This is a genomic window from Streptomyces sp. NPDC055140 (assembly GCF_053607285.1).
This window is the reverse complement of sequence record NZ_JBSGTG010000002.1, coordinates 549,957-604,648: the sequence shown is the minus strand read 5'-3', so window position 1 is coordinate 604,648 and position 54,692 is coordinate 549,957. Positions and strand designations below refer to the sequence as shown.

The 54,692-nt window shown below is 72.1% G+C and carries 57 protein-coding genes (2 of these 57 cut by a window edge); 33 read left to right on the top strand and 24 right to left on the bottom strand.

Annotation, left to right across the window (positions count from 1 at the left end; all coding sequences use genetic code 11):
- Window positions 1–1,301, top strand: partial view of an 8-oxoguanine deaminase gene (locus ACWFR4_RS06565; RefSeq protein ID WP_453651162.1) — the 3' portion only. 88 nt of this gene lie to the left of the window's left edge; the window shows 1,301 of its 1,389 coding nt (coding positions 89–1,389); its start codon lies off the left edge, out of view; its stop codon occupies window positions 1,299–1,301.
- Window positions 1,302–1,646: 345 nt separating this feature from the next.
- The gene (locus tag ACWFR4_RS06560) at window positions 1,647–3,023 is read left to right on the top strand and encodes a nucleobase:cation symporter-2 family protein (RefSeq protein WP_453651423.1); all 1,377 of its coding nucleotides are present in this window, start codon (window positions 1,647–1,649) and stop codon (window positions 3,021–3,023) included.
- A gap of 48 nt (window positions 3,024–3,071) precedes the next feature.
- Here ACWFR4_RS06560 and ACWFR4_RS06555 read toward each other — a convergent pair whose 3' ends face one another.
- The gene (locus ACWFR4_RS06555; protein WP_453651160.1) at window positions 3,072–3,284 is read right to left on the bottom strand and encodes a hypothetical protein; all 213 of its coding nucleotides are present in this window, start codon (window positions 3,282–3,284) and stop codon (window positions 3,072–3,074) included.
- A 2-nt stretch (window positions 3,285–3,286) separates the two neighbouring features.
- Between ACWFR4_RS06555 and ACWFR4_RS06550 the strand changes: the two genes are divergently transcribed.
- A complete protein-coding gene (locus ACWFR4_RS06550) occupies window positions 3,287–3,418 on the top strand; it encodes a hypothetical protein (RefSeq protein WP_453651158.1) in 132 nt (43 codons plus the stop codon).
- Window positions 3,419–3,421: 3 nt separating this feature from the next.
- Here the strand turns inward: ACWFR4_RS06550 and ACWFR4_RS06545 are convergent, their stop codons facing one another.
- On the bottom strand, window positions 3,422–4,564 hold the full coding sequence (locus ACWFR4_RS06545; protein ID WP_453651421.1) for an MFS transporter: 1,143 nt from the start codon (window positions 4,562–4,564) through the stop codon (window positions 3,422–3,424).
- Between the two features lie 141 nt (window positions 4,565–4,705).
- On the opposite strand from ACWFR4_RS06545, the gene ACWFR4_RS06540 reads away from it, so the two are divergent.
- On the top strand, window positions 4,706–5,449 hold the full coding sequence (locus ACWFR4_RS06540) for an AraC family transcriptional regulator (RefSeq protein ID WP_453651156.1): 744 nt from the start codon (window positions 4,706–4,708) through the stop codon (window positions 5,447–5,449).
- Between the two features lie 130 nt (window positions 5,450–5,579).
- Here ACWFR4_RS06540 and ACWFR4_RS06535 read toward each other — a convergent pair whose 3' ends face one another.
- Both ACWFR4_RS06535 and ACWFR4_RS06530 read right to left on the bottom strand, forming a co-directional pair.
- Window positions 5,580–6,404 carry a chitosanase gene (locus tag ACWFR4_RS06535; RefSeq protein ID WP_453651154.1) on the bottom strand — a complete coding sequence of 275 codons (825 nt, stop codon included), beginning with the start codon at window positions 6,402–6,404 and terminating at the stop codon, window positions 5,580–5,582.
- 195 nt (window positions 6,405–6,599) lie between these two features.
- A complete protein-coding gene (locus ACWFR4_RS06530) occupies window positions 6,600–7,529 on the bottom strand; it encodes a helix-turn-helix domain-containing protein (protein ID WP_453463329.1) in 930 nt (309 codons plus the stop codon).
- 96 nt (window positions 7,530–7,625) lie between these two features.
- Here ACWFR4_RS06530 and ACWFR4_RS06525 point away from each other — a divergent pair, with 96 nt between their 5' ends.
- Entirely contained in the window at window positions 7,626–8,480 is an 855-nt protein-coding gene (locus ACWFR4_RS06525; RefSeq protein ID WP_453463332.1) for an SDR family oxidoreductase, read from the top strand.
- A gap of 49 nt (window positions 8,481–8,529) precedes the next feature.
- Here the strand turns inward: ACWFR4_RS06525 and ACWFR4_RS06520 are convergent, their stop codons facing one another.
- The 3 genes from ACWFR4_RS06520 to ACWFR4_RS06510 form a co-directional block, all read right to left on the bottom strand.
- Complete coding sequence (locus ACWFR4_RS06520; RefSeq protein WP_453651152.1) at window positions 8,530–8,952, bottom strand: acyl-CoA thioesterase; 423 nt, start codon at window positions 8,950–8,952, stop codon at window positions 8,530–8,532.
- A gap of 52 nt (window positions 8,953–9,004) precedes the next feature.
- Window positions 9,005–9,643: a hypothetical protein gene (locus ACWFR4_RS06515; protein ID WP_453651150.1), complete on the bottom strand. Its 639-nt coding sequence runs from the start codon at window positions 9,641–9,643 to the stop codon at window positions 9,005–9,007.
- A 93-nt stretch (window positions 9,644–9,736) separates the two neighbouring features.
- Window positions 9,737–10,330: a histidine phosphatase family protein gene (locus ACWFR4_RS06510; protein WP_453463340.1), complete on the bottom strand. Its 594-nt coding sequence runs from the start codon at window positions 10,328–10,330 to the stop codon at window positions 9,737–9,739.
- A 224-nt stretch (window positions 10,331–10,554) separates the two neighbouring features.
- On the opposite strand from ACWFR4_RS06510, the gene ACWFR4_RS06505 reads away from it, so the two are divergent.
- Together ACWFR4_RS06505 and ACWFR4_RS06500 are read left to right on the top strand one after the other, a co-directional pair.
- Window positions 10,555–13,416, top strand: a complete 2,862-nt coding sequence (locus ACWFR4_RS06505; RefSeq protein ID WP_453651149.1) for a DEAD/DEAH box helicase — start codon at window positions 10,555–10,557, stop codon at window positions 13,414–13,416.
- Complete coding sequence (locus tag ACWFR4_RS06500; protein ID WP_453651147.1) at window positions 13,413–14,690, top strand: SWIM zinc finger family protein; 1,278 nt, start codon at window positions 13,413–13,415, stop codon at window positions 14,688–14,690. The genes ACWFR4_RS06505 and ACWFR4_RS06500 overlap by 4 nt, the downstream gene beginning before the upstream one ends.
- A gap of 33 nt (window positions 14,691–14,723) precedes the next feature.
- On the opposite strand, the gene ACWFR4_RS06495 is transcribed toward ACWFR4_RS06500, so the two are convergent.
- Both ACWFR4_RS06495 and ACWFR4_RS06490 read right to left on the bottom strand, forming a co-directional pair.
- Entirely contained in the window at window positions 14,724–15,257 is a 534-nt protein-coding gene (locus ACWFR4_RS06495) for a hypothetical protein (RefSeq protein ID WP_453463347.1), read from the bottom strand.
- Window positions 15,258–15,313: 56 nt separating this feature from the next.
- Window positions 15,314–15,772 carry a hypothetical protein gene (locus tag ACWFR4_RS06490; protein ID WP_453651145.1) on the bottom strand — a complete coding sequence of 153 codons (459 nt, stop codon included), beginning with the start codon at window positions 15,770–15,772 and terminating at the stop codon, window positions 15,314–15,316.
- 71 nt (window positions 15,773–15,843) lie between these two features.
- Here ACWFR4_RS06490 and ACWFR4_RS06485 point away from each other — a divergent pair, with 71 nt between their 5' ends.
- Window positions 15,844–16,578 carry a DUF7873 family protein gene (locus tag ACWFR4_RS06485; protein ID WP_453463350.1) on the top strand — a complete coding sequence of 245 codons (735 nt, stop codon included), beginning with the start codon at window positions 15,844–15,846 and terminating at the stop codon, window positions 16,576–16,578.
- 338 nt (window positions 16,579–16,916) lie between these two features.
- On the opposite strand, the gene ACWFR4_RS06480 is transcribed toward ACWFR4_RS06485, so the two are convergent.
- Complete coding sequence (locus tag ACWFR4_RS06480; protein ID WP_453651143.1) at window positions 16,917–17,549, bottom strand: peptidase; 633 nt, start codon at window positions 17,547–17,549, stop codon at window positions 16,917–16,919.
- On the bottom strand, window positions 17,546–18,754 hold the full coding sequence (locus ACWFR4_RS06475; protein ID WP_453463354.1) for a pyridoxal phosphate-dependent aminotransferase: 1,209 nt from the start codon (window positions 18,752–18,754) through the stop codon (window positions 17,546–17,548). Before ACWFR4_RS06475 ends, ACWFR4_RS06480 begins: the two co-directional genes overlap by 4 nt.
- A 92-nt stretch (window positions 18,755–18,846) precedes the next feature.
- Here ACWFR4_RS06475 and ACWFR4_RS06470 point away from each other — a divergent pair, with 92 nt between their 5' ends.
- The gene (locus ACWFR4_RS06470; RefSeq protein ID WP_453651141.1) at window positions 18,847–19,485 is read left to right on the top strand and encodes a winged helix-turn-helix transcriptional regulator; all 639 of its coding nucleotides are present in this window, start codon (window positions 18,847–18,849) and stop codon (window positions 19,483–19,485) included.
- Between the two features lie 64 nt (window positions 19,486–19,549).
- Here ACWFR4_RS06470 and ACWFR4_RS06465 read toward each other — a convergent pair whose 3' ends face one another.
- The 3 genes from ACWFR4_RS06465 to ACWFR4_RS06455 are packed head-to-tail and all read right to left on the bottom strand — an operon-like array spanning window position 19,550 to window position 22,974.
- Window positions 19,550–20,401 (bottom strand): hypothetical protein, encoded by an 852-nt coding sequence (locus ACWFR4_RS06465; RefSeq protein WP_453651139.1) that lies wholly within the window; start codon window positions 20,399–20,401, stop codon window positions 19,550–19,552.
- Complete coding sequence (locus tag ACWFR4_RS06460; protein ID WP_453463363.1) at window positions 20,401–21,669, bottom strand: VWA domain-containing protein; 1,269 nt, start codon at window positions 21,667–21,669, stop codon at window positions 20,401–20,403. The genes ACWFR4_RS06465 and ACWFR4_RS06460 overlap by 1 nt, the downstream gene beginning before the upstream one ends.
- Before the next feature lie 45 nt (window positions 21,670–21,714).
- The gene (locus ACWFR4_RS06455) at window positions 21,715–22,974 is read right to left on the bottom strand and encodes an FAD-dependent monooxygenase (RefSeq protein WP_453651137.1); all 1,260 of its coding nucleotides are present in this window, start codon (window positions 22,972–22,974) and stop codon (window positions 21,715–21,717) included.
- A gap of 167 nt (window positions 22,975–23,141) precedes the next feature.
- On the opposite strand from ACWFR4_RS06455, the gene ACWFR4_RS06450 reads away from it, so the two are divergent.
- Entirely contained in the window at window positions 23,142–24,065 is a 924-nt protein-coding gene (locus tag ACWFR4_RS06450; protein WP_453463369.1) for a HipA family kinase, read from the top strand.
- A 65-nt stretch (window positions 24,066–24,130) separates the two neighbouring features.
- Here the strand turns inward: ACWFR4_RS06450 and aceB are convergent, their stop codons facing one another.
- Entirely contained in the window at window positions 24,131–25,768 is a 1,638-nt protein-coding gene (gene aceB, locus ACWFR4_RS06445; protein WP_453463371.1) for a malate synthase A, read from the bottom strand.
- A 216-nt stretch (window positions 25,769–25,984) separates the two neighbouring features.
- Entirely contained in the window at window positions 25,985–26,590 is a 606-nt protein-coding gene (locus tag ACWFR4_RS06440) for a nucleotidyltransferase family protein (protein ID WP_453651135.1), read from the bottom strand.
- Window positions 26,591–26,814: 224 nt separating this feature from the next.
- Here ACWFR4_RS06440 and ACWFR4_RS06435 point away from each other — a divergent pair, with 224 nt between their 5' ends.
- Complete coding sequence (locus ACWFR4_RS06435; protein WP_453463376.1) at window positions 26,815–27,129, top strand: DUF5955 family protein; 315 nt, start codon at window positions 26,815–26,817, stop codon at window positions 27,127–27,129.
- A 35-nt stretch (window positions 27,130–27,164) separates the two neighbouring features.
- Here the strand turns inward: ACWFR4_RS06435 and yczR are convergent, their stop codons facing one another.
- Window positions 27,165–28,658 carry a MocR-like transcription factor YczR gene (gene yczR, locus ACWFR4_RS06430; protein WP_453651133.1) on the bottom strand — a complete coding sequence of 498 codons (1,494 nt, stop codon included), beginning with the start codon at window positions 28,656–28,658 and terminating at the stop codon, window positions 27,165–27,167.
- Window positions 28,659–28,758: 100 nt separating this feature from the next.
- On the opposite strand from yczR, the gene ACWFR4_RS06425 reads away from it, so the two are divergent.
- Window positions 28,759–28,902 (top strand): hypothetical protein, encoded by a 144-nt coding sequence (locus ACWFR4_RS06425; protein ID WP_328542119.1) that lies wholly within the window; start codon window positions 28,759–28,761, stop codon window positions 28,900–28,902.
- A complete protein-coding gene (locus ACWFR4_RS06420) occupies window positions 28,899–29,432 on the top strand; it encodes a universal stress protein (protein WP_453651131.1) in 534 nt (177 codons plus the stop codon). The genes ACWFR4_RS06425 and ACWFR4_RS06420 overlap by 4 nt, the downstream gene beginning before the upstream one ends.
- A gap of 88 nt (window positions 29,433–29,520) precedes the next feature.
- On the opposite strand, the gene ACWFR4_RS06415 is transcribed toward ACWFR4_RS06420, so the two are convergent.
- A complete protein-coding gene (locus ACWFR4_RS06415; protein WP_227298113.1) occupies window positions 29,521–30,147 on the bottom strand; it encodes a response regulator in 627 nt (208 codons plus the stop codon).
- Window positions 30,144–31,319, bottom strand: a complete 1,176-nt coding sequence (locus ACWFR4_RS06410; protein ID WP_453651129.1) for a sensor histidine kinase — start codon at window positions 31,317–31,319, stop codon at window positions 30,144–30,146. The genes ACWFR4_RS06415 and ACWFR4_RS06410 overlap by 4 nt, the downstream gene beginning before the upstream one ends.
- A 135-nt stretch (window positions 31,320–31,454) precedes the next feature.
- On the opposite strand from ACWFR4_RS06410, the gene ACWFR4_RS06405 reads away from it, so the two are divergent.
- Together ACWFR4_RS06405 and ACWFR4_RS06400 are read left to right on the top strand one after the other, a co-directional pair.
- Window positions 31,455–32,534 (top strand): ABC transporter permease, encoded by a 1,080-nt coding sequence (locus ACWFR4_RS06405; protein WP_453651127.1) that lies wholly within the window; start codon window positions 31,455–31,457, stop codon window positions 32,532–32,534.
- Window positions 32,531–33,289 carry an ABC transporter ATP-binding protein gene (locus ACWFR4_RS06400; protein WP_453651125.1) on the top strand — a complete coding sequence of 253 codons (759 nt, stop codon included), beginning with the start codon at window positions 32,531–32,533 and terminating at the stop codon, window positions 33,287–33,289. The genes ACWFR4_RS06405 and ACWFR4_RS06400 overlap by 4 nt, the downstream gene beginning before the upstream one ends.
- Here the strand turns inward: ACWFR4_RS06400 and ACWFR4_RS06395 are convergent.
- Window positions 33,232–34,032, bottom strand: coding sequence for an IclR family transcriptional regulator (locus ACWFR4_RS06395; protein ID WP_453651123.1), 801 nt, complete (start codon window positions 34,030–34,032; stop codon window positions 33,232–33,234). The two genes, ACWFR4_RS06400 and ACWFR4_RS06395, sit on opposite strands and share 58 nt — an antisense overlap.
- 304 nt (window positions 34,033–34,336) lie before the next feature.
- Between ACWFR4_RS06395 and allB the strand changes: the two genes are divergently transcribed.
- Window positions 34,337–35,677 carry an allantoinase AllB gene (allB, locus tag ACWFR4_RS06390; protein WP_453651121.1) on the top strand — a complete coding sequence of 447 codons (1,341 nt, stop codon included), beginning with the start codon at window positions 34,337–34,339 and terminating at the stop codon, window positions 35,675–35,677.
- Window positions 35,678–35,682: 5 nt separating this feature from the next.
- Window positions 35,683–36,798 (top strand): allantoicase, encoded by a 1,116-nt coding sequence (alc, locus tag ACWFR4_RS06385; RefSeq protein WP_453458335.1) that lies wholly within the window; start codon window positions 35,683–35,685, stop codon window positions 36,796–36,798.
- A gap of 73 nt (window positions 36,799–36,871) precedes the next feature.
- Here alc and ACWFR4_RS06380 read toward each other — a convergent pair whose 3' ends face one another.
- On the bottom strand, window positions 36,872–37,603 hold the full coding sequence (locus tag ACWFR4_RS06380; RefSeq protein ID WP_453651119.1) for an SDR family oxidoreductase: 732 nt from the start codon (window positions 37,601–37,603) through the stop codon (window positions 36,872–36,874).
- 289 nt (window positions 37,604–37,892) lie between these two features.
- Here ACWFR4_RS06380 and ACWFR4_RS06375 point away from each other — a divergent pair, with 289 nt between their 5' ends.
- Both ACWFR4_RS06375 and ACWFR4_RS06370 read left to right on the top strand, forming a co-directional pair.
- The gene (locus ACWFR4_RS06375; protein WP_453651117.1) at window positions 37,893–38,795 is read left to right on the top strand and encodes a DMT family transporter; all 903 of its coding nucleotides are present in this window, start codon (window positions 37,893–37,895) and stop codon (window positions 38,793–38,795) included.
- A 142-nt stretch (window positions 38,796–38,937) separates the two neighbouring features.
- The gene (locus ACWFR4_RS06370) at window positions 38,938–39,345 is read left to right on the top strand and encodes a ribonuclease domain-containing protein (protein WP_100591458.1); all 408 of its coding nucleotides are present in this window, start codon (window positions 38,938–38,940) and stop codon (window positions 39,343–39,345) included.
- 23 nt (window positions 39,346–39,368) lie between these two features.
- Here ACWFR4_RS06370 and ACWFR4_RS06365 read toward each other — a convergent pair whose 3' ends face one another.
- Window positions 39,369–39,569, bottom strand: coding sequence for a hypothetical protein (locus tag ACWFR4_RS06365; RefSeq protein WP_453651115.1), 201 nt, complete (start codon window positions 39,567–39,569; stop codon window positions 39,369–39,371).
- A gap of 180 nt (window positions 39,570–39,749) precedes the next feature.
- On the opposite strand from ACWFR4_RS06365, the gene ACWFR4_RS06360 reads away from it, so the two are divergent.
- From ACWFR4_RS06360 to ACWFR4_RS06340, 5 genes are all read left to right on the top strand, one after another.
- Window positions 39,750–41,015 carry a sensor histidine kinase gene (locus tag ACWFR4_RS06360; RefSeq protein ID WP_453651113.1) on the top strand — a complete coding sequence of 422 codons (1,266 nt, stop codon included), beginning with the start codon at window positions 39,750–39,752 and terminating at the stop codon, window positions 41,013–41,015.
- A gap of 120 nt (window positions 41,016–41,135) precedes the next feature.
- A complete protein-coding gene (locus ACWFR4_RS06355) occupies window positions 41,136–41,810 on the top strand; it encodes a response regulator (RefSeq protein WP_453458322.1) in 675 nt (224 codons plus the stop codon).
- An 82-nt stretch (window positions 41,811–41,892) separates the two neighbouring features.
- Window positions 41,893–43,140 (top strand): ROK family protein, encoded by a 1,248-nt coding sequence (locus ACWFR4_RS06350; RefSeq protein WP_453651111.1) that lies wholly within the window; start codon window positions 41,893–41,895, stop codon window positions 43,138–43,140.
- A gap of 45 nt (window positions 43,141–43,185) precedes the next feature.
- Entirely contained in the window at window positions 43,186–44,367 is a 1,182-nt protein-coding gene (locus ACWFR4_RS06345; RefSeq protein WP_453458316.1) for a cytochrome P450 family protein, read from the top strand.
- Window positions 44,364–44,570, top strand: coding sequence for a hypothetical protein (locus tag ACWFR4_RS06340; RefSeq protein WP_453651109.1), 207 nt, complete (start codon window positions 44,364–44,366; stop codon window positions 44,568–44,570). The genes ACWFR4_RS06345 and ACWFR4_RS06340 overlap by 4 nt, the downstream gene beginning before the upstream one ends.
- 27 nt (window positions 44,571–44,597) lie before the next feature.
- Here ACWFR4_RS06340 and ACWFR4_RS06335 read toward each other — a convergent pair whose 3' ends face one another.
- Window positions 44,598–45,602, bottom strand: a complete 1,005-nt coding sequence (locus ACWFR4_RS06335) for a Gfo/Idh/MocA family protein (RefSeq protein ID WP_453458310.1) — start codon at window positions 45,600–45,602, stop codon at window positions 44,598–44,600.
- A 127-nt stretch (window positions 45,603–45,729) separates the two neighbouring features.
- On the opposite strand from ACWFR4_RS06335, the gene ACWFR4_RS06330 reads away from it, so the two are divergent.
- From ACWFR4_RS06330 to ACWFR4_RS06290, 9 genes are all read left to right on the top strand, one after another.
- A complete protein-coding gene (locus tag ACWFR4_RS06330) occupies window positions 45,730–46,467 on the top strand; it encodes a GntR family transcriptional regulator (RefSeq protein ID WP_453458360.1) in 738 nt (245 codons plus the stop codon).
- Between the two features lie 128 nt (window positions 46,468–46,595).
- Window positions 46,596–47,585 carry a sugar ABC transporter substrate-binding protein gene (locus ACWFR4_RS06325; protein ID WP_453651107.1) on the top strand — a complete coding sequence of 330 codons (990 nt, stop codon included), beginning with the start codon at window positions 46,596–46,598 and terminating at the stop codon, window positions 47,583–47,585.
- 116 nt (window positions 47,586–47,701) lie between these two features.
- Window positions 47,702–48,706 carry a sugar ABC transporter substrate-binding protein gene (locus ACWFR4_RS06320; RefSeq protein ID WP_453651105.1) on the top strand — a complete coding sequence of 335 codons (1,005 nt, stop codon included), beginning with the start codon at window positions 47,702–47,704 and terminating at the stop codon, window positions 48,704–48,706.
- Window positions 48,703–49,752 carry an ABC transporter permease gene (locus ACWFR4_RS06315; protein WP_266558330.1) on the top strand — a complete coding sequence of 350 codons (1,050 nt, stop codon included), beginning with the start codon at window positions 48,703–48,705 and terminating at the stop codon, window positions 49,750–49,752. The genes ACWFR4_RS06320 and ACWFR4_RS06315 overlap by 4 nt, the downstream gene beginning before the upstream one ends.
- Window positions 49,749–50,549: an ATP-binding cassette domain-containing protein gene (locus tag ACWFR4_RS06310; protein ID WP_266675261.1), complete on the top strand. Its 801-nt coding sequence runs from the start codon at window positions 49,749–49,751 to the stop codon at window positions 50,547–50,549. Before ACWFR4_RS06315 ends, ACWFR4_RS06310 begins: the two co-directional genes overlap by 4 nt.
- 192 nt (window positions 50,550–50,741) lie before the next feature.
- Window positions 50,742–51,926: an ROK family glucokinase gene (locus ACWFR4_RS06305; RefSeq protein ID WP_453458299.1), complete on the top strand. Its 1,185-nt coding sequence runs from the start codon at window positions 50,742–50,744 to the stop codon at window positions 51,924–51,926.
- The gene (locus ACWFR4_RS06300; RefSeq protein WP_453651103.1) at window positions 51,926–52,504 is read left to right on the top strand and encodes a sugar kinase; all 579 of its coding nucleotides are present in this window, start codon (window positions 51,926–51,928) and stop codon (window positions 52,502–52,504) included. The genes ACWFR4_RS06305 and ACWFR4_RS06300 overlap by 1 nt, the downstream gene beginning before the upstream one ends.
- 159 nt (window positions 52,505–52,663) lie before the next feature.
- Window positions 52,664–53,956 (top strand): bifunctional 3-oxoadipate enol-lactonase/4-carboxymuconolactone decarboxylase PcaDC, encoded by a 1,293-nt coding sequence (gene pcaDC, locus ACWFR4_RS06295; RefSeq protein ID WP_453458293.1) that lies wholly within the window; start codon window positions 52,664–52,666, stop codon window positions 53,954–53,956.
- A 66-nt stretch (window positions 53,957–54,022) separates the two neighbouring features.
- Window positions 54,023–54,658, top strand: coding sequence for an MBL fold metallo-hydrolase (locus ACWFR4_RS06290; protein ID WP_453458291.1), 636 nt, complete (start codon window positions 54,023–54,025; stop codon window positions 54,656–54,658).
- Window positions 54,659–54,686: 28 nt separating this feature from the next.
- Here ACWFR4_RS06290 and ACWFR4_RS06285 read toward each other — a convergent pair whose 3' ends face one another.
- Window positions 54,687–54,692, bottom strand: the 3' portion of a protein-coding gene (locus ACWFR4_RS06285; RefSeq protein ID WP_453651101.1) for an isochorismatase family protein. The gene runs 567 nt beyond the window's last position; 6 of the gene's 573 nt are visible here — the last part of the coding sequence; the start codon falls outside the window, past its right edge; it ends in the stop codon at window positions 54,687–54,689.

Here is a 54,692-nt window from a genome sequence, read left to right as displayed (position 1 = left end):
GCTACGTGGTCGTCGCCGACAACAAGATCGAGTCCATCGGCGCCGGCCAGGCCCCCGCGGGCCTGGAGAACGTCGTGCGCCGCGTCGACGGCACCGGCCACCTCGTCACGCCCGGCCTGATCAATACGCACCACCACTTCTACCAGTGGATCACCCGGGGCCTGGCCACGGACCACAACCTGTTCAACTGGCTGGTCGCGCTGTACCCGACGTGGGCGCGCATCGACGAGCAGATGGCCCGCGTCGCCGCGCAGGGCTCGCTCGCGATGATGGCCCGCGGCGGTGTGACCACCGCGATGGACCACCACTACGTGTACCCGAAGGGCTCCGGCGACCTGTCCGGCGCCATCATCGGCGCCGCCTCCGACATGGGTGTCCGCTTCACGCTCGCCCGCGGCTCCATGGACCGCTCCGAGAAGGACGGCGGTCTGCCGCCGGACTTCGCGGTCGAGACTCTCGAGGGCGCGCTCGCGGCCACCGAGGAGACCGTCGACAAGCACCACGACGCCGCCTTCGGAGCGATGACCCAGGTGGCCGTCGCCCCCTGTTCGCCGTTCTCCGTGTCCACCGAACTCATGAAGCAGGGCGCCGAGTTGGCGCGCCGGCTCGGGGTAAGGCTGCACACCCACGGCAGCGAGACGGTCGAGGAGGAGAAGTTCTGCCACGAGCTCTTCGGCTTGGGCCCGACCGACTACTTCGAGTCGACGGGCTGGCTCGGTGAGGACGTGTGGATGGCGCACTGCGTCCACATGAACGACTCGGACATCGCCGCCTTCGCCCGCACGGGCACGGGTGTCGCGCACTGCCCGTCGTCCAACGCCCGTCTGGCGGCCGGCATCGCCCGTGTCCCGGACATGCTCAAGGCCGGCGTTCCGGTCGGCCTCGGCGTCGACGGCACCGCGTCCAACGAGTCGGGCGAGCTGCACACCGAACTGCGCAACGCGCTCCTCATCAACCGTCTCGGCGCCCACCGCGAGGCCGCCCTGAACGCCCGTCAGGCGCTCAGGCTCGGCACCGCCGGCGGTGCCCGGGTCCTGGGCCGCGCCGCCGAGATCGGCTCCCTGGAGGCGGGCAAGCTCGCCGACCTGGTCCTGTGGAAGATCGACGGCATCGGGCACTCCTCGATCGCCGACCCGGTCACCGCCATCGTCTTCGGCGCGGCGGCCCCGGTCACCCTCTCCCTCGTCAACGGAAAGCCGGTCGTCGAGGACGGACGCCTGCTGCACGCCGACGAGGACGCCATCGCCCGCGATGCGCGTCAGGAGGCACAGCGCCTCGCGCGGATCACCGCCGAGGCCTGACAACCCTAGAACTCCGGTCGGGGGGGACGGCCCCCGACCGGACTTGAGCTGCCGAGCGGGCTGCTCAAGTGCCGCCCCGGATCGTGGCCCGACACTTCACGATCCCGGGGCGGTCAGCACTACCTGGGCGCAGTACCCACAACCGAATACCGGCAAGTCCTTGCACGTCGTACCACCTCCAAGAAGCAAGTGCCGCCCAGGCACTGGAAAACAACCGGAGGAGCCGCTGTGGCCATCAAGCCCAGGTTCACCAAGCAAGGCACCACCCCCGACGAGATATCCGAGGGGCACACCGAACATCCGGCGGGCAAGCACCCGGTGGACGAGAAGCTGCCGCCGCTGAAGATGGCGACGACCGGCCTCCAGCACGTCGCCGCCATGTACGCGGGCGTCGTCGCGCCGCCCCTCATCGTGGGCGCCGCCGTGGGCCTGTCGCCCAAGGAACTCACCTTCCTGACCGGCGCCTGCCTCTTCACCGCGGGGCTCGCCACCTTCCTCCAGACCCTCGGCTTCTGGAAGATCGGCGCCCGTCTGCCGTTCGTCAACGGCGTCACCTTCGCCGGCGTCGCGCCCATGATCGCGGTCGTGAACTCGACGGACGACAAGAAGGACGCGTTGCCCGTCATCTTCGGGGCCGTGATCGTCGCCGGCGTCCTCGGTTTCATCGCCGCCCCCTTCTTCAGCAAGCTGGTGCGGTTCTTCCCGCCGGTCGTGACCGGCACGGTCATCACCCTCATCGGCGTCTCGCTGATGCCCGTCGCGTTCGGCTGGGCCCAGGGCCCCAACCCCGCGGCGAAGGACTACGGTTCGACGACCTATCTCACGCTGGCGGGCATCACCCTGGTCATCGTCCTGCTGCTGCGCAGGTTCACCACGGGCTTCGTGAAGCAGATCGCCGTACTCCTCGGCCTGGTCATCGGCACCCTCGTCGCGATTCCCTTCGGCGTCACGGACTTCAGCCCGATCGGTGACGCGGACGTCATCGGCTTCCCGACGCCGTTCCACTTCGGCGCCCCGCAGTTCGCCGCCGCGGCGATCGTCTCCCTGTGTGTCGTGATGGTCGTCTCGATGACCGAGTCCACGGCCGACATGCTGGCGCTCGGCGAGATCGTGGAGCGTCCCGCCGACGAGAAGACCATCGCGGCCGGTCTGCGGGCCGACACGCTCGGTTCGGCGCTCAGCCCGTTGTTCAACGGCTTCATGTGCAGCGCGTTCGCCCAGAACATCGGCCTCGTCGCGATGACGAAGATCCGCAGCCGGTACGTCGTCGCCACGGGCGGCGGCTTCCTCGTCCTGATGGGCCTGTGCCCGATGGCCGCCTCGCTGATCGCGGTCGTGCCCCGGCCCGTCCTCGGCGGCGCGGGGGTCGTGCTCTTCGGCTCGGTCGCGGCGAGCGGCATCCAGACCCTCGTCAAGGCGAACCTGGAGCGGGACAACAACGTTCTGATCGTGGCCGTTTCGCTGGCAGTCGGGCTCATCCCGATCGCGGCGCCGGAGTTCTACCACGCGTTCCCGGAGACCGCGAAGATCATCCTGGATTCGGGTATCTCCACGGGCTGTGTGGCCGCGGTGATCCTCAACCTGCTGTTCAACCACATCGGCCGCAGTGAGGACGCGGACGACGTGACGGCCCCGATGGAACCGGGCGGTGAGATCGCTCAGACGCGCACGGTCGCCGGGACCTCCGCCTCGGCAGGGTCTTCCGCGGCAGGGGCGCACTGACGTAACGTGCGTGACGCCGCCGACCGCATGGCGGAAGTTACTTTCCAGTTAACCCGGATTGCCGGTCCCTCGTGAGCCGCAGCGCGACGGGACCGGCCCCGGCGTCACAGCACGGAAGAAGCGCCACCCATGAATGACACCCCTGACGTGCAGGCCGTGCAGGACGAGCGCGAAGTGCCCGGCGAGCGCCACGATTCCGGCGTCTTCGACGCGCACGCCCAGTCCGAAGTGTCCGACGAGGTCGCCGTGTCCGCGGTGCATCCGTGGACGAGATCCTGCCGCCGGGCCGGATGCTGGTCGGCTGCATCCTGGCGGTCAGCCTGAACCTTCTCTTCAACCACCTGGGCAAGAAGGCGAGTTCGGCCACGCCGCCCGAACCGGCCCTCCCGCACTGACCGCTACTTCGCCTCCTTCGCCGACTTCCCGCCGGGCTCGCGCAGCGTCCGTACGAGCAGCCAGCCGAGCGCCGGCAGAACGGTCAGCGGCGCGAGCGCGGTGCGCAGGGAGGTGGCGTCCGCGAGGGCGCCGATCGCCGGGCTCGCGATGCCGCCGACGCTGACCGCAAGGCCCAGCGTGACGCCGCTCGCGGTGCCCACGCGCTTCGGCAGATAGTCCTGGCCGAGCGTGATGTGCAGCGAGAACGGCACGTACAGACCGGCCGACGTCAGCGCCACGCACACGTAGAGCGCGGGACCGGGGACGAAGACGACCCCGGCCACGGCGAGGACCGTCAGGGCGTACGACCAGCGGAGCACCGGCACGCGGCCGAAGCGGGTCGCGAGCCTGCCGCCCGCCACGGTGCCCACCGCGCCGCCGATGTAGAGCACGAACAGCGCGGCTGTCCCCGCCACCTCACCCCCGCCCGCCCGCTGGCGCGCGTACAGGGAGATGAACGCGCTCAGGCCGACGAAGACGACCGAGCGGCACATGATGGCGCCCGTCAGCTTGAGGAACGACGGCCAGTCGTCCCTGCCGTCCGCTGCGAGCGCGGGCCCGCCCGTCGCCGGGGCGGCTCTCCGGCCCGAGCGCAGGGCGGCCACGCACAGCGCCGCTCCGGCCAGGCCCGGGACGACGAGGAGCGGCGACGCGTGCAGCCCGCCGGTCGCGACAACGGCCGAGACGAGCAGGGGCGCGGTGGCGAATCCGAGATTGCCGCCCAGCGAGAACCAGCCCATCGCCGTGTGGCTGCCACGGCTCGCGACGCGGGCCACGCGCGCGGCCTCCGGATGGTAGGCGGCGACCCCGATCCCGGACACCGCGACCACCACCAGTGTGAGGGCGTACGAGTCCCCGACGCCGGCCAGCGCCACACCGGCCCCGCCCACCACGCAGCTCACCGGCAGCAGCCACGGCATCGCCCACCGGTCCGTGAGCGCTCCGAACAGGGGCTGCACCACCGACGACAGCAGGGACGCGGCCAGGACGATCCCGGAGGCGGCGGCATACGTGTAGGCCCGCTCGGAGACGAAGAACGGCACCAGAGCGGCCACCGCGCCCTGATAGACGTCCACGCACGCGTGCCCCAGGGCGAGCAGGGTGATGGGCCCGCGCCGGGAGGCCGACGGTCCGGGGACTGGTGTGGGCCCAGTCGTGGGTGCGGGGGAAACGGAGGTCCGGTTGTCTGACACCCGTCCATCCTCTTTACGGGCCACCCTGGCGCGCTTCCGATAAAGTGCCAACGTATGCCGGATATCCGCCACACCCCGCAGGCGCCCACCCGCACCCAGACGCTGGCGGCGGGCGGGCGGATCGACCCGCACCGGCACGACGAGCACCAGATCGTCTACGCGGGCTCAGGGGTCCTCGCCGTCACCACCGACGCCGGCACCTGGTTCGCGCCCGGCACCCGCGCCATCTGGGTACCGGCCGGCTGCGTCCATGCCCACCGCGCCCACGGCCACCTGGACCTCCACACGCTCGGCCTGCCCGCCCGGGTCAACCCGCTCGGCCTGGAAGCGCCCACCGTCCTGACCGTCGGCCCGCTCCTGCGCGAACTGCTCCTGGCCGCCACCCGCGGCCCCTGCGACGACAGCCCCGAGAGCAGGCGCCTGCGCGCCGTCCTCCTCGACCAGCTCCGGGCGTCCCCGCAGCAGCCCCTCCAACTCCCCGCCCCCACCGACCCGCGCCTGAAAGCGGTCTGCGACCTGCTGTACGAGGACCCGGCCGACGCCCGCCCCCTGGTCGCGCTCGGGAGGGCGTCCGGAGCCGGTGAACGTACGCTGAGCCGCCTCTTCCGCAGCGAGTTGGGGATGACCTTCCCCCAGTGGCGCACCCAGCTCCGGCTCTACCACGCGCTGCGGATGCTGGCGGAGGGCGACCCGGTCACCGCGGTCGCGCACCGCTGCGGCTGGTCCTCCACCAGCGCGTTCATCGACGTGTTCCGCCGCGCGTTCGGCTGTACGCCGGGGGAGCACAGTCGGCGATAGGGCTTCTCGTCGCGTGTCCTTCGGCTGTCCGTGGCGGGCACCGTGTCATGCGGGTGGCTGTTCGGCGTACACGAAAGCGGCGCGCCCGGCACTCGCAGGTGCCGAACGTGCCGCCCCGCAAAAGGAGTTGTCAGCCGATGTGGAAGCTGTCCCCGTACACCTTCCAGTCCAGCGGCGGGTCCAGGTCCAGGTTGCCGTTCTTCAGGAAGACGCGCTGCGCGGTGTCGACGCGGCTCGTGTCGCTGTGGGCCTCCTCCTGCTTCATGGCCCAGACCCGCGCGTCGAGGAACGCGTTCAGGTACGCGACCTCGTCGCCGCCCTGCGCCGGTGGCTTCGCCTGGGCGAGAGCGCGCTTGCGGATGTTGCGGAAGCTGGTCGCGTCGTCGCCGTCACCGTGCATCACGATGGCGTCGTAGTACGTGAACTGCCCGAGCGTGCCGATGCCGTCGGCCCTGCCCTGCGAGAGCGCCGGGTTGAAGTACACGCGGTCGCGCTCGTCGTTCTGGGCCTGCTGGAACGCGGAGTCCTCGGCCGCCTTCTCCCAGTCGCGCCGGTAGTAGGGGTCGAGGCCGTCGTGCGAGTCGGTGCCGTCCACGTCGCGCAGGGCGGGCAGGTACTTCGCCAGGACGTTGCCGGGCTTGCGCTGGGTGTAGAGCTCTACGAGGTCGAGCATGTCGCCGGTGCCGGAGCAGAAGCCGATGATCCCGGCGGTGTAGCCGCGGCCGTCGCCGATGTCCTCGATGTAGCCGTACTGGGCCTTCCAGTCGAGCGAGGAGTTCTCCGCGCTCGACACCAGTTTCATGGCGATCTCCTTCTTCGCCGGGTCGTCGAGCCCGCCCGCGGAGACGGGTGTGGCCGTCGCGAGCTGGGTCGTGAGGAGCGGGGCCGCCACGACCGAGGCACCGATCAGGGCGAGCAGGGTGCGACGCGACGTGCGTATGTGGGGGGTGTGCACGGGACCTCCATGGGGGAGCTCGTTCTTCCGCGAACTGTTAGGAAGGTTTCCTACCAGAGATTGGGAGTGACGTATACCCGTCAAGCGGAAGGGAGTTGAGGGCCCGGGACGGGGGTTGCTGTGCTCGCGCAGGTGTTCCTGCACGTGAACGGCGGTCTTCTATGTGGCGGGGAGAGGGTGAGGCGCCGGGTGGGGTCAGTGGCCCGGGCCGCAGGGGCGCGTGGCCGGGAGGCGTCCGGAGACGAACGCCGTCGGCGGTACGCCGAACAGCGCGTGGAACTCCGCCGTCATGTGCGACTGATCGTAGTAACCGGTGGCGTGCGCGAGCCCCGCCCACCGCGGGTTCCCCTCGGTGCCCGCCCCGGCGAGCACCTGGCGCACCCGGTCGATCCGCGCGAAATGCTTGGGGGACAGGCCGACGCCGTCCGCGAAGAGATTGCGCAACTGGCGCTCGCTCACGGCGAGTTGCCGGGCCACCTCCGTGACCGTCCCCGGCCGGTCACGCCCCGGGGCCGTCGACAGTGCCTCGACCGCCGCCCGCACCAGGCCGTCGCGGGCACGTTCGCCCCGGTCGCGGGGGGTGAGACCGTCCGGCAGAAGCTCCGCCATGCGCGCGAGCACGGCGTCCGGGTCCGGAGCGGGCCCGAGGGCGGCGAGTCCGCGCGCGAGCCGCCGGCCCGCCTCGCCCGGCAGCGACTCCAACGGCTCGGCGCGGCCCACGAGTTCGCGCACGGGCACCCCGAGCAGCGGGCGCGCGGCCCCGGGCCGGAACCGCAGCTGCAGACACATCGGGAGCCGTTTTTCCTCGTAGTACGACGCCTTGGTGCGCGGCCCGATGGCGACCACGTCGGTGCCGCCGTCCGGCAGCACACGGAACACGAGCCGCGTCGCCGCGTCAGGGACGTGGGTGATCGACCCGGTGTCCCCCTGACCGAAGTCCGGGGAGTCGACGGCGTTGATCGAGTCGATCTCGGTGATCCAGGGCCGCAGTGCCTCGGGCGGCGCGACAGGGGTGCCGTAGCGCCCGGGGGTGCTGTTGGGCCCGGGGGTGCTGTGGCTCCCGGGGGTGCCGGAGTGGTCCGGCGTCCCCGCCTGTTCAGCCGTCCTGTCCCGCAGCGTGGTCACTCCTCCACGTTAACCGGGGGGTGTGCCGTCCGGGGGCCACCGGCTGTGCCGGAATTTCCTAGCTGCGGCGGCCCGTTGACCGGCAGCGTTGAAGCCATGATCCTCATCACCGGTGCCACCGGCACCATCGGCAGTGAAGTGACCCGTCTCCTTGCCGCGCGCGGCGTCCCGCACCGCGCCCTGACCCGTGATCCGGCCCGCGCCGCCTTCGGACCCGCCACCGAGGTCGTCCGCGGGGACCTCGACGACCCCGGGACCCTCGACGCGGCGGTGGCCGGCGTCACGGCCGTCTTCATGGTGACCCTCCCCGGCTCGGGCTCCGGGCCCGGCGTCCAGGACAAGGCCCTGCTGGACGCGGCCGTGGCGGCGGGCGTGCGCAGGGTCGTGAAACTCTCGGCGATCGGCACGGGTGAGCCGGGCGCCGGAGGCTTCGGCATGTGGCACGTCCCGGGTGAAGAGGCGCTCCGGGCGGGCGACTTGGAGTGGACGGTGCTGCGCCCCACGACCTTCGCGTCGAACTTCCTGTGGTCGGCGCCGGAGATCCGCGCGGGGCGGCCCGTCCCCAACCAGTTCGGGGACGGCGCCCAGGGCGTGATCGACCCGCGCGACATCGCCGAAGCGGCCGTGGAGACCCTCCTCGCCGACGGGCACAGCGGCCGCGTCTACACCCTCACCGGGCCCGAACTCCTCACCGTGCCCGACCAGGCGGCCGCCGTCGCTGCGGCGGCCGGCCGGCCCGTCGAGACCGTCGAACTGCCCCTGGAGTCCGCCCGCGAGTACGTGCTCGCCGCGGGCATCGCCGAGGAGTCCGTGGACAGCGTCCTCGAAGGGTTCGCCTATGTCCGAGCCGGACACAACGCGATCGTCACGGACGACGTCGAAAGCATCCTCGGACGCCCGCCCCGCACCTTCGCCATGTGGGCCGAGGAGCACAAGGGGGCGTTCGTGTAGGGCTGTTGGGTGGGAGGTCCTCCCCGGGAAGTGTGTGGTCCTTCCGGAATCAGAGGCCGAAGGCGCGTGGATCCGACGCGAGTGCCCGGAAGTACTCGCGCGGATCCGGCACGAGCCTGCGCTCCTTGAGGTCGATCAGGCCTCCCACCCCGGTCAGTTCCGCCGCGAGCGTGCCGTCGGTCTTGCGCACCGACTGCTCGATCCGGAACGTCTTGCCCTCCGTCCACACGAACGCGCAGCTCACGTCCACGTCGTCGCCCGCGCGCAGCTCGCGGCGGTAGCGGATGGTCGTCTCCAGGGTGACCGGGCCGACCCCCTTCGCCAGCAGGTCGGCCTGCCGGATCCCGCCGTGCTGGAGCAGCACCCATCGCGCGTGCTCCGCGTACTGCAGGTACACGCTCTGATTGAGGTGCCCCTGCGAGTCGGTCTCGTACCCGCGCACTTGAATGTGCACGGTGAACGGCTCGGCCACGATTTTCCCTTCGCCGGCTACTAGGTCTGCTGCTTCGGCTGGTGCTCGATCGTCATGATCTTCTCGGTGACGCCAGCAAGTACCGGCCCCCGGTGCGGGGTTCCGCGTGCTCGCTGACCTGCCACCCCGCCCGCTCCAACGCGGCGGCGCAGCCCGTGATTCCGTCCGGCCCACGCCCCCTCACGGCCACGGCCTCCGGCTGTGGTGTGCCGCCGACCCTATAGCCGTCCCCGGTCGTACCCTCCGCCGGTGGGCAGCCCGCCGCCTCCAGGGCGAGGGCCGCCGCCTGCACCAGATGCGCGCGCTCCCAGGCACACGGCCGGTCGGTGGCGCCGTCCGGATTGGTCATGCGGCGCATCTCCACGAGCCCCTGCCAGGCGCTGCGCACCTCGCGCGCCCGCGCCGGACCGCGAGGACCCGGCGCCTCTCCGCCCACCCGCGCCGCGAACGGGCCGCCGCCCGAAGCGTCCGGCGGCGGGGGCTGCCCGGCGCGCTCCGGTTCGTCCCCCGCCTCCCGTATGTGGTGTCCGGCCGGTGTCAGGAAGTGGTCGTGCGGCGGGCGCGGGTGCCGGAACGCGAGCTTCATCAGGACGAGGCGCGCGAGCTGGGCGTCGCCGCCCTTCAGCCGCCCGGTGACCGGGTCGGCCTCCTCGACGATGCGCCGCTGCGCGGCGGACAGCGGCCTGGTCATGACGCCACCCCCTGATTCCGTCCCTCGGCCGTACGTGCTCCGTACGTTCCGATGGTGCAGCAAGGGTCTGACAACGGCCGGTCCGACGGCGTATCAGGGCCGCAGGTTCCACCCGGCGACGACCGGGCGGCCGTGCTCCGTGCTCAGCCTGCTGACCGTGCCCGTCGCCAGCAGGAAGTGCGCGCCGTCCGCCGGGGTCAGGCCGAGCCTGCGCGCGGTGAGGACCCGCGAAAAGTGACCGTGGCCGACGAGGACGACGCTGCCCTCGTTCTCCGCGAGCGCGGCGTCCACCTTCGCGAGCATGCGGTCGGCCCGAGCCCCCACTTCTTCGGGGCTCTCGCCGGGGTGCTCCGGAGGTCCGGGCGCGACCCCGTCCGTGAAGAGGAACCAGTTGGGCCGGGTGCGCTGGATCTCGAGAGTCGTGACGCCCTCGTAGGCGCCGTAGTCCCACTCGCACAGGTCGGCGTCGACCCGTACGTTCCCGAGACCGAGGAGCTTCGCGGTCTCGTGGGCCCGCACCATCGGGCTCGAGAAGACGGCCCCGACGTGATAGCTGCCGACGAACGGGGCGAGCCTGCGCGCCTGCTCGCGGCCGTTCTCCGTCAGCGGGACGTCGGTCCAGCTCGTGTGCTGCCCGGACAGGGCCCACTCGGTCTCGCCGTGCCGGACCAGCAGCAGGTCACCCATGCGACTGTCCTGTTCTCTCCGAGGCTGCCGTCGGGCGGGCCCGGCGATCTTGCACGGGCCCGTCGTTCGAACCGTACACGCGGTACGGGAGGGACGCCCGGTCTTGATTGTCAGACCCCGCCCGTAAGGTCGTAGACGTCGCCGGTCCCGCCGGACGAGGGCGACGAGGGCCACACCGACCAGGGCGAACGCATGCAGCACCGATCAGGGAAAGGAGCCCGGCCATGACGGAGCAGACCGACCACAGGGGCATCACCGCCGCCGCGGCCGCCGTGTTCCTTCCCGCGCCCCTGCCGCGCGAGAGCACGGTCGCGTTCTGGCACCCGGACGGCACGGACCTGCCCGGCGCCACCCCGCTCACGGTGGTCCGGCCGCACGGCGCGGGCGCCCGCACCCGGACCGTGCCCGCCGTCCGGCTGCCCGTCACCGACGCACTGCCCCTGCTCGTGCGGGCCCGGCACACCCCCGGCGCCCACCCCGCAGCGGCCTGCTGGGGCGCCGCCGCCCTGCACGCCCTGCACCTCGTGGGCCGCGGCCGCCTCCTGCCCGGCCTCACCGCCTCCGATCACGACGCGTGGCGCGCGGGCCCGCTCGACGCGGACGACATCGCACAGCTGCGCGCCATCGCCGCCGCCATGCCGTACGAGGCCCATGCCGCGCCGGTGGAGGGCTCCAAGCCGCTGCGGCTGCCCGAGCCCGAAGCTCTCGTGCGCGCGTTCCTCGACGCTGTCGCCGACTCCCTGCCGCGCAGCCCCGCCGCCCCCTTCGCGGCCGGGGCGCCCTTCGCCTCCTTCGCGCCGCAGCACCTGCCCCGCGCGCGTGCCTGGGCGGTCGAGGCAGCCGCCGGCATGGACGCGGGCGTGCGGGTCTCCCTGCGCCTCGACCTGTCGAACTTCACCCTCTTCGACACGGACGACGCCCCCGACCCCGCCGACACATCTGCCGGTGAGGACGGCCCGGGAAGAGCCGGTACCGAGGAGCGGCGGCGGGCCGGGGCCGCGCTCGTCCAGGTGCACAGCCTCGCCGACCCCACCCAGGTCGTCGACGCGGCGCGGCTCTGGGCCGGCGACGGTGAGGCGCACTTCGGGCCGCGCGCCAGGATCGACGCCGTCCTCGCCCTGCGCCGCGCCGCCCGTGTCTGGCCCCCGCTCGGCCGCGTCCTGGAGCGCGACGTGCCCGACGTCCTCGCGCTCTCCGAGGGCGAGCTCCTCGACCTCTTGGGCCCGGCCGCGGCCCGCCTCGCGGACGCGGGCGTCGAGGTCCACTGGCCCAGGGACCTGGCCCGCGCCCTCACCGCCACCGCCGTGGTGCGCGCCGCCGCGCCCGGCTCCGCCACCGACGGCACCCCGTTCTTCGACGGGGAGGAACTCCTCAAGTTCAACTGGCAGTTGGCGCTCGACGGCGACCCGCTCACCGAGCGTGAGATGGACGAACTCGCCGAGTCCCACCGGCCCGTCGTCCGGCTGCGTGACCAGTGGGTCGTCGTCGACCCCGACCTCGTACGCAAGGCCCGCAAACGCGAACTGGGGCTGCTCCAGCCCGTCGACGCCCTCGCCGTGGCCCTCACCGGCGAGGCAGAGATCGACGGCGAGCGCGTCGAGGCCGTCCCCACCGGAGTCCTCGCCCACCTGCGCGACCGCCTCGTCGAAGGCCCCTCGGCCGCCACCCAGCCCGAGGGCCTGCACGCCACGCTCCGCGACTACCAGCTGCGCGGCCTCGCCTGGCTCGACCTCATGACCTCCCTCGGCCTCGGCGGCTGCCTCGCCGACGACATGGGTCTCGGCAAGACGATCACCCTCATCGCGCTCCACCTGCGCAGGAACAAGGCGGCGCCCACGCTCGTCGTCTGCCCGGCGTCCCTCCTCGGGAACTGGCAGCGGGAGATCACCCGCTTCGCCCCCGGAGTCTCCGTCCGCCGCTTCCACGGCACCGACCGCACCCTCGACGGCCTGGACGGCGGCTTCGTGCTCACCACGTACGGCACCCTGCGCACCCGCGCCGCCGAACTGGCAGGGCACACCTGGGGCATGGTCGTCGCCGACGAGGCGCAGCACATCAAGAACCCCTTCTCCGCCACCGCCAAGGCGCTGCGCACGATCCCGTCGCCCGCCCGCGTCGCCCTCACCGGCACGCCCGTGGAGAACAACCTCTCCGAGCTGTGGGCCCTGCTCGACTGGACGACCCCCGGGCTGCTCGGCCCGCTCAAGTCCTTCCGCGCACGGCACGCGCGCGCCGTGGAGACCGGTGAGGACGCCGAGGCCGTCGAGCGCCTGGCCCGCCTCGTGCGGCCGTTCCTGCTCCGCCGCAAGAAGTCCGACCCCGGCATCGTTCCCGAGCTGCCGCCCAAGACCGAGTCGGACCACCCGGCCCCCCTCACCCGCGAACAGGCATCGCTCTACGAGGCGGTCGTCCGCGAGGCGATGGCCGAGATCGAGGCCGCCGAAGGCATCGCCCGCCGCGGCCTGATCATGAAACTCCTGACGTCGCTCAAGCAGATCTGCAACCACCCGGCGCAGTTCCTGAAGGAGGCGGACGGCCCGCGCGCCCGTCTCACCGGCCGCTCAGGCAAGCTCGCCCTGCTCGACGAACTCCTCGACACGATCCTCGCGGAGGACGGCTCCGTCCTCGTCTTCACGCAGTACGTGTCCATGGCCCGCCTCCTCGCGACCCACCTCGCCGCCCGCGCGATCCCCTCCCAACTCCTGCACGGCGGAACCCCCGTGGCCGAACGCGAGCGCATGGTCGACCGCTTCCAGTCCGGCGAGGTCCCCGTCTTCCTGCTCTCCCTGAAGGCCGCCGGCACCGGCCTGAACCTCACGCGCGCGGGCCACGTCGTCCACTTCGACCGCTGGTGGAACCCGGCCGTCGAGGAGCAGGCCACCGACCGCGCCTACCGCATCGGCCAGACCCAGCCCGTCCAGGTCCACCGCCTCATCACCGAGGGCACCGTCGAGGACCGCATCGCCGAGATGCTCGCCGCCAAGAAGGCACTCGCAGACGCCGTGCTCGGCTCCGGCGAAGCCGCCCTGACCGAGCTGACCGACCGGGAACTCGCCGACCTCGTCTCCCTCAGGAGGACGGCATGACCCCCCACACGCCGGGCCGCGCCGGCGCGCACGCCCAGGCCCGAGCCCGCGTCGACGACCGCCGCCGCACCTTCCCGCCCCTGCCGCCCCGCACCCGCACGGCCGACGACTTCGCGCTGACCTGGTGGGGGAACGCGTGGGTGGACGCCCTCGTGGACACGGCGCTCGACACGGCCCGCCTCAACCGCGGCCGCGCCTACGCCGACCGAGGACACGTCGACGCCATCACCGCGACCCCCGGCCGTGTCATGGCCTACGTCCACGGCTCACGCCCCCGGCCGTACCGCACGGAGATCCGTCTGCGCACCCTCCACGACGACGACTGGGAGCGCATCCTCGACACGGCGGCAGCCCGCCCCGACCACATGGCCGCGCTCCTCGACAAGGACGTGCCGCACGCGCTGGCCGCGGTCGCCGACCTCCTGCCCGCCGCCGGTGACCTGATCCCCGACTGCTCCTGCCCGGACAACGGTCACCCCTGCAAGCACGCGGCCGCGCTCTGCTACCAGACGGCACGACTGCTCGACGAGGACCCGTTCGTCCTGTTCCTGCTGCGCGGCCGCGGCGAACAGGAGCTCCTCGCCGACCTGACCCGGCGCAACGCGGCGCGTGCCGCGGACGAGCGCTCCGCCACGGCCCCCGCACTGCCCTCGGTCGAGGCCCGCGAAGCCCTCGCCCCGCGCACCCTGCCGCTGCTGCCCCCGCCGTTCCCGGCGCCCGCGCACCCGGGCCGCCCGCCCGTCTACCCGCACGCGTCCGGCGCCCCTGACCCGCTCGCCCTCGACCTCCTCGCCACGGAGGCCGCGGCCCGCGCCCACACGTTCCTCACCCGGGGCATCGACCCGATCGCCGGACTCACCCCCTGGCAGGACGCGGTCCGGCTCGCCGCCGCCCACCCCGGCTCCGGCCTCGCGGCGTCCACGCGCGCGCTGTACAAGTCTCTCGCCCAGGGCACCGGACGCACGGCCACCGACCTGGCCCGCGCCGTCGCCGCCTGGCGCCAGGGCGGACTCGCGGGCCTGGACGTCCTCGAAGGGGAGTGGGACCCGCCGGCCGGTCCCTTCGACCGCGCCCGCCCGGCCCTCATCGCAGCGGACTTCCCTCACTTCCGCCCCCACCGCAACAGGCTCTCGACCGACAACCTCCAGCTCCGCCTCGGCCGCGAAGGCCTCTGGTACGGCTACGAGTCGGACCCCGGCCGCGAGGACTGGTGGCCGAGAGGCACCCCCGACACGGACCCGGTCGGCGCCCTCACCGCACTGCTCGGCCGCTGACGGGCCGGGCCGGCGGCGGCCGAGTGCGTCGCTTCACAACGCCTCGGCCCATCGCGTCAGCGTCATGAAGTCCCTCTCGCGCAGCCCGTGGCGCGGGTGGATGCGCAGAAGCAGGGCCGGGGCGTCGTGGTGCGCCGTCACATGGCGGGAGTCCAGGTCCGTGATCATGTCGTCGACCCAGGCGAAGGACCGCCCGGCCGCCCAGTCGAGCAGCGGGCGAGTCTTCCAGTAGAGGCCGTCGGGATCCCGGGCGAACAGCTCGGGCCACTCGATCACGGGCAGCGCGGCGGGCAGTCCGATCGCCGGGCCGATCATCTCGTTCGCCTCGTGCATCCACGTGGTCGCCCAGGCCAGTTCGAAGGGCAGCCCGACCAGGCGCCGGCCGTGGGACGGGTTGAGCACGACCCGTAACCCGCGACGGTGGCGTCGGGAGCCGGGCGTCTGGCGCGAGAGCCAGTTCGCCGGGTGGAAGCGGTGAGCGGCGTATCCGCGCAGGCGGGGTAGGCGGGCGGCGTACGGGTTGAGGGGCCCGTCGACGTCGAGGAGGAGCAGCGGCCTGTCTGTCATGCAGAGGTGTTGCCCACCGAGGACGGTGATCGCTCATGGCGGCGGCGGACACAGGGTCAGCGCACGCTCGGGGCCGCCGACTCGATGAACCTCGTCAGGGCGTCCTTGCACCGCCGCGACCGCCGGTCCCGGTCCTCCTCGTCCACCGACTCGTGCAGACAGTTCGCCAACTCGAAGGCAGACTCCGCGAGTTGACGCGTGTCCGCCTGGTCGCACACCAACTGGAGCCGCGCCAGCGCCTGCCGCGCGCTGATCCGCGCCTCGTACGACGCGAAGCGGGCGTCCTCCGCCTGCGAAGAACCCGGCACCTCCTGCGCCCGGAACCACCGGTCGTTCTGACTGCGCCGGTAGTCGAACAAGGCCCCGGCGAACGCGCTGTAACTGGAGATCCGCTCCTGACGGAGCTGTTCGGCACGGGCGAGCCCGGCGACCCGCTCCGTGGACCGCGCCTGGAAGAAGTGGGTGACGACGGAACCGAGCAGGGTGCCGAGCACGGCTATCAGCGCCGCATCCATGGTGAGTTGCTCCTCGTGGGCCGGGGAAAAACCATTCGATTCGGAGTGCGGTGCCTGACTACCTTTCTCGCGTGGCAACGAAACTCAATCAGATCATCGCAGTCGAGAAAGGCGTCAAGTCCAAGGCACACCAGGACCTGACGGCGGCCCATCACGGGCTTCAGAAGCCGGCGCTCCTGGCCGGGATCTCGCGTACCTACCAGCCCAAGGACGAGGAGGGCGAGCAGCTGCCGCCCGAGTCGACGCGGGTCCAGGTGAAGGCCGAGCACGTGCTGCGGGACACCGCGAAGACGCTCACCCGGCTGTTCGATGTGACCGCCACCAAGGACTGGGCGAACTGCGAGGCGCGCGCCGATGTCACCGTGGACGGACGGGCCGTCCTGAGCCAGGTGCCGGTCGCGTATCTGCTCTTCCTGGAGAAGCAGCTCGTCGACCTCAACACCTTCGTACGCAAGCTGCCCGTGCTCGACGCCTCCGAGTCGTGGACGCAGGACCCGTCGACCGACGACTGGAAGACGGAGCCGGTGCGGACGCTGCGCACCAAGAAGGTGCCGCGCAACCACGTGAAGGCCGAGGCGACCGAGAAGCACCCGGCGCAGGTCGAGGTGTACTACGAGGACGTGCCCGTCGGGTACTGGACGACCGTGAAGTTCTCCGGCGCGCTGCCCGCGCGCAGGGTGAACGAGCTGCTCGAGCGGATCGAGAGGCTCCAGCAGGCCGTCAAGTTCGCCCGCGAGGAGGCGAACGCGGCGGAGGTGTCCGACCAGCGGGCGGGTGACCCCGTGTTCAGCTATCTGTTCGGCTGATCCAGGGGCACATTCAAGACTCCCCGGGCGCCGCTGAGCCGGCGGCCGGGGTGCGCGAGGAGCGCAAAGCTGAAGCTGAAGCTTGTCGTGACGGTGCGGTCCGCACAGCACACGCGGACCGCCATCAATCTCAGACTCTTGCTCCAGACTCAGTATTCGCCGCTCATCGCCGAATCGATCGGACCCGGGCCCCAGGCCCCGAATTGCCGGTTCGAATCCGGCCCGCCCAGCTCGATGGGCGGTAGTCCAAAGGCAGGACGCAGGGCATTGACACTGACCCGGGTCCTCAAGCGTGTCGGCGTGTGATGTGAGTGGCATTCATGGGGTCCGGGGGCCGGCTACGCCCTCGGACCCGCTCCATGTCCGGCACCCAACGAGACTCCCCGCCCCGCGAAGAACGTCTCGAACGTTCCCGACGGCAGTTCCGCGCAACGGGTTTCGGGGCTGATCCCCGACGGGTTGTGGAAGTGGAAGCGGTCACCGTCGCGGGCGGTGAGCAGGACCAGGTGCCCGCCCCGACCGGGCGCGGGCCGTTCCGGGCGGCGGACCCCGTAGTGGACCGAGGCCATGACCGTACGGCCCTGATCGAGCAGCGCGGCGATCTCGTCGACCGTCAGTGTGCGGTGGACGGTCGCGTCCAGGCCGAGTTCCTCGCGGGCGTACTCGGCGAACGGGGCGTAGATCAGACCGTGGATGTCGCCCTCCGCATCCACGGTGTACGCGCCGTACTTGAGCGCTCCGTCCCGCAGGTCGAACAGGCTGGGCGCGTCCGGGCCGAGCGTCATGCGCAGGCAGGTCAGGCCGCACAGATGGCCGCACCACAGGGCGTAGTCCTCCACCGTGGCCGCGCCCGAGGTCTCCCAGGCGGGGTCGTCGGCGCGGTCGTGGCCGCCCTCCACGATCGCCTCGACGAGCTCGGGCGAGGCGAACTGCGTCAGGCTCGGCAGGGCGCAGGTGGTGCAGAACGTCACTGGCGGTACCCACTCAGGAAGCGGCCGATCCGGCTGATCGCGGCGTCTAGATCGTCAGCGTACGGGAGGGTGAGGATGCGGAAGTGGTCCGGGCGCGGCCAGTTGAAGCCGGTGCCCTGGACGACCTGGATCTTCTCGCGCAGCAGCAGGTCGAGGACGAACTTCTCGTCGTCGACGATGGGGTGGACCTTGGGGTCGATGCGCGGGAACGCGTACAGGGCGCCCTTGGGCTTCACGCAGGAGACGCCCGGGATCTCGTTGAGCTTCTCCCAGGCCTTGTCGCGCTGTTCGAGGAGGCGGCCGCCCGGCGCGGTCAGTTCGCGGATGGACTGGCGGCCGCCGAGCGCGGCCTGGATCGCGTACTGGGCGGGGGCGTTGGCGCACAGCCGCATGGAGGCGAGCATCGTCAGGCCCTCCAGATAGTTGCGGGCGTGCTGCTGCGGTCCCGTGACGACCAGCCAGCCGGAGCGGAAACCCGCGACGCGGTACGTCTTGGAGAGCCCGCAGAAGGTGAGGACGACCAGGTCGGGGGCGAGGGCGGCGGCGCTGTGGTGGACCGCGTCGTCGTACAGGATCTGGTCGTAGATCTCGTCGGCGAGCACCATCAGGCCGTGCCGGCGGGCGAGGTCGAGGATGCCCTCGATGATCTCCTTCGGATAGACGGCGCCCGTGGGGTTGTTGGGGTTGATGATGACGACGGCCTTGGTGCGGTCGGTGATCTTCGCGGCCATGTCGTCGAGGTCGGGGTACCAGTCGGCCGACTCGTCGCAGACGTAGTGCACGGCCTTGCCGCCGGAGAGCGTCGTGACGGCTGTCCACAGCGGGAAGTCCGGGGCGGGGATGAGGACTTCGTCGCCGTCCTCCAGGAGCGCCTGTACGGCCATGGAGACCAGCTCGGACACGCCGTTGCCGAGGAAGACGTCGTCGACGCCGACCTCGAGGCCGAGCCTCTGGTAGCGCTGTGCGACGGCGCGGCGGGCGGACAGGACGCCCCGTGAGTCGGTGTAGCCATGAGCCTGGGGGAGCATCCGGATCATGTCCTGGACGATCTCCTCGGGCGCCTCGAAGCCGAAGAGCGCGGGGTTGCCGGTGTTGAGGCGCAGGACGCTGTGGCCCGCCTCCTCAAGGGCGTTGGCGTGCTCGATCACCGGGCCGCGGATCTCGTAGCAGACCTCGCTGAGCTTGCTCGACTGCCGGAACTCCATGTGGTGCCCTCCCGGACTGCCCGTGACGTGTGTGACTTGGTTTTACCAAGTGACTGCTTGGAAAGTCCAACAAGTTGCATAGACTGCGAGCCATGCCACGCCGAAGCTACGACCAGTACTGCGCCGCCGCCCGCGCCCTCGACGCCGTCGGGGACCGCTGGACGCTCCTGATCGTCCGTGAGCTCCTCGCGGGGCCGCGCCGCTACACCGATCTGCACGCCGACCTGCCCGGCGTCAGCACGGACGTACTCGCCTCGCGCCTGAAGGACATGGAGCGCGAGGGCGTCGCGGAGCGCCGCAGGCTGCCCGCGCCGGTCTCGGCATACGTCTATGAACTGACCTCGCGGGGGCGGAAGTTGCTGCCGGTGCTCCAGGCGCTGGGGGAGTGGGGCGCACCCGCCCTGGACGAGCGCAGGCCCACGGACGCGGTGCGCGCGCACTGGTTCGCCCTGCCGCTCCTGAGTCATCTGGAGCGGCTCGGCGGCGAGGGCGTGGTGGAAGTGCGCCTGGACGAGGGGGAGTTCCATGTGCGGGTCGGCGGCTCGGGCGCGGACGGGCCTGTCTACGGCGAGGGGCCCGTGGCCGGTGAGCCCGACGCGCGGCTCGTCCTAGGCACGGAGACCTGCGTCGCCGTGGTGCGGGGCGAGCTGACGCTGGAGGAGGCGGCACGCGCCGGCCAGGTCGCCGTGTCTGGGGACGGCGCCCTGGCAAAGGCGCTGCGGGTGGCGTGACGCAGTGGCCAACTCACCCGTGGCGCCCGGCACGTGACGTGCGCGGGCGCCATGGGCGGGGGTGTCACATGCCCGGCGGTACCCGGGACGGGCGGCCCGTGCCGCGCGTCAGGGCGTAGCCGCCGATACCGGCGAGCGCCGCCAGGATGCCGCCCGCCGCCGTCCAGGCCCAGCGGTCGGACCACCAGCCGGAGGACCAGCCGTCCTCGGGCTCGCCCGTCGCGAGCGCCTGGCCGGCCTGCGAGCCGTTCTCCACGTCGGAGGAGTCGTCGGAGGCGGCAGCGGCCTCCTTCGTCGTCGAGCCCGGCACGAGCGGGGCCGCCAGCGAGCCGTCCACCGCCGAGGAGCCGCCGACCTCCTTGGAGGTCACCTCGATCTCGGCCGAGACGGGCAGCCCCTGGTCCGAGGGCGTCAGCGTGGCCGCCGTGAGCCGGACGTAGTAGGTGCCGGGCAGCGGGTCGTTGGCCCACTGCTCCGACCAGGCCCGCACCGTGCGCAGCGTGCAGGACAGGTCGACCGACGACGCATCCTGCGCCGCCGCCCTCGACTGCGTCCCGTACATGCAGGACTGGCGGCGCCTCAGCCCGTCGTACACGTCGATCCGCCACGTCGCGCCCGAGGGCCGCGCGGCCGAGTCCGGCAGCTTCACCGTCGCCTTGACCGTGGGCCGCTGCCCGGCGTCCGCCGGGAACGACCAGTACAGGTAGTCGCCCGTGGAGGCGCCCGCGGTGGCCCGCCGGCCCTGCTCCACCTCCTGCGCGGTACGGAACGACGTGCCCGCCTCGGTGGGGGCCTTGTTGTCACCGGAGGTACCGGAGTCGCCGGAGCCGGCGAACGCCGTACCGGCCCCGAGCAGTGCGGTCAGGGCGCTCGCGCCGAGGAGTCCCGCCGTCGCCAACATCTTGGTCGTACGCATCAGTTGGTCCTCCAGACCGCGAACCGCCAGCGCGAGATCCAGCCCCACAGCACACCCGCGGCGAAGCCGGTGAGCACCAGGGCGCCGAGCAGCCACCAGCCGCGGCCGAGGCCGAACGCGGCCACGTCGGACGCGGCGCTCGGCGCGTCCACGAGGTCGACGGTCAGCTCGACCGGGAGGCCCGGCGTCGTCTTGACCGACGCGGGGGCCGAGTAGGAGTTCGACACCTGGAGGCACACGGTCTCGGCCGCCGCCTCGTCGTCCTGCTCGGGCTTCGGGTAGCGCAGACCCGTGGAGATGACGTCCGTACGCCCGTCGCCCGCCTCCGAGCCCCGGACGATCTCACGGCCGTGCTCGGTGACCGCGCGCAGCAGCACGCCGTAGTCCTTGTTGACGGCGCGGTCCGCGGCGACGCTCACCGAGGCGCGCAGCTCCTGCCCGGGGGCGACGGCCACGCGGTAGAAGCGGTGCTCCCCGAACGTCTCGCGGTCCGTGTACAGACCGGGCTTGATCTCCGGCGCGCCGGTGCACTCCTCGGCGCCCTCGACGGCCACGGGGTTGACCACGGGGTCGGCGGCCCGGTCCACCAACTGGCCTACGCGGTCGGTGAGTTCATCGGTGTGCCGCACGGAGGTGTACGTGCCGCCGGTGGCCTCGGCGATGCAGCTGAGCTGGTCACGCGTCTTGGCGTCCGGGACCAGGCCGAGCGTGTCGATGGTGAGGTTGATGCCCTTGGCGGCGATGTCGCGCGCGACCTCGCACGGGTCGAGCGGCTGGCAGGTGTCCTCACCGTCGCTGATGAGGACGATGCGGCGCGATCCGTCGCCGCCGTTCAGGTCGTCGGCCGCCTTCAGGAGCGCGGGGCCGATCGGCGTCCAGCCGGTCGGTGAGAGGGTGGCGACGGCGGTCTTCGCCTCGGTGCGGTCGAGCGGCCCGACCGGGTAGAGCTGCGCGGTGTCCTTGCAGCCCACCTTCCGGTCCTCGCCACGGTAGTTGGCGCCGAGCGTGCGGATGCCGAGCTCGACCTCCTTCGGCGTCGCGTCGAGCACCTCGTTGAACGCCTGCTTCGCGGCGGCCATCCGGGACCCGCCGTCGATGTCGCGCGCCCGCATGGAACCGCTCACGTCGAGCACGAGCTCGACCTTGGGGGCGGCCGTGGGCTGCCCGTCAGGGTTGTCCGCCGCGGAGGCGCCGACGGGCGTCAGCCCCATGGTCAGGGCGGCGAACAGGACACAGGTTCCCGCCGCCAGCCGTTTTCTTATGATCATCGCCGGATCTTATGGATCAACGTACGCGCACAACAAAACGAGTGCTCAGCGGGGATGCGGGCCGGTGCCGGAATCCAGCTGTTTCCCGCCGAACACCCCGGTTCCGTCCGCCTGTGCCCACCATGCCTCGAGTCCGGCCTGGTCCAACTCCCGCCAGTCCGGGGTCTCCTGCACCAGCGCCCGGCCCAGGCTCCGCCCGAGCCCGACCAGCGCACCGCCGGCCGCCGTGCGGGAGTCGTCGTACGCGGCGAGCGCCGCGTCGAAGTCCGACGCGGAGCGGAACGCGGATTCGAGGGCGGCGCCGTCCTGGAGGGCCTTCACCGCGCCCGCCCCGGTGTGCGGGCGCGCGACCGTCGCCGCGTCCCCGGCCAGCATGAACCGGCCCGTCGCGTACCGCGGGGCCGTGAAGTCGTACATGGGCTGGAGCGCGAGCTCGTCCGGGGCGGTGAGGCGGACCAGGTCGCCCCAGTACGGCGGCAGCAACTCCTGTGCCACATGAGCGAGATGTGAGCGCAGCGCGTCGGTGAGGGTGCCGGGCGGCAGGCTCGTCGGCAGGTCGACGCGCAGCGCCGCGTCGACGCCCGGCGGCGGCGCCGTGTAGAGAACCCAGTTCACGCGGTGGCCGCCGGCCGGGCCGCCGTCCGGGATCCGGTAGACGATGAGGTGCCCGCCGGGGAACACGACGTACGCGCAGTCCTCCTCGGCCCACAGCCCGGGCTCGGCGAGGCGCTGCGCGGGGAACGCGCCCCGCCACGCCAGATAGCCCGCGTACCTCGGCTGTACGTCGGGGAACGCGCAGGCCCTGACCGCCGAGCGGTAGCCGTCCGCGCCGATGACGAGGCCGAACTCCTCGGCGCCGCCGGCCGCGCAGTGCACGCGGGCCCCGCCCGCCGTCGCCTCGACCCGAGCCACCGCCGCACCCGTACGGAACTCGACGCCCGCCGGCACCGCCCGGCGCAGCTCGCGCCAGAGCGGTCCCCAGTTGTACGTACGGAACGGGAACGGCATGGTGGCGATCTCGCGGCCGAGCACTGTGTCCCTCGCGGACCCGCCGTCCCCGGCGCGCACGTACCAGCGGCGGCGCACCAGGCCCACCCACGGCATGCCCGCGTCCATGTACCCGGCCGACTCCAGCTCGGCGTACCGCGCGTCGTGCACCGCGAGCCCCACGCCGCGTTCCGCGAGGGAGCCCGCGGCCCGCTCGTACACGACGATCTCGTCCGCGCCCCCGCGATGGGCCGCGAGAGCCGCCGCGCATCCCGCGATGCTCCCGCCCACGACCGCGACCCGGCCACCGTTCACCATGCGTACCCGTCCCCGTCCTCGGTCCCGCGCAAGGGAGATCGCGCAAGGAGATCTCCGCAGCCGGGACGACGGTACCGGCAGTCGCCGGGCGCCGCGCGGACCCGGAGCCCGGACGGTGCGATTCCGGCCACCCCCGGCCGTGGGCGCCGCCGGTTAGGCTGGCCGGTGTGCTGCGAGAAGTGACGGCTGTCCGGTATCTGACCCCCCTGCGGACCGGCGGCTCCGTGCCGGGGGTCGTCGAGGCCGACGACCTGGGGACCTACGTCGTGAAGTTCACCGGCTCCGCGCAGGGCCGCAAGGCACTCGTCGCGGAGATCGTCGTCGGCGAGCTCGCGCGCCGCCTCGGCCTGCGCTTCCCCGAGCTGGTCCTCACGCACTTCGACCCCGAGGTGGCCGCCCACGAGCCGCACCAGGAGGTCCAGGACCTGCTGCGCGCGAGCGACGGGCTCAACCTCGGGATGGACTTCCTGCCGGGCGCGAAGGACTTCACGCCCGAGGTCGCCGCCGTCTTCACGGTCGACCCGCTGGAGGCCGGGAAGATCGTGTGGCTCGACGCCCTCACGGTCAACGTGGACCGTACGATCCACAGTTCGAACCTGATGATCTGGCCCACCTTCGGCATCCAGGAGCCGAAGCTGTGGCTGATCGACCACGGCGCGGCCCTGATCTTCCACCATCGCTGGGACGCGTCCGTGCCCGACAAGGCGTACGACTTCCGCCATCACGCCCTCGGCGCCTACGGGCCCGACACGGCGGCCGCCGACGCGGAGCTGGCCCCCCTCGTCACCGAGGAGATGCTCCGCGAGATCACCGCCCTCGTCCCCGACGCGTGGCTGACCGACGAGCCGGGCTTCACCTCGCCGGACGAGGTCCGCGAGGCATACGTCTCCTACCTCGCGGCCCGCGCCCGTACGTCGGCCGCCTGGCTGCCCACGGACTTCCCGTCGCGCGACCAGCTGGCGGCCGCCGACGCGCGCCGCGCCGCCGACACGGAGAAGGGACGCCCCGACTGGCTCAAGCGCGTCCCAGACCTGCACGGCAAACCGGCCGCCGAACAGGACTGGTCCGTCCACCTCGGTCACAAGGGCTGACCCCGGACACGACCGAACCCCCGGCGCTGTGCGGTGCCGAGGGCTCGGGTGGTGCGGGGCAGGACTCAGCCGGCGAGCTGCTCGTACGCGGGCAGCGTCAGGAAGTCCGCGTAGTCCGCGTCCAGGGAGACCTGGAGGAGGAGGTCGTGGGCCTGCTGCCACTTGCCGGCCGCGAAGGCCTCCTCGCCGATCTCGGCCTTGATGTTCGCGAGCTCCTGGGCCGCGACCTCACGCGCCAGGTCGGCCGTGACGGTCGTGCCGGAGTGCTCGCCGCCCTCGAAGACGACACCGGCGTTGATCCACTGCCAGATCTGCGAGCGGGAGATCTCGGCGGTGGCCGCGTCCTCCATCAGGTTGAAGATGGCGACGGCGCCGAGGCCGCGCAGCCACGCCTCGATGTAGCGGATGCCGACCTGGACGGCGTTGACCAGGCCGTCGTAGGTGGGCCTGGCGTCGAGGGAGTCGATCGCGATCAGGTCGCCGGGCGCGACGGACACGTCCTCGCGCAGGCGCTCCTTCTGGTTCGGCTTGTCGCCGAGGACCGCGTCGAAGGACGCCATCGCGATCGGGACCAGGTCGGGGTGGGCGACCCACGAGCCGTCGAAGCCGTCGCCGGCCTCGCGGTCCTTGTCGTTCTTGACCTTCTCGAACGCGACCTTGTTGACCTCGGCGTCGCGGCGCGACGGGATGAACGCCGCCATGCCGCCGATCGCGTGCGCACCCCGCTTGTGGCAGGTGCGGACGAGGAGTTCGGTGTAGGCGCGCATGAACGGGGCCGTCATCGTGACCAGGTTGCGGTCCGGCAGGACGAACTTGGCGCCGCCGTCACGGAAGTTCTTGACGATGGAGAACAGGTAGTCCCAGCGGCCCGCGTTCAGGCCGGCGGCGTGGTCGCGGAGCTCGTAGAGGATCTCGTCCATCTCGTACGCGGCCGTGATCGTCTCGATCAGGACGGTCGCGCGGACGGTGCCCTGCGGGATCCCGACGTAGTCCTGCGCGAAGACGAAGATCTCGTTCCAGAGGCGGGCCTCCAGGTGCGACTCCGTCTTCGGGAGGTAGAAGTACGGGCCCTTGCCGAGCTCGATCAGGCGCTTGGCGTTGTGGAAGAAGTACAGGCCGAAGTCGACGAGCGCGCCGGGAACGGGGCGGCCGGCCTCGTCCTTCAGGTGACGCTCGTCCAGGTGCCAGCCGCGCGGGCGCATCACGACGGTCGCGAGCTCGTCGTTGCCCTTGAGGGCGTACGACTTGCCGGTGCGCTCGTCCGTGAAGTCGATGTTGCGCGTGTAGGCGTCGACCAGATTGACCTGGCCCAGGACGACGTTCTCCCAGGTGGGGGCGGAGGCGTCCTCGAAGTCCGCGAGCCAGACCTTGGCGCCCGAGTTGAGGGCGTTGATGGTCATCTTGCGGTCGGTGGGACCGGTGATCTCGACGCGGCGGTCGTTCAGCGCGGCCGGGGCGGGCGCGACGCGCCAGGTGGTGTCCTCGCGGATATGAGCGGTCTCCGGGAGGAAGTCGAGCGTGGAGGTGCGGGCGATCTCGGCGCGACGCTCCGCGCGGCGGGTGAGGAGCTCGTCACGCCGGGGCGTGAACAGCCGGTGCAGCTCGGCCACGAAGGCGAGGGCCGCGTCCGTGAGCACCTCTTCCTGCCTGGGCAGGGGCTCTGCGTCGACGATGGCCAGCGGGGACGGCGCTGGTGCGGACATGAGCTGTCACTTCCTTCAGCGAACGGGCGCGGGCGGCACCGAGTGCCGTGGGCGCCGGAATACGACTACGGACCCCGCGCGGGGGGACCGGCCCTTCTGAGCAGTGGATACTAGTTTCCTCATTGTGGAAGTTCAATGGTTTGTTGATGTCGAGATTCTCCGGGTCGACATAACGTGGCGCTCGGTGCCAGGCTCCTCACGCCCCGTTCATGCCCCTCACTCAAGGTGCTTCAGGTCGGCCTCGGTGTCGATGTCGTAGTCATCGGCCACATCGCCGCACTCCACGAGCGTGAGCTCCGAAGCGTGCTCCTTCAGGTACGCCCGCGCCCCGCGGTCTCCGGCCGCGCTCGCCACGATCCCCGGCCAGTGCTCCGCCCCGAACAGGACCGGATGCCCGCGTTCCCCGTCGTACGCGGCCGCCGCGAGCGACCCCGCCGACCGGTACGCGGCCCGGACCCGAGCCACCGCAGGCGCCCCGATGCCCGGTTGGTCCACAAGGAGTACGAGCGCGCTCGACGTCCCCGTACCGGCGAGCGAGCCGAGGCCCGCCCGCAGCGACGACCCCATGCCCTCCTCCCACGCCGGGTTCTCCACGAGCACGCACCCCGTGAGGTCCGCCCGCGCCCGTACGTCGTCGGCGGCCGCGCCGAGCACGACGTGGACGCGCTCGCAGCCGCCCGCGCGCAGCACCGCCACCGCGTGCTCCACCAGGGGACGCCCGCGGTGCGTCAGGAGCGCCTTCGGCTGCCCGCCGAGCCTGCGCCCGCCGCCCGCCGCGAGCAGCAGTCCCGTCACCGGAGCGTCATCCGTTGCGTGTGTCATGAAGCCTGGATACCTCACCGAGCGCCCCGCGCGCCGACCGCCGGGACACTCGTGAGGCCGGAATTCGGTCGGCACGGTGGCGGGCGCGGCAGAAAGTGGCGTTTACTGGCCGGCGACCCCGATGCGGCGAGTCCGGCCAACGCCCCGCCGGGGCCGCGGAAGGCGTACGGCGTGCGGAACGCGCACGTCTGCAGTCGCACAAAGGCGTGCGAGGGGGGAGAGCTGTGTTGCGGAGCGTGGGGCAGAAGCTGGTGGCGGTCAGCGAAGAGGATCCGCGGGTGACGGAGTTACGCACCGCGGTGTCCAGGCTGCGTCGTGAACTGGCCGCCCATCCGGCCGAGTTCCCCGACCGCGCGGTCGCCGAGGACGAACTGGCCGCCCTGGACGCGATGGCCGCCGGCGGCCTCCCGGAGATCCCGCGCCTGCGCCGGTCCCTGCTGCTCATCGCGGGCGCGATCGGCTCGGTCAGCGCCCTGGCGAAGGGCCTCGGGGACGTGCGGAAAGCGGTGGAGCTGTTCGGTGGGCCGCCACTGCACTGACCTCGTACGCGAATTGACGGCCCATCGGTCCGGAGTTACGCCACCCAGTGGGGCCTGCCCGGCTCGTCGCCCGTCGTGCCGAGGCCGTCCGCGAGCGTCTGCGCCAGGCGGCGCACCGCCTCCCTGGCGACCTCGGGCGGCTGGGTGTACGGGAAGCGCAGCCGGTGCTCGTGCGTGCCCGGGTCCGCGCCGAAGCGGGAGCCGCCCTCGATGCGCACCCCGTGCCGCAGCGCGGCCCGGGCGAGAGCCGAGGCGATCGGGCGGCCCAGGTCGATCCAGAGCGACAGGCCGCCGGGCGGCAACTGCCAGCGCCACTCCGGCAGTTCACGCGCCAGGTCCTCGGCGAGCGCGTCCCGCTGGGCCCGCATCCGGGGAAGGCGCTCGCTCAGGACCTCGTCCATCCGGTCGACCAGCCGCAGCGCGACGAGCTGGTCGAGCACGGAACCCGACATGTCGAACGGCACCCGTGCCGTGGCCAGTTCCGTGATGAGCCGCGACCCGGCCCGCACCCAGCCGATGCGCAGCCCGCCCCAGTGCGACTTGCTCAACGAGCCCACGGTGACGACTTGTTCGCCCGCGCCGTGCGCCGCGAGCGAGGCGAACGGCGCGGGCGCCGGCACGTCCAGCGCGATGTCGGCGACCGTCTCGTCCACGACCAGCCAGGTCCCGGTCGCCCGCGCCGCCTCGAGGAGCCGCACCCGCTGCTCGCGCGGCATCAGCCGCCCGGTCGGGTTGTGGAAGTCCGGGATCAGATAGGCGAGCCGCGGCGCGGTCTGGCGCAGCGCCGACTCGAACAGGTCCGTGTCCCAGCCGCCGTCCGTGACCGGCACCGGCGTGGCCCGCATCCCGCCCCTGTTCAGCGCGTCCAGGGCGTTCGGGTACGACGGGTTCTCGACCAGGACGCGGTCGCCCGCCCTCGCGAGGAGCCCCAGGGTGAGCGACACCGCCTGCTGGGCGCCCGAGGTGATGAGGATCTGCTCGGGAAGCGTCGGCAGCCCGCGCCGCGTGAACCTCTCGGCGACCGCGGCCCGCAGCTCGGGAAGCCCGTACGGGTGGTAGCCGGGCGTCGACGCGTGCCGGGGCAGCAGTGTGCTCGCGGCGGCGAGCGCGTCGGCGAGTTCCGCCTCCGGTGCGCCGGGCGCCGCGACGGCGAGGTCGATCACGTCGTCGCCCGCGGGGAAGACGGCCACGCTGGCGGGCCGCTGTCCCTCGGGCAGCTCGGTCCAGGTCCCCGCGCCGCGCCTGCTGCGCGCGTAGCCGCCCTCGCGCAGCAGGTCGTAGGCGGCGGTGACCGTGGCGCGGCTGACACCGAGTGCCGTGGCCAGCTCGCGCTCGGCGGGCAGCCGGGTGTGCAGCGGGATACGTCCGTCGAGCAGCAGGGTGCGCACGCCCTGGGCGAGGGCGCGGTAGCCGGGCCTCTCCCCGGCGGTCACCGCCAGGAGGCCGGCCAGGCGGCGGCTGCCCAGGGATCTGTTCATGCTGTCCGTGCCAGGGGTGCTCAAGGCGTGGACCACTCGATTGCCTGCCATGCCAACTCTCCGTTATTGGCCCTGCTGTCCAGGCCAATCAGCGTACAGACTCGACAGAGGTCAGGGGCTTTGGCCTGGGGAGCGGCTGAGGAGGCATGCCATGGATGGGTACGGGGCGGGCTGTGTCACGGACCGTTTCGAACGGGAGATGCAGCGCCGCGCGGAAGCGCGCACCGTGCGCCCGGCGGGTGCCTGGGTCCGCGCGCTCGTGAACGGGAAGCGGCGCAAGGGGAGGAAGCCGTGACTGGGGTTGCGGCCCGGCGCTCCGAGTCAGTGGCCGGGCAGGTCGTCGTCGGGGTGAGCGACTCACTCGGCGGGCTCGCGGCGCTGCGCGCGGCCGCCGAGCAGGCGCGCCGCTCCGGCCGGGTCCTCGTAGCCGTCCACGCCTGGGAGCCGCCCGAGGGCGAGGGCCTGTACGCCCGCCGCCCCGACCGGCAGTGGGCCCGGCACTGGCACGGCGAGGCCCGCGCCCGCCTCGACCGCGCCTTCGCCGAGGCGCTCGGCGGGCCGCCCCGGGACGTGGACCTGGTACGCCGTGTGGTCAGGGCCAAGCCGGGCCGGGCTCTGTGCGACGCGGTGGCGGGCCCGGACGACCTGCTCGTCATCGGCGTCCACCCACGCCGCATGTGGCGCGGGCGGATCCACCGCTACGTCGTCGCCCACGCCGGCTGCCCGGTCCTGACCGTGCCCGCGCCGCCGCTGGCGCGGCACGAGCTGCGCGCGCTGCGCCGGGCGAGCGCACACGACTTCGCGGCGGCGGGTCCGGCCGGGTGAACGGGGGCAGCGCCGCATGAGTCCGCGTGCGGTGGCTGTCGCTGTGCGCGGCACGGGCTGCGGCGGGTCCGGCAGGTTGGACGGCGGGTCAGCGGCGCATCAGGCCGCGTGCGGTGGCCGCGGCGACCGCCGCCGTGCGTGAATCGACGCCCAACTTGGCGTAGATGTGCACGAGATGGGACTTCACCGTCGCCTGGCTGAGGAACAGTTCCTTGCTGATCCGCTGGTTCGACAGGCCGTCCCTGACGAGCTGGAGCACCTCCAGCTCGCGGCGGCTGAGCGCCTCGGCCGGGGCGCGCATGCGGTCCATCAGACGGTGCGCGATCGCGGGGGCGAGGGCGGACTGGCCGGAGGCGGCCGTGCGGACCGCTGCCGCGAGCTCCTCCGGCGGCGCGTCCTTCAGCAGATACCCGGACGCGCCCGCCTCCACCGCGGCCAGGATGTCCGCGTCTGTGTCGTACGTGGTCAGGACGAGGACACGCGGCGCACCGGGCCGCGCCGCGATGGCCGCGGTCGCCTCCGAGCCGTGCATCCCGGCGCCGAACTGGAGGTCCATGAGGACGACGTCGACCCCGCCGGCCGCGGCGAGCTCCACGGCCCGCTCCGCCGTGGCGGCCTCCGCGGCGATCTCGAAGTCGGGTTCGGCGTCGAGGACCGCGCGGAGCCCGGCGCGTACGACGGGGTGGTCGTCGGCGAGCAGGAGCCGGATGGTCATGCCGCCCCTGCCACCGGAAGGGGGAGTGTGATCGCGACCGCCGTGCCCTGACCCGGCGCCGACTCCACCGTGAACGTGCCCCCGAGGGACTCGGCACGTGAGCGCATCGCGGGCAGGCCGAACCCGCCGTCACCGGCCGGGGCCGACATGGGGTCGAAGCCGCGGCCGTCGTCCACGATGTCGAGGGCCACGGCCGTGTCCATGAAGCTGAGGGTGATCTCGGCGCGGCGCGCCCCCGCGTGCCGCACGGTGTTCGCGAGCGCCGACTGCGCGATCCGCAGCAGCGCGACCTCGTACGGCGTCGGCAGCCCGGCCGGCGTGCCGCTCGCCGTGAAGCGGACGGTGAGCCCGGGAGCCGTCGTGCACAGCCGCTCCAGGGCCCCGGCGAGTGACCCGTTCTCCAGGTCCGGCGGGGACAGGGCCCGTACGAAACGGCGGGCCTCCGCCAGGTTGTCCTGGGCTGCAGCGCGCGCCTGTTCGATGTGCGGGGCGGCAGGGGACTGCGGCGGCAGCGCGCGCTGGGCCGCGCGCAGCAGGAGCTGGATCGAGGACAGGCCCTGCGCGAGGGTGTCGTGGATCTCGCGGGCCAGGCGCTCCCGCTCGGCGAGGGTGCCCGCCGTGCGCTCCGCGGCGGCGAGTTCGGCGCGCGTCGCGATCAGCTCCTCGATCAGGTGGCGTCTGCGCTCGCTCTCGCGGTACAGCGTCTGGTAACCGATGACCGTCGCCACGGCCACGGCCGCGCCGAGGAGGGGCCCTATGAAGGCCCCCGGGTTGAGCGGCTGCCCATGGAGTACGTACGAGGCGATGGCCGCGCCGGCGGTGAGCGTCACGGCGGGCACGCCCCAGCGGGCGGGCAGCAGATGCAGCTGGAGGAAGTACAGCGGGAACGCCAGCCACAGGCCGTCGGGGGAGAGGACGAGGAGCACCAGCCACACTGCGCACAGCGCTCCGAGCCACAGTGCGGCCCCGGCCCGCGTGGCCCGTACGGCCGGGATCAGCGGGCCCGCGCCGTACACGACGGCCATCACGACCGCGGCGGCCACCACGGCGCCCGCTCCCGTGGAGTCCCCGGCCAGTGCCCGGCCGGCGACCAGCACGAGCAGCCCGGCCATCAGCAGATGCAGGCACAGGCGCAGGACGCGCAGAACGGGGGTCAGAGAACGTGGATCCATACCGTCACCAGCGTAGGCAGAAGATCCCGGCCCGCGGTCAACCGAAAGTTTGAAAGGTGGCTCCTTCCTTCGATTCGGGTGAAGCGTGCTGTGGCGCGATGCCCGGGACGGGGGCCCGGCCGCAGGCTGGGGACCATGTTCGTCGCATGGAGAGATCTACGGTTCGCCAAGGGCCGGTTCGCACTGATGGGAAGCGTGGTCGTGCTGATCACGCTGCTCGTCGGCCTGCTGTCCGGCCTGACCGCGGGCCTGGCCCGGGACAACACCTCGGCGCTGACCGGGCTGTCCGCCGACCACCTGGCCTTCGCCCGGCCGCCGGACGGCCAGGCGGTGTCGTTCACCGGGTCGGCGGTCGGGGCCGAGCAGTGGCGCGCGCTCGCCGCGCGCCCGGGGGTCGACAGCGCGCAGCCGCTCGGTATCAGCACCGTCAACGCCGCAGCGGGCCACCACACGGCGGCCGTGTCCGCGTTCGGCGTGCGGCCCCGCTCGGGTCTCGCGCCCGACACGACGGCACCCGGCACGGCCGTCCTGTCCCAGCAGGCGGCGGACGATCTGGGCGCGCGGCCCGGTGACCGTATCGCCCTGTCCGGTACGTCCCTCACGGTGAGCGCGGTCGCGGGCGACGCCTCGTACAGCCACACGCCTGTCGTCTGGATCGACCTCGGCGACTGGCAGAGCGTGGCGCCGGGCGGGCAGCGCTCCGGGGAGGAGCAGGCGACCGTGATCGCCCTGCGCACCGGGGACGGCGCCGACCTCGGCGCCGCGGACCGTGCGGCGGGCACCGAGACGCGGACCGTCGACGGGGCGCTGGAGGCCATAGGGTCCTACCAGGCCGAGAACGGCTCGCTCCAGCTGATGCGGGGCTTCCTCTTCGTCATCTCGGCGATGGTCATCGGCGCGTTCTTCACCGTGTGGACGATCCAGCGCAGCGGCGACATCGCGGTCCTCAAGGCCCTCGGCTCCTCGACGCCCTATCTGCTGAAGGACGCGCTCGGGCAGGCCGTGGTCATGCTCGTCGGCGGTACGGCCCTCGGGACGGCGCTCGCGGCGCTCATCGGGGCGTTCGTGCCCGACAGCGTGCCGTTCGTCATGGAGCCGCTCACCACGCTCGGCCCGGCCGCCGTCATGACCGTCCTCGGCGCGGCCGGCGCCGCCCTGTCCATCCGGCGCATCACCGCCGTCGACCCCCTCACCGCACTCGGGAGCGCCCGATGAGCCTCGACCTCGACGAGATCACCCTGACCTACCCGGACGGCGACGGCCGCATCACGGCGCTCGACAACGTCACGCTGCATGTCCCGGCCGGCACGGTCGCCGCGGTCGTCGGCCCGTCCGGCTCGGGCAAGTCCAGCCTCCTCGCGGTCGCGGCGACGCTGGTCACGCCCGACAGCGGCACCGTGACGGTGGGCGGCACGCCGACGGACTCGATCGGCCCCGCCGAACGCGCCGGGCTGCGCCGCCGCTCCCTCGGCATCGTCTTCCAGCAGCCCAACCTGCTGCCGTCCCTGACCGCCCTCGAACAGCTCCAGGTCATGGCCCACCTGGACGGCCGCAAACCGCACGAAGTACGGGAGCGGGCAGGGGAGTTGCTGGCAGCGGTCGGGCTCACGGACCAGGCGCGCCGCCGCCCTCACCAGCTGTCCGGCGGTCAGCGCCAGCGCGTCAACATCGCCCGCGCCCTGATGAACGAGCCGTCGGTCCTGCTCGTGGACGAGCCGACGAGCGCCCTCGACCACGAGCGGGGGGCGGCCGTACTGGATCTGCTCGCCCGCCTCACGAGGGAGCGCGGCACCGCGACGGTCCTGGTCACGCATGACCGGGCGCATCTGGCGGTGGCGGACGAGGTGTGCGAAATGGTGGACGGGCGGCTCACGACGGCCGGCCCGTCCCGTGACGCTGCGGGCGGTGCCCGCTACACGCCGACCCCGGAGCTCGACAGCGCCACCGACAGCTCCTCGGCGACCTGCTGAAGCACCGGCACGATCTTCTCGGTCGCCTCGTCGGTGACGCGCCCCGCCGGGCCCGAGATCGAGATCGCGGCGGCCGTGGGGGAGTTGGGCACGGAGACGGCGAGGCAGCGCACACCGATCTCCTGCTCGTTGTCGTCGACCGCGTACCCGGCGGTGCGCACCTCGGCGAGCGCGTCGAGGAAGCCTTCGGGCGTCGTGATCGTCTTCTCCGTGGCGGCCGGCATGCCGGTCCGCGCGAGCAGCGCGCGCACCTCGTCGGCCGGGGTGCCGGCGAGCAGGGCCTTGCCCACGCCCGTCGAGTGCGGCAGGACGCGGCGGCCCACCTCGGTGAACATCCGCATCGAGTGCTTGGACGGCACCTGCGCGACGTACACGATCTCGTCCCCGTCGAGCAGCGCCATGTTCGCCGTCTCGCCGGTCACCTCGACGAGGCGGGCGAGATAGGGGCGGGCCCAGGTGCCCAGCAGGCGGGAGGCGGACTCGCCGAGGCGGATCAGGCGGGGGCCGAGCGAGTAGCGCCGGTTGGTCTGCTGGCGCACGTACCCGCAGGCGACCAGGGTGCGCATCAGGCGGTGGATCGTCGGCAGGGGAAGGCCACTGCTCGCGGAGAGCTCGCTGAGACCCACCTCGCCCCCGGCGTCGGCCATCCGCTCCAGGAGGTCGAAGGCGCGCTCGAGGGACTGGACTCCGCCGGTCGGGGCGGAAGGGCCAGAGGACTTGGTGCTGGCGCTTGACGTCGGCACGGGCGCGTTCCTTTCGGGGCGGAAGGGCAAGGCTGCAGCCTACCCGGCGGTCACCGCGGGGGGTGTGGCACGGCCCGGGTTGTTCCAGCCGGTCAGGGCGCCTTTGTCCGGGTGTCGCCGGGCCATACCTGTGCTCTCTTGACGGTGTCGTCGTAGATAGCTACGTTCTGGCTTACGGAATTCTAATTCCACTTTGTGGAAACGTCCAGGGCGGCGTCGTCCCGTACGAGGAGGGTCTTGACGGACCCTGGACCGGAGTGAAAACTCCTTCAACAGAACGTTGAATTTACTGAGAGGGGCTCGGGTGTCCGACGTCGAACTGGTGCTGCGCTCGACCCGCGTCATCACCCCCGAAGGCACGCGGCCCGCGTCGGTCGCCGTCGCCGGGGGAAAGATCGCCGCCGTCCTTCCGCATGACGCGGAGGTACCGGCCGGCGCCCGGCTCGAGGACTTCGGTGACGATGTCCTCATGCCCGGCCTCGTGGACACCCATGTCCATGTGAACGACCCGGGGCGCACGGAGTGGGAGGGCTTCTGGACGGCCACCCGCGCCGCGGCGGCCGGCGGCATCACCACGATCGTCGACATGCCGCTCAACTCGCTGCCGCCGACGACGACCGCGGCCAACCTCCGCACCAAGCAGGACGTCGCCGCCGCCAAGGCGCACATCGACGTCGGCTTCTGGGGCGGCGCGCTGCCCGACAACGTCAAGGACCTGCGTCCGCTGCACGACGCCGGCGTCTTCGGCTTCAAGTGCTTCCTCTCGCCGTCCGGCGTGGACGAGTTCCCGCACCTGAACGGTGACCAGCTCACCGCCTCCATGGCCGAGATCGCCGGCTTCGGCGGCCTGCTCATCGTGCACGCCGAGGACCCGCACGAGCTGGACGTCGCCCCGCACAACAGCGGTCCCAAGTACGACGACTACCTCGCGACCCGGCCCCGGATCTCCGAGGACGTCGCGATCAAGGGGCTCATCGACACCGCCAAGCGGATCGGCGCCCGCGTCCACATCCTGCACCTGTCCTCCTCCGACGCGCTGCCGCTGATCGCCGAGGCCAAGGCCGAGGGCGTCAAGCTCACTGTCGAGACGTGCCCGCACTACCTCACGCTCACCGCCGAGGAAGTCCCGGACGGCGCGAGCGAGTTCAAGTGCTGCCCGCCCATCCGCGAGGCCGCCAACCAGGACCTGCTGTGGCAGGCGCTCGCCGACGGCACCATCGACTGCGTCGTCACCGACCACTCGCCGTCGACCGCCGACCTGAAGACCGACGACTTCGCCACCGCGTGGGGCGGCATCTCCGGCCTCCAGCTGAGCCTCTCCGCCATCTGGACCGAGGCCCGGGGGCGCGGCCACTCCCTCGACGACGTGGTGCGCTGGATGTCCTCGCGCACCTCGGAGCTGGTCGGCCTCGACGACCGCAAGGGCGCCATCGCCGCCGGCCGCGACGCCGACTTCGCGGTTCTCGCACCCGAGGAGACGTTCACCGTCGACCCGGCCGAGCTGCAGCACCGCAACCGCGTCACCGCCTACGCGGGCAAGACGCTGCACGGTGTCGTCAAGTCGACCTGGCTGCGCGGTGAACGCATCGTCGCCGAGGGCGAGTTCACCGCCCCCGCGGGCAAGCTCCTCGAAAGGAACAACTGATCACTGTGACGGCGATACCCAGCTTCACCGGCGACGCGAACCCCTACGGCGGCGGAGACCCCTACGCCGACTACCGCACCGCCGACTTCCCGTTCACGCAGTACGCCGACCTCGCCGCGCGGCAGCTCGGCGCCGGTGTCATCGCTGCCAACGACGAGTTCTTCGCCCAGCGCGAGAACCTCCTCGTGCCCGAGCGCGCCGAGTTCGACCCCGAGCACTTCGGCCACAAGGGCAAGATCATGGACGGCTGGGAGACCCGGCGTCGCCGCGGCACCGGCGCGGACCACCCGTGGCCGACCGCCGAGGACCACGACTGGGCGCTCGTCCGGCTCGGCGCCCCCGGCGTGATCCGCGGCATCATCGTCGACACCGCCCACTTCCGCGGCAACTACCCGCAGGCCGTCTCCGTCGAGGCCGCGTCCGTGGAAGGCGCGCCCACCCCGGAGGAGCTCCTGTCGGGCGACGTCAAGTGGACGACGCTCGTACCGCGCACGGCGGTCGGCGGCCATGCGGCCAACGGCTTCGCCGTCGACGTGGAGCAGCGCTTCACGCACCTGCGCGTCAACCAGCACCCCGACGGCGGCATCGCCCGCCTGCGCGTTCACGGCGAGGTCGTGCCCGACCCCAAGTGGCTCGCCACGCTCGGCACCTTCGACGTCGTCGCCCTGGAGAACGGCGGCAGCGCCGAGGACGCCTCCAACCTCTTCTACTCGCCCGCGAGCAACACCATCCAGCCGGGCCGCTCCCGCAAGATGGACGACGGCTGGGAGACCCGCCGTCGCCGCGACCAGGGCAACGACTGGATCAGCTACCGCCTGGTCGCCCAGTCGCAGATCCGCGCCCTGGAGATCGACACCGCCTACCTCAAGGGCAACTCGGCGGGCTGGGCGTCGGTCTCGGTGCGCGACGGCGATGATGGCGCGTGGGTCGAGGTCCTGCCCCGCACCCGCCTCCAGCCCGACACCAACCACCGCTTCGTGCTCGACACCCCCGCCGTCGGAACCCACGCGCGCGTGGACATCTACCCGGACGGCGGCATCTCCCGCCTGCGCCTGTTCGGCTCGCTGACCGACGAGGGCACGGCCCGTCTGACAGCCCGCCACCAGGAGCTCGGCGGCTGATCCCGTCCCTCCCGCAGACCCGCGCGGGGGCGTACCGGCCCGACAGCACCGGTACGCCCCCGCGCGCATCACGTCACGCCGCGTGCCCGCCGTCCACGGCGAACTCCGCGCCCGTGACATAGGTGGCCTCGGGGCCCGCGAGATAGGCGACCATCGACGCCACCTCGTCGGCCGTGCCGAACCGGTCCAGCGCGACGGAAGCGGTCTGGCCCGAGGCATAAGGGCCGTCCGCCGGGTTCATGTCCGTGTCGATCGGGCCCGGGTGGACGATGTTCGCCGTGATGCCGCGGCCGCCCAACTCGCGCGCCAGCGCCTTCGTCAGGCCGATCAGGGCCGCCTTGGTCGTCGCGTACACCGTCCCGCCGGGACCCGGTACGCGCTTGGCCATGCAGGTGCCGACGGTGACGATCCTGCCGCCGTCGGACAGCCGTGCCGCAGCTGCCTGCGAGGCCAGCAGGACACCGCGCACGTTCACCGCGAGCGCGTGGTCGATCTCGGCGAGGGAGAAACCCTCCAGCGGTCCGAGCACCCCCAGGCCCACGTTGTTCACCAGCACGTCGAACCTGCCGAACGCCTCCGCCGCCTGCTCCACGGCACCGGCGGCCTCGTGGGCGTCCGCCGAGTCTGCGCGCAGGGCGAGACCGCGCCGCCCCAGTGCCTCGATGCGGCGCACGACCTCCTCGGCCGCCTCCTTGCCGTTCACGTAGGTGACCGCCACATCCGCGCCCTCACGGGCGAGCCGCAGCGCGGTCGCCGCGCCGATCCCACGGCTGCCACCGGTGACGAGTGCTGCCTTGCCGTTCATGGGTCCTCCTGAAGCCATCGGTTGTAATGGCTTCAAGTAAATGGACGGGCGGTCCCTGGTGCTGGCGGCAAACGGACACCTATGCCGCCGCCCCCGGCCCCGCGGGCAGACCGACGCATTCCGGGTGCGGGTGGGCCCAGGGCCTCTCGACTCGATCGGGCGCAAGACCCGAGCCGGCCCGGCGGGCGGAAAGCGCTGGCCCGGACGATCTTGCCGCGGGTACGGTGAGCCGCCCCCGTGCGAGCCGCCGCCGTCTCCACGCCCGCCGTACGCCGCCGGAGACCGCACCTTGACCACCCTCACCGTCACCGCGCCCCGCCGCGCCTGGCTCACCGACCTGCCCGTTCTCCTCGTGGCCGTCGTCTGGGGAGCCAGCTATCTCGCGGCCAAGGGCATCACCACCCAGACCACCGTCCTCGCGGTGCTCGTGCTCCGTTTCGGCGCCGTCCTGCCGGCGCTCGCCGTGGTCGGACGGGGCACGCTGCGTGGGCTGAGCGCCGCGCAGTGGCGCGGGGCGGGACTCCTCGGGCTGATCCTCAGCGGAATCTTCCTTCTGGAGACCTACGGCGTCGTCCACACCTCCGCGACGAACGCGGGCCTCATCATCAGCCTCACCATGATCTTCACGCCCCTCGCCGAGGCCGCGGTGACCCGGACCAGGCCGTCCCGGACGTTCCTCGCCGCGGCGGCCGTCTCCGTGGCGGGCGTCGTCCTGCTCACCCAGAGCGGCGGCTTCACGGCCCCGTCCGCCGGTGACCTCCTGATGCTGCTCGCGGCACTCGCCCGCACCGTCCACGTCCTCGCCATGGCCCGGATGAAGTCCGTGCGGGGAGCGGACGCGCTGCCCCTGACGACGGTCCAACTGGGCGCGTCCGTCGTCGTGTTCGCGCTCCTGTGCGGTGTTCCGGGGACCGGCGCCGCGCCGTGGGAGGTGGCCGCGGACTTCGGCGCGCGCGAGTGGGCTGGGCTCGTCTTCCTGTCCGTCTTCTGTACGCTCTTCGCCTTCTTCGTACAGATGTGGGCGGTCCACCGGACGTCACCGTCGCGGGTGAGCCTGCTCCTCGGCACGGAGCCGCTGTGGGCCGCGGCGGCCGGCATCGTCATCGGCGGCGAACGCCTGGGGCTGCTGGGCCTGTTGGGAGCCGTGTTCGTGCTGGCAGGAACGGCATGGGGGCGCCGCGCCACCGCCTGAGCCGCCGCCGGAGACGTACGCCGAGCGTCCCCGAACGCGCCCTGGACGCGCCTGAAGCGGCGCCTCCGATTGGTTAACTTCCGGAAAACTCCCCTGACTTGACGTTGACACGCCAGGCTCTACGCGCGTCACACTAGGGGCCATGCGAATCCCCCCACGAATCGCCAGTGTCACTGCCCTCGCCGCCGCCCTGCTCATCGGCGGCCCCGTCCTCGCCGGTTCGGCCACCGCGGCCCCGGCCCCCGTCACGTACTCCGTGACCGCCGTCGGCGACATCTGCTACTCGGCGCTGCCCTCCCAGGCCCACGACACCCTCGACCTCATCGAGCAGGGCGGCCCCTACCCGTACGACCAGGACGGCACCGTCTTCCAGAACCGGGAAGGCGTCCTGCCCTCGCAGTCCACCGGCTACTACCACGAGTACACGGTCATCACCCCTGGTTCCCCGACCCGCGGCGCCCGTCGCATCGTCACCGGTGAGCAGTCCCAGGAGGACTACTACACCGGCGACCACTACGCGACGTTCGACCTCGTCGACCACGGCTGCTGAAGCGACCCCGGTGACCGGCGCCGTCAGCTCCTGACGTTCTCCGACGCGGCGAACAGGGCGAACGCGAGCACGATCAGCGCGATGCTCCCGTACACCTCGTAGCCGTCGAGGAAGCCGAGGTGCTGGATGACGCCCCAGCTCAGCCACCCGGTGAACTCGTGCAGCAGGCCGACCGCGCCCTGAATGAGCGCGATCGCGCCGATGAACTCCAGAACCTTCTTCATAGGTGACAACCTCGCCCCGCGGACCTCCCACGCACATCGGCCGCGGGGCGAGGCGCGTCCCGCCACAAGACGCGGCTTCCGGCGGGGCGCGCCTACCGAAGTACCGGCCGCCGAGACTTTCGTCCACGGTCCGCTCCACGAGGCGGTCCCGGGCGCCCCGGGTGCGTAGATTTGTCGACCATGGAGGTTCAGGAGCGGACAGGGACGACCCCACCGGGGGAGCCGTACCGGTGGCGGCGCAGGATGCTGCCCTCGGCCGTCGCCGACGAGCTCGACCTGGACCCGGACGGCCGCCCCGGCCGCAGGCGCCGCACCCTGCGCGACTGGGTCGTCGACTTCACCTGCTTCGGTGTCGCCGTGGCCATCGGCCTGCTCGGCGCCCACTCCGTCTCGAACGACCCGAACACCTCCGAGGGTCTCGCCGACCTCGACCAGTGGCTCGGCGCACTCGCCTGCGCCTCCGTGTGGCTGCGCAGGCGGTGGCCCATGGGCCTGGCCGTCGCACTGTCGGCCGTCAGCATGATGTCGAACAGCGCGGGCGGCGCCACCATGGTCGCCATCTTCACCCTCGCCGTGCACCGGCCCTTCCGATACGTCGCCTGGGTCGCCGGCGCCTCCTGCGCGCTGATCCCGTTCTTCTTCTGGATCCGGCCGGACCCGGACTCGCCGTACATCTTCTCCGTCGCCTTCACGATCGTCCTGACGATCACCGTCGTCGGCTGGGGCATGTTCGTACGCTCCCGGCGCCAGCTCCTGCTGTCGCTGCGTGACCGGGCGCGGCGCGCCGAGACCGAGGCCGGACTGCGGGCCGAGCAGGCGCAGCGCCTCGCCCGCGAGGCCATCGCCCGCGAGATGCACGACGTGCTCGCCCACCGGCTCACGCTGCTCAGCGTCCACGCGGGCGCCCTGGAGTTCCGGCCCGACGCCCCGCAGCAGGAGGTCGCCCGCGCGGCCGGCGTCATCCGCGAGAGCTCCCACGAGGCGCTCCAGGACCTGCGCGAGATCATCGGCGTCCTGCGGGCCGACGACCACGGCGAGGAGTCGGGGCGGCCCCAGCCGACGCTGGCCGGACTCGACGCCCTCGTCGCCGAGTCGCGCGAGGCGGGCATGAAGATCGTCCTCGACCACCAGGTAACCACCCCGGACGCCGTCCCCGCGTCCGTCGGCCGCACCGCCTACCGCATCGTCCAGGAGGGCCTGACCAACGCCCGCAAGCACGCCCCCGGCGCCGCGGCCGAGGTAGTCGTCTCCGGCGCGCCGGGCGACGGCGTCACCGTCTCGGTCCGCAACCCGCCGCCGCCCGGCGAGGTCCCGCACGTGCCCGGCTCGGGCCAGGGCCTGATCGGCCTCACAGAACGCGCGACCCTGGCCGGCGGCAGCCTCGGCCACGGCGCCGCCGACGACGGAGGCTTCGCGATCGAGGCGTGGCTGCCGTGGCCCGGGTGACCCCCGCCCGCGGCGGGCACCCATGGACCAGGCGATCAACGCCTCGCTACGGTGGCCCCCGAGGACGGTGGCGGCGGCGACGGTGACGGCTGCGGTACGACGGCGCGAAGGCGGGACTGGATGAACGCGGTGGAACCGATCAGGGTGCTCCTCGTCGACGACGACCCGCTGGTGCGCGCGGGCCTCTCGTTCATGCTCGGGGGCGCGCCCGACATCGAGATCGTCGGCCGGGCGGGCGACGGCTCGGAGGTCCCCGCCCTCGTCGCCGAGACCAGGCCCGACGTCGTCCTCATGGACATCCGCATGCCGGACGTGGACGGGCTCGCCGCGACCGAGGCGCTGCGGGCACGGCCCGACGCGCCCGAGGTCATCGTCCTCACCACGTTCCACGCCGACGAACAGGTACTGCGCGCGCTGCGCGCCGGCGCCGCGGGTTTCGTCCTCAAGGACACCGCGCCCGCCGAGATCGTCGAGGCGGTCCGCCGGGTCGCCTCCGGAGCTCCCGTCCTGTCGCCGACCGTGACCCGGCAGCTCATCACGCGGGCCGCCGGCCCCGACCCGCAGCAGGACCGCAGGGCACGCGCGCGTGAACGGCTCGCCGAACTGGCCGACCGTGAGCGGGAGGTGGCCGTCGCCGTGGGCCGCGGCGCCGCCAACGCGGAGATCGCCGCCGAGCTCTACATGAGCGTCGCCACTGTCAAGGCTCACGTCTCCCGCATCCTCGCGAAGCTCGGCCTGAACAACCGCGTCCAGATCGCCCTCCTCACACACGACGCGGGACTCCTGGACGACTGACCTGCGCGGCACGGGTAAATTCAGACGTGATCCGGGCGCGGGCGAACAGCGCCCAGGGTCCGCCGCACGGGGGAGGATGACGATGGCCGGACCACGCCGGCGCACGGTGCGTGACCTCAGACGCAACAACCGGGCCACGGTGCTGCGCAAGCTCTACTTCGACGGCCCGCTCAGCCGACAGGAGTTGGGACCCCTCACGGCGCTCAGCTCGGGGTCGATCAGCAACGTCGTCTCCGAACTCGTCGCCGACGGCCTCCTGGAGGAGGCCGGGTCGGTCGACTCCGACGGCGGCAGGCCACGCACGCTCCTGCGCGTCGCCCCGCACTGCGGCCATCTCGCCGGCGTCGACATCGGCGAGACACGCGTACGCGTGGAGCTGTTCGACCTCACCCTGAACGAACTCGCGCGCGTGGACGCCCCGTTGCCCGACGGACGCCATGACGCGCAGGACGTCGTACGGATCGTCGCGGCCGGCCTGGCGCAGGTGCTCGACGAGGCGAAGGTCGCCCCGGACGCCCTCATCGGCGTCGGCATCGGCGTGCCCGGCATCGTCGACGCCTCCGATGCGGGCGGCGTCGTCGGAGCCGTCGTGCACGGCCAAGCCATCGGCTGGGACGCCGTCCCCCTCGAAGCGATGCTCCGTGACCGCGGTGAACTCCCGCCGGAACTACCCCTGTTCGTCGACAACGGCGCCAAGACTCTGGGTCTCGCCGAGATGTGGTTCGGCGCGGGCCGCGGCGCCCGCACCGCCGTCGTCACCCTCATCGGCTCCGGCGTCGGCGCCTGCGTCATCGCCGACGGCGTCCCCTACCAGGGCTCGTCCGGCAGCGCGGGGGAATGGGGCCACACCACGCTCCAGGTCGGCGGGCGCCGTTGCCGGTGCGGGGCGCGCGGCTGCCTGGAGGCTTACGTGGGCGCCGAGGCGCTGCTCGAACGATGGCGCGAGAGCGGCGGCCACTGGACCTCGACCGACGAGGAGGGGGCGCTCGCCGAACTCCTCGCCGCCCCCGGCGCCGGTGAACTCCTCGACGAGACGGCCGAGTTCCTCGGCGCGGGCATCGCCGACCTCGTCAATCTCTTCAACCCGGAGCGCATCGTCGTCGGCGGCTGGGCCGGGCTCCTCCTCGGTCCCCGCCTCCTCGAACCGGTCCGGCGGGCGGCCGCCGCGTACGCCCTGCGCCACCCGTACGCGCAGACCACGATCGAACTCGGGCGCCTCGGGCCCGACGCGGTGACGGTCGGCGCGGCGACCCTGCCGCTCGCGCGCTTCCTCGCCGAGGGCGGCGCGGCGATCACCTCACGGGAACCGATCGTCAGTGGCGCGAGTTAGATTCAGCAGAAGACGAGGGTCAGGGTCACTGCGAGGGGCGGCGCCATGGGGGAAGCGATCGATCTGGGCGAGTACGCGGGCTTCACGGCCGACCCGTATCCCGTCTACGAGGAGCTGCGCGCCCGCGGCCCGGTGCACCGTGTGCGGCTGCCCAAGCCGGCCGACGACGGCGAGGCATGGCTGATCGTCGGGCACGAGGAGGCGCGCGCCGCGCTCACCGACCCGCGCCTGGTCAAGTCCCCCGCCAAGCTGGGCTTCTCCGGCCTCGACGAAGAGCTGATCGGCACCCATCTGCTGATCACCGACCCGCCGCACCACACGCGGCTGCGCTCCCTCGTCACCCGCGCCTTCACCGCACGCCGCGTCGAGTCGCTGCGCCCGCGCATCCAGCGCATCACCGACGACCTGCTCGACGCGATGCTCCCGCACGGTCGCGCCGACCTCGTCGAGTCGTTCGCCTTCCCGCTGCCGCTCACGGTCATCTGCGAGCTCCTCGGTGTCCCGGACATCGACCGCGCCGACTTCCGGCGCATGTCGAACGAGGTGGTCGCGCCGAGCGACCGCGACGGCGAGTACGCGACGTTCGCGGAACTCGCCGCGTACCTGCGCGACCTGATCGAGGACAAGCGGGCGTCGGCCCCCGCCGACGACCTGCTCAGCGCCCTGATCCGCACGACCGCGGAGGACGGCGACCGGCTCTCGCCCGACGAGCTGCGCGCCATGGCCTTCATCCTCCTCATCGCGGGCCACGAGACGACGGTGAACCTGATCGCGAGCGGCGTACGCGCCCTGCTGACCCACCCCGACCAACTCGCCGTGCTGCGCGCCGACATGACCCTCCTGGACGGCGCCGTCGAGGAGATGTTGCGGTACGAGGGTCCCGTGGAGAACGCGACGTACCGCTTCACGGTCGAGGACACCGAGGTCGGCGGCACGGTCATCCCCGGCGGCTCCGCGGTCCTCGTCGGGCTGGCCGCCGCCGCCCATGACCCGGAGCGCTTCCCGGAGCCGGACCGCTTCGACATCCGGCGCGACGCCCGGGGCCACATCGCCTTCGGACACGGCCTCCACCACTGCCTCGGCGCACCCCTGGCCCGCCTCGAAGGCCAGATCGCCCTGCGCTCACTTCTGGACCGCGCCCCCGCGCTCGCACTCGACGGCCCGGCGGACGACTGGCTGCCCGGCATGCTGATTCGCGGCGTGCGAAGCCTGCCGGTCCGGTGGTGACCGACGCCCCCGCGCGCGAGGTGCCGGTCACCGCGGCCGTCAACCAGGACGACATGTTCGTCGACCGTGAGCAGTCCCTGGAGACGGCGAAGCTCGTACGCGGGCTGCGCGCCTGGGTCTTGGACGCGCACGCCCACGACGGCGTGAAGGCGGACCCCGCGGTCCTCGACCGGCTGATCGCGATGGCGCGCGGGGAGGCCTGAGCCGGGCTCGCCGAGGGGCCCTGGGGATCAGCCCCCGGGGATCTCCTCCATCCGGACCAACCGCCGTTCCCGGCGGGACAGTTCGCAGGCCTCCGCGATCCGCAGCGCGTGCAGCGCCTCGCGGCCGTCGCACGGGTTCTCGCGTTCGCCGCGCACCACGTCGACGAACGCGACGAGCTCCGCCTCGTACGCGGGGGCGAAGCGTTCCAGGAAACCGGGCCAGGGCTTGGACGCGGCGGGCGGGCCCTTGGGCTCGGTGGAGGCGACGGGCGTGCGGTCGTCGAGGCCGACGACGACCGTGTCCAGCTCGCCGGAGAGCTCCATGCGCACGTCGTAGCCCGCGCCGTTGCAGCGCGTCGCCGTCGCCGTGACCAGCGCGCCGTCGTCCAGCGTGAGGACGGCGGCCGCCGTGTCGACGTCCCCGGCCTCGCGGAACATCGCGGGTCCGGCGTCGGACCCGGTCGCGTACACCTCCGTCACCTCGCGACCGGTCACCCAGCGCAGGATGTCGAAGTCATGGACCAGGCAGTCCCGGTAGAGCCCGCCGGAGAGCGGCAGATACGCGGCCGGCGGCGGCGCCGGGTCGCTGGTCATGGCCCGTACGGTGTGCAGCCTGCCGAGGCGGCCCGAGCGCACCAACTCGCGCGCCGCGGTGTACCCCGCGTCGAAGCGGCGCTGGAAGCCCAGCTGGAGCACCGTTCCGGCCCGCTCGACCTCGCCGAGCGCGGCCAGTGTGCCCGGCAGGTCGAGGGCGATGGGCTTCTCGCAGAACACCGGGAGCCCGGCCCGCGCCGCCCGCCCGATCAGCTCGCCGTGCGCGGACGTCGCCGCCGTGATGACCACCGCGTCCACGCCCCACGAGAAGATCTCGTCCACCGTGGGCGCCGCCGTCGCGCCGATCCGGTCCGCGAGCGCGACGGCCCGCTCCGGGTCCGCGTCCGTGACGACGAGCGAGCCGACCTCGCGGTACCGCTCCAGAACTGCTGCGTGAAAGGTGCCGATACGGCCCGTCCCGATAAGTCCGATGCGCATGCAGTCAAGGTGCCGCCCGGGGAACCCGCTGTCAACGGTTTGTCCGGACAACCGAACTTCACGACTTCCCGTCAACATTCCTTGCGACTACGCTCGGCCCGTGGCCAAACCAGTAGTCGATCCGACCGTGTCGCTCCAGCTCAGCGTGGACCGCAGCAGTCCGGTCCCGCTCTATTTCCAGCTCTCCCAGCAGCTGGAGGCGGCGATCGAGCGCGGCTCCCTGACCCCCGGCAGCCTGCTCGGCAACGAGATCGAGCTCGCGGGCCGGCTCGGTCTGTCCCGGCCCACCGTGCGCCAGGCCATCCAGTCCCTCGTCGACAAGGGCCTCCTCGTCCGCCGCCGCGGCGTCGGCACCCAGGTCGTCCACAGCCAGGTCAAGCGCCCCCTGGAACTGAGCAGCCTCTACGACGACCTGGAGGCGGCGGGCCAGAAGCCCGAGACGCGCGTCCTGGCCAACACGCTCGTGCCGGCGTCCGCCGAGGTCGCGGCCGCGCTCGGAGTGGGGGAGGGCGACGAGGTGCACCGGGTCGAGCGGCTGCGGCTGACCCACGGCGACCCGGTCGCGTACCTCTGCAACCACCTGCCCACCGGGCTGCTCCCGCTCGACACGGAGCGGCTGGAGGCGACGGGGCTCTACCGGCTGATGCGCGCCGCCGGGATAACCCTGCACAGCGCCCGCCAGTCCGTCGGCGCCCGCGCAGCCACGGTCGAGGAGGGTGAGCGGCTCGCCGAGCCCGCGGGCGCTCCGCTCCTGGCGATGCAGCGGACCACGTTCGACGACACCGGCAGGCCCGTCGAGTTCGGGTCGCACACGTACCGGGCGTCCCGCTACTCCTTCGAGTTCCAGCTCCTCGTACGGCCGTAGAAGCGCCGTGGACGTGGCGTGGAAGACCGGCCGTAAGAATGTTATGACAAAGTCATTGACGGTGCCGGGTACCCACCGCTAGAACTCCTCCAGCCGCACACGGGCGGCGAGGAGAGAGGTGGCACACCATGCGCACAGCCCGCACGGCAGCAACCCTCATTGCGGTCGTCGCACTCGCGGCCGGATGCAGCAGCTCCGGAGGCAAGACCTCGGAGGACAAGGCCGACGGCTCCACAAGCGGCAAGCCCGCCGGCACGCCCCGCCTGAAGATCGCGATGGTCACCCACTCCGGCGAGGGCGACACCTTCTGGGACATCGTCCAGAGCGGCGCCAAGCAGGCCGCGGCCAAGGACAACGTCCAGTTCCTCTACTCGAACGACAAAGAGGCCAAGGGGCAGGCCGAGCTGGTCCAGTCGGCGATCGACAAGAAGGTCGACGGGATCGTCGTCACCCTCGCCAAGCCCGAGGCCATGAAGGCCGTACTCGCCAAGGCGAAGGACGCCGGGATCCCGGTCGTCACGATCAACTCGGGCGGCGAGTTCTCGCAGCAGTTCGGCGCGCTCACCCACATCGGGCAGGACGAGTCCGTGGCCGGCGAGGCCGTCGGCAGCGAACTCAACAAGCGCGGCCGGAAGAAGGCGCTCTGCGTCATCCACGAACAGGGCAACGTCTCCCTGGAGCAGCGCTGCGCCGGCGTCAAGAAGACTTTCAAGGGCACTGTCGAGAACCTCAACGTCGAGGGCACCAACGCCCCCTCGTCCCAGTCGTCCATCGAGGCCAAGCTCCAGGCGGCCAAGGACATCGACGCGGTCGTCGCGCTCGGCGCCCCCACCGCGGCCGTCGCCGTCAAGGCGAAGCAGGACGCGGGCAGCGAGGCGGAGGTCGACACCTTCGACCTGAACGCGGCCGTGGTCAAGAGCCTCAAGGCCAAGGACGTCGGCTTCGCCGTCGACCAGCAGCCCTACCTCCAGGGCTATCTCGCCGTCGACGAACTGTGGCTCTACAAGACCAACGCCAACGTCATCGGCGGCGGAAAGCCCGTCCTGACAGGCCCGGCGATCGTCACCGAGAAGGACGTGCCGAAGCTCGAGAAGTACACCGCGCGCGGTACCCGGTGAACGGATGCGTGATCCCAGTGCCTGATACTTGGACGTTTGGGGCCGGTCGTCGAGCCCCCGGGGCAGGTCCGCCGGCCCCGCAGAACCAGGCACCAGAAGAAGAAGGGCACGGCCTCGTGGCACGGTTTCGGAGCTGGGTGAGCATCGCCCTCGCAGGGGCAGTCGGTCTCACCCTCGCGGGGTGCAGCAGCACAGGCGGCAAGCGGGCGGAGGACGCCAGGAAGGCGGCCACGGCCCAGGGCAAGGCCGCGGTGAACACCCCGCGCTGGACCGTCGCGATGGTGACCCATTCGGGCGACGGCGACACCTTCTGGGACATCGTCCAGAGCGGCGCCAAGCAGGCCGCGATCAAGGACAACATCAACTTCCTGTACTCGCACAGCGACGAGGCGCAGCAGCAGGCCCAGCTCGTCGACGCGGCCGTGGACAAGAAGGTCGACGGCCTGATCGTCACGCTCGCCAAGCCCGACGCCATGAAGGCCGCCGTCGCCCGCGCCGAGAAGGCCGGCATCCCCGTGATCACCGTGAACTCCGGCTCCGAGGAGTCCAAGAAGTTCGGCGCGCTCACGCACATCGGCCAGGACGAGACGATCGCGGGCCAGGCCGTCGGCGAGGAGCTGAACAAGCGCGGCCGCAAGAAGGCCCTGTGCGTCCTGCACGAGCAGGGCAACGTCGGCCACGAGCAGCGCTGCGCCGGCGCCAAGGAGACCTTCAAGGGTCAGATGCAGAACCTGTACGTCGAGGGCACCAACATGCCCGACGTCCAGTCCTCCATCGGCGCCAAGCTCCAGGCCGACAAGTCCATCGACTCCGTCGTCACGCTCGGCGCGCCTTTCGCCGCCACCGCCGTGAAGGCCAAGCAGGACGCGGGCAGCAAGGCCGAGATCGACACCTTCGACCTCAACGAGAAGGTCGCCGCCGGCCTGAAGGACGGCACGCTCGGCTTCGCCGTCGACCAGCAGCCCTACCTCCAGGGCTACGAGGCCGTGGACCTGCTCTGGCTCTACCGCTACAACGCGGATGTCCTCGGCGGCGGAAAGCCGGTCCTCACCGGACCGCAGATCATCACCAAGGAGCAGGCGGCCAAGCTCGAGGAGTACACGAAGCGGGGGACCCGATGAGCGCCGCCGCACCAGGGACCCCGCCGCTGACGGACGAGCGGCTCCTGAAGACATCGCCGCTGCGCAAGCTCATGGGCCGGCCCGAACTCGGCTCGGTCGTCGGCGCCGTCGCCGTCTTCCTCTTCTTCGCGATCTTCGCGGACAGCTTCCTGCGGGCCTCCAGCCTCGCCACGGTCCTGTACGCGTCGTCGACGATCGGCATCATGGCCGTACCCGTGGCCCTGCTGATGATCGGCGGCGAGTTCGACCTCTCCGCCGGCGTCATGGTCACCACGTCCGCGCTGATCTCGTCGATGTTCAGCTACCAGATGACGGCGAACGTCTGGGTCGGCGTGGGCGTCTCGCTCCTGCTCACGCTCGCCATCGGCGTCTTCAACGGCGTCATGCTGACCCGCACCGACCCACCGAGCTTCATCATCACGCTCGGGACGTTCCTGATGCTGACCGGCATGAACCTCGGCTTCACCAAGCTGATCAGCGGCACCGTCTCCACCAAGTCGATCTCCGACATGGAGGGCTTCTCCTCCGCGAAGGACGTCTTCGCCTCCACGCTCACCATCGGCGGCGTCGACTTCAAGATCACCATCCTGTGGTGGCTCGCCCTGATCGTCGTCGCCACCTGGATCCTGCTGCGCACCCGCGTCGGCAACTGGATCTACGCGGTCGGCGGCGGCGAGGACGCGGCCCGCGCCGTCGGTGTCCCGGTCAACAAGACCAAGATCGGCCTGTACATGGGCGTCGCCTTCGGCGCCTGGATCTCGGGGCAGCACCTGCTGTTCTCGTTCGACGTCGTGCAGTCCGGCGAGGGCGTCGGCAACGAGCTGATCTACATCATCGCGGCCGTCATCGGAGGCTGCCTGATCACCGGCGGCTACGGGTCCGCGGTCGGCGCGGCCATCGGCGCCCTGATCTTCGGCATGACGAGCAAGGGCATCGTGTTCGCCGAGTGGAACCCGGACTGGTTCAAGTTCTTCCTCGGGGCGATGCTGCTCCTCGCGACCCTGCTCAACGCGTGGGTCCGCAAGCGCGCGGAGGCGACGAAATGACCGAGACCGCAGAACGTACGGCGCTTGTGGAGCTCGACGGCGTCAGTAAGTACTACGGCAACATCCGGGCCCTGGAGGACGTCTCCCTCGTCGTGCACGCGGGCGAGATCTCCTGCGTCCTCGGCGACAACGGCGCGGGCAAGTCGACCCTCATCAAGATCATCGCGGGTCTGCACAAGCACGACTCCGGGTCCTTCAGCATCGAGGGCGAGGAGACACGGCTCGCCAACCCACGTGAGTCCCTCGACCGCGGCATCGCCACGGTCTACCAGGACCTCGCCGTCGTCCCGCTGATGCCGGTCTGGCGGAACTTCTTCCTCGGCTCCGAGCCGACGAAGGGCTCCGGCCCCTTCAAGCGCCTGGACGTCGACCTCATGCGCCGGACGACCCACGCGGAGCTGCTCCGTATGGGCATCGACCTGCGCGACGTCGACCAGCCCATCGGCACGCTCTCCGGCGGCGAGCGCCAGTGCGTGGCGATCGCCCGCGCCGTCTACTTCGGCGCCAAGGTCCTCGTACTCGACGAGCCGACCGCCGCCCTCGGCGTCAAGCAGTCCGGCGTCGTCCTCAAGTACGTCGCCGCCGCGCGCGACGCGGGCCTCGGCGTGGTCTTGATCACGCACAACCCGCACCACGCCTACCTCGTCGGCAACCGCTTCGTCCTCCTGAAGAGGGGCACGATGTTCGGCAGCTACGCACGCGACGAGATCACCCTGGACGAACTGACCCGCCAAATGGCAGGCGGCAGCGAACTGGACGACTTGCGCCACGAGCTGGAGGGCCGGGACGCCCCGTAGGCATGGCACTCCGTTCAGGCCCCGCGCCCCATAGGGGCGCGGGGCTGTGCCATTTGCGGCTCCGCCGCGGGGGGCGACCGGCCACGAACAACCCGCACACGAAGAGGGAACTGCGGTAGCGCCCCGCCCACCACGAGTGACCGGCACTGCTCGGATACGCCCTCACGGCAGCGAAATGGCACAATCGGCGCGATGAGCACCTACCGCGACCTCGCACACCGCGGCTCCGCACGAGCCACCGTCCTGCGGACCGTCGGCACGCGCGAGCGCCGTTCCCACCTGACGGCGCCCCGCGTCCCGACCGTCGGTATCGACATCGGCGGTACGAAGGTGATGGCGGGTGTCGTCGATGCCGACGGCAACATCCTGGAGACCCTGCGCACCGAGACGCCGGACAAGTCCAAGAGCCCGAAGGTCGTCGAGGACACCATCGTCGAGCTGGTCCTCGATCTTTCCGACCGGCACGACGTGCACGCGGTCGGCATCGGCGCGGCGGGCTGGGTCGACGCCGACCGCAACCGTGTCCTGTTCGCCCCGCACCTGTCCTGGCGCAACGAACCCCTCCGGGACCGCATCTCCGGCCGCCTCGCCGTCCCCGTCCTGGTCGACAACGACGCCAACGCCGCCGCCTGGGCCGAGTGGCGGTTCGGCGCGGGCCGTGGCGAGGACCACCTCGTCATGATCACGCTGGGCACCGGCATCGGCGGCGCGATCCTGGAGGACGGCCAGGTCAAGCGCGGCAAGTTCGGCGTCGCCGGCGAATTCGGCCATATGCAGGTCGTCCCCGGCGGCCACCGCTGCCCGTGCGGCAACCGCGGCTGCTGGGAGCAGTACAGCTCCGGCAACGCGCTCGTGCGCGAGGCCCGCGAGCTCGCCGCCGCGGACTCCCCGGTCGCGTACGGGCTCATCGAGCGCGTCAAGGGCAACGTCCCCGACATCACGGGCCCCCTCATCACCGAGCTCGCCCGCGAGGGCGACGCCATGTGCATCGAGCTGCTCCAGGACATCGGCCAGTGGCTCGGCGTCGGCATCGCGAACCTCGCGGCCGCCCTCGACCCGTCCTGCTTCGTCATCGGCGGCGGCGTCTCCGCGGCCGACGACCTCCTGATCGGCCCGGCCCGCGACGCCTTCAAGCGCCACCTCACCGGCCGCGGCTACCGCCCCGAGGCCCGCATCGCCCGCGCCCAGCTCGGACCCGAGGCCGGTATGGTCGGCGCCGCGGACCTCGCCCGGCTCGTCGCCCGCCGCTTCCGCCGCGCCAATCGCCGTCGCGTGGAACGGTACGAACGCTACGAGCGTTACCACCAGGGCAAGGGCTTCGGCCCGGGCCCGCAGAGCCCGGCGAGCGCCGCCGGCGAGAATCAGGGACCCAAGTAATGACCGTGCCACGCCAGCCCTCGTCCCCCGACGAAGGGCAGCGCCCCCCTGGGAACCGCCGGAGGGTCATCCGCCGCCGCGCGCTCACGCTGCTCACGATCGTGCTGCTCATCGGCGTGCCCGCCGGCTATCTGGTGATCTCCGCGGACCAGAGCCGTAGCAGCGGCAAGGACAAGGAGGCCAAGTACTCCGCGACGGGCCTCACCATCGGGTGGCCCTCCAAAGTCCAGCGCCGGCTGTACCAGGTGCCGATCCCGGTCTCCTCCGCCAAGGGCGTCGCGTACTACGAGACGAACAACCTCAGGACGAGCCGCCTCTACGCCCGCTTCCGCACGACGGACGCGGGCCTCGACAAGTTCCTGAAGACCATCGGGACCAGCTCGTCCAAGCTGAAGAAGGACGAGATCGCCATCAGCCCGCGCAACCAGAAGGTCGTCGGCTGGGTCTTCGACGGGCCCGGCCCCTACTGGGGCCTCACCCACAAGCAGAAGAACCCCGAGCCGACCCTGGACATCGTGGTGAACCGCGCGAACCAGGCGAAGCCCTTCGTGTACGTGGTGTCGACGACGACGCCGTAGCGCCGGCACGCACCCGGCACCGCTCACCGCTCCTAGCGGTCGGCGGCCTTCACATGGCCTCCCCGAACCCCGTACACCACCAATCCCAGGCATACACTCCGTGCACACTCACGGGCCCCGCCCCGAACCCTCACAGAGCGACTGGATAGCGTGGAGCAAGTGAGTGAGACGAAGACACCTGCCCTCCAGTATCGCCTCGACGGCCCGGACGACGCCCCGGTGCTCATCCTCGGGCCCTCGCTCGGCACCACCTGGCACATGTGGGACCGGCAGGTACCCGAGCTCGCCCGGCAGTGGCGGGTGTTCCGTTTCGACCTTCCCGGGCACGGCGGCGCCCCCGCCCACCCGGCCGGTTCCGTAGCCGACCTCGCCACGCGGCTCCTGGCCACGCTCGACGAACTCGGCGTGCAGCGCTTCGGCTACGCGGGCTGCTCCCTGGGCGGCGCCATCGGCGCGGAGCTGGCGCTGCGCCACCCCCAGCGCGTGGCCTCTCTCGCGCTGATCGCGGCCTCGCCCCGCTTCGGCACCGCCGACGAGTTCCGCCAGCGCGGCGTGATCGTCCGCAGCAACGGCCTCGACCCCATCGCCCGCACGTCCCCTGAGCACTGGTTCACCAGCGGCTTCGCGGCCGCCCAGCCCGCCATCACCGACTGGGCCGTGCAGATGGTGCGCACCACCGACCCGGGCTGCTACATCGCGGCCTGCGAGGCGCTCGCCTCCTTCGACGTACGGGCTGAGCTCGGCTCCATCGGGGCCCCCACGCTCGTCCTCGTCGGCTCCGACGACCAGGTGACGGGCCCCGCACAGGCGCGCACGCTCGTCGCCGGCATACCGGACGCCCGGCTCGCCGTGGTGCCCGGCGCCTCGCACCTCGCCCCGGTCGAGCAGCCCGCCGCCGTCACCGACCTCCTCGTACGGCACTTCTCCACCGCCTGGCAGCCCGCGTACGAGACCGGGCAGCACGCGATCCCCGCCGCCCCCGTCAAGCCCGTCCTCGCGCCGCCGCCCCCGCCGGTCGCCCCCGTCGCGGAGATCGGCCCCATGGAGGCTCAGCCCGAGGCGGCTGTCCGGCCCGACCGGCACGACATGGGTCTCAAGGTGCGCCGCGAGGTGCTCGGCGACGCGCACGTCGACCGGGCCCTGGCCTCCGCGGACGCCTTCTCCGGCGACTTCCAGGAGTTCATCACCCGCTACGCGTGGGGGGAGATCTGGAGCCGGCCGGGCCTCGACCGCCGTATGCGCAGCTGTGTGACGCTCACCGCGCTCGTGGCCGGCGGCCACCTCGACGAGCTGGCCTTCCACACCCGGGCCGCCCTGCGCAACGGCCTCACCGCCGACGAGATCAAGGAAGTGCTGCTCCAGGCCGCCGTCTACTGCGGTGTGCCCGCGGCGAACTCGGCGTTCAAGGTGGCCCAGGCCGTGATCCGCGAGGAGACCACCCCGCAGGAGTAGGCCGCAGGAGTAGAAGACGGACGCCGGGACGGGCCGGACGCGGGCGGGGAGCGCAGGATGGTTCGTATGAAGCTCACGAAGAAGATCCATGCCTGCGTCCGCCTGGAGAAGGACGGGCGGACGCTCGTCATCGACCCGGGAGGCTTCTGTGAGGAGGACGCGGCTGTCGGCGCCGAGGCGATCCTCGTCACGCACGAGCACGCCGACCACTTCAACGAGGCCCGGCTGCGGGCGGCCCTCGACGCCGACCCGGCCACCGAGATCTGGACCTTGAAGTCCGTGGCCGACAAGATCTCGTCGGCGTTCCCGGGACGGGTGCACACGGTCGGGCACGGTGACACGTTCGAGGCAGCCGGTTTCGACATCCAGGTCCACGGCGAACTGCACGCCGTCATCCACCCGGACATCCCGCGCATCACGAACGTCGGCTATCTGATCGACCACGGCCGCGTCTTCCACCCCGGCGACGCGTTCACCGTCCCCGACCAGCCCGTCGAGACCCTCCTCGTGCCCGTGATGGCCCCCTGGAACAAGATCGCCGAGGTCATCGACTACCTCCGAGAGGTCGGTCCGCAGCGCGCGTACGACATCCACGACGCGCTGCTGACCGACCTGGCGTGGCCCATCTACGAAGGGCAGATCGGGGCGCTCGGCGGGACGGACAACCTGCGGCTGACGCCGGAGGAGTGCGCGACGCTCTGAGCGCCCCTCGGGGGTCTGTGAACTCCCTTTACCG

Coding starts and splice junctions, on each gene's coding strand:
- ACWFR4_RS06525 (WP_453463332.1), top strand. CDS start 7,626: ATGATCCTCATCACCGGTGCCACCGGCACCATCGGCAGTGAAGTGACC.
- ACWFR4_RS06335 (WP_453458310.1), bottom strand. CDS start 45,602: ATGCGCATCGGACTTATCGGGACGGGCCGTATCGGCACCTTTCACGCA.
- ACWFR4_RS06425 (WP_328542119.1), top strand. CDS start 28,759: ATGGATGGGTACGGGGCGGGCTGTGTCACGGACCGTTTCGAACGGGAG.
- ACWFR4_RS06410 (WP_453651129.1), bottom strand. CDS start 31,319: ATGGATCCACGTTCTCTGACCCCCGTTCTGCGCGTCCTGCGCCTGTGC.
- ACWFR4_RS06380 (WP_453651119.1), bottom strand. CDS start 37,603: ATGAACGGCAAGGCAGCACTCGTCACCGGTGGCAGCCGTGGGATCGGC.
- ACWFR4_RS06350 (WP_453651111.1), top strand. CDS start 41,893: ATGGCCGGACCACGCCGGCGCACGGTGCGTGACCTCAGACGCAACAAC.
- ACWFR4_RS06495 (WP_453463347.1), bottom strand. CDS start 15,257: ATGACAGACAGGCCGCTGCTCCTCCTCGACGTCGACGGGCCCCTCAAC.
- ACWFR4_RS06475 (WP_453463354.1), bottom strand. CDS start 18,754: ATGGAGTTCCGGCAGTCGAGCAAGCTCAGCGAGGTCTGCTACGAGATC.
- ACWFR4_RS06440 (WP_453651135.1), bottom strand. CDS start 26,590: ATGACACACGCAACGGATGACGCTCCGGTGACGGGACTGCTGCTCGCG.
- ACWFR4_RS06400 (WP_453651125.1), top strand. CDS start 32,531: ATGAGCCTCGACCTCGACGAGATCACCCTGACCTACCCGGACGGCGAC.
- ACWFR4_RS06310 (WP_266675261.1), top strand. CDS start 49,749: ATGACCGAGACCGCAGAACGTACGGCGCTTGTGGAGCTCGACGGCGTC.
- ACWFR4_RS06505 (WP_453651149.1), top strand. CDS start 10,555: ATGACGGAGCAGACCGACCACAGGGGCATCACCGCCGCCGCGGCCGCC.
- ACWFR4_RS06370 (WP_100591458.1), top strand. CDS start 38,938: ATGCGAATCCCCCCACGAATCGCCAGTGTCACTGCCCTCGCCGCCGCC.
- ACWFR4_RS06540 (WP_453651156.1), top strand. CDS start 4,706: ATGCCGGATATCCGCCACACCCCGCAGGCGCCCACCCGCACCCAGACG.
- ACWFR4_RS06470 (WP_453651141.1), top strand. CDS start 18,847: ATGCCACGCCGAAGCTACGACCAGTACTGCGCCGCCGCCCGCGCCCTC.
- ACWFR4_RS06460 (WP_453463363.1), bottom strand. CDS start 21,669: ATGATCATAAGAAAACGGCTGGCGGCGGGAACCTGTGTCCTGTTCGCC.
- ACWFR4_RS06325 (WP_453651107.1), top strand. CDS start 46,596: ATGCGCACAGCCCGCACGGCAGCAACCCTCATTGCGGTCGTCGCACTC.
- ACWFR4_RS06465 (WP_453651139.1), bottom strand. CDS start 20,401: ATGCGTACGACCAAGATGTTGGCGACGGCGGGACTCCTCGGCGCGAGC.
- yczR (WP_453651133.1), bottom strand. CDS start 28,658: ATGGCAGGCAATCGAGTGGTCCACGCCTTGAGCACCCCTGGCACGGAC.
- ACWFR4_RS06360 (WP_453651113.1), top strand. CDS start 39,750: ATGGAGGTTCAGGAGCGGACAGGGACGACCCCACCGGGGGAGCCGTAC.
- ACWFR4_RS06500 (WP_453651147.1), top strand. CDS start 13,413: ATGACCCCCCACACGCCGGGCCGCGCCGGCGCGCACGCCCAGGCCCGA.
- ACWFR4_RS06415 (WP_227298113.1), bottom strand. CDS start 30,147: ATGACCATCCGGCTCCTGCTCGCCGACGACCACCCCGTCGTACGCGCC.
- ACWFR4_RS06315 (WP_266558330.1), top strand. CDS start 48,703: ATGAGCGCCGCCGCACCAGGGACCCCGCCGCTGACGGACGAGCGGCTC.
- ACWFR4_RS06560 (WP_453651423.1), top strand. CDS start 1,647: ATGGCGACGACCGGCCTCCAGCACGTCGCCGCCATGTACGCGGGCGTC.
- ACWFR4_RS06490 (WP_453651145.1), bottom strand. CDS start 15,772: ATGGATGCGGCGCTGATAGCCGTGCTCGGCACCCTGCTCGGTTCCGTC.
- ACWFR4_RS06300 (WP_453651103.1), top strand. CDS start 51,926: ATGACCGTGCCACGCCAGCCCTCGTCCCCCGACGAAGGGCAGCGCCCC.
- ACWFR4_RS06405 (WP_453651127.1), top strand. CDS start 31,455: ATGTTCGTCGCATGGAGAGATCTACGGTTCGCCAAGGGCCGGTTCGCA.
- ACWFR4_RS06365 (WP_453651115.1), bottom strand. CDS start 39,569: ATGAAGAAGGTTCTGGAGTTCATCGGCGCGATCGCGCTCATTCAGGGC.
- ACWFR4_RS06355 (WP_453458322.1), top strand. CDS start 41,136: ATGAACGCGGTGGAACCGATCAGGGTGCTCCTCGTCGACGACGACCCG.
- aceB (WP_453463371.1), bottom strand. CDS start 25,768: ATGTCCGCACCAGCGCCGTCCCCGCTGGCCATCGTCGACGCAGAGCCC.
- ACWFR4_RS06555 (WP_453651160.1), bottom strand. CDS start 3,284: ATGCACCGCGGACACGGCGACCTCGTCGGACACTTCGGACTGGGCGTG.
- ACWFR4_RS06290 (WP_453458291.1), top strand. CDS start 54,023: ATGAAGCTCACGAAGAAGATCCATGCCTGCGTCCGCCTGGAGAAGGAC.
- ACWFR4_RS06345 (WP_453458316.1), top strand. CDS start 43,186: ATGGGGGAAGCGATCGATCTGGGCGAGTACGCGGGCTTCACGGCCGAC.
- ACWFR4_RS06510 (WP_453463340.1), bottom strand. CDS start 10,330: ATGGGTGACCTGCTGCTGGTCCGGCACGGCGAGACCGAGTGGGCCCTG.
- ACWFR4_RS06515 (WP_453651150.1), bottom strand. CDS start 9,643: ATGACCAGGCCGCTGTCCGCCGCGCAGCGGCGCATCGTCGAGGAGGCC.
- ACWFR4_RS06455 (WP_453651137.1), bottom strand. CDS start 22,974: ATGGTGAACGGTGGCCGGGTCGCGGTCGTGGGCGGGAGCATCGCGGGA.
- ACWFR4_RS06305 (WP_453458299.1), top strand. CDS start 50,742: ATGAGCACCTACCGCGACCTCGCACACCGCGGCTCCGCACGAGCCACC.